The sequence below is a fragment of the Aquimarina discodermiae genome (genome assembly GCF_040786235.1).
In the GTDB taxonomy this organism is placed as follows: Bacteria; Bacteroidota; Bacteroidia; order Flavobacteriales; family Flavobacteriaceae; genus Aquimarina.
Genome location: NZ_JBFMKP010000032.1, coordinates 1 through 57,671, shown reverse-complemented (window position 1 = coordinate 57,671; position 57,671 = coordinate 1). Strand labels below are relative to the sequence as shown.

44 protein-coding genes are annotated in these 57,671 nt (G+C 34.0%); 20 read left to right on the top strand and 24 right to left on the bottom strand.

Annotated features, from left to right (window positions below):
- Positions 1-341: 341 nt before the first annotated feature.
- The 5 genes from ABW636_RS18700 to ABW636_RS18680 all read right to left on the bottom strand — a co-directional run bounded on the left by ABW636_RS18700 (position 342) and on the right by ABW636_RS18680 (position 3,880).
- Entirely contained in the window at positions 342-785 is a 444-nt protein-coding gene (locus tag ABW636_RS18700; RefSeq protein WP_367591599.1) for a YHS domain-containing (seleno)protein, read from the bottom strand.
- Between the two features lie 85 nt (positions 786-870).
- Positions 871-1,389, bottom strand: coding sequence for a DUF350 domain-containing protein (locus ABW636_RS18695; protein WP_367591598.1), 519 nt, complete (start codon positions 1,387-1,389; stop codon positions 871-873).
- A gap of 6 nt (positions 1,390-1,395) precedes the next feature.
- Complete coding sequence (locus ABW636_RS18690; RefSeq protein WP_367591597.1) at positions 1,396-2,415, bottom strand: hypothetical protein; 1,020 nt, start codon at positions 2,413-2,415, stop codon at positions 1,396-1,398.
- A gap of 2 nt (positions 2,416-2,417) precedes the next feature.
- Positions 2,418-3,398, bottom strand: a complete 981-nt coding sequence (locus tag ABW636_RS18685; protein ID WP_367591596.1) for a long-chain-fatty-acid--protein ligase — start codon at positions 3,396-3,398, stop codon at positions 2,418-2,420.
- A gap of 143 nt (positions 3,399-3,541) precedes the next feature.
- Positions 3,542-3,880, bottom strand: a complete 339-nt coding sequence (locus ABW636_RS18680) for a T9SS type A sorting domain-containing protein (RefSeq protein WP_367591595.1) — start codon at positions 3,878-3,880, stop codon at positions 3,542-3,544.
- Positions 3,881-4,229: 349 nt separating this feature from the next.
- Here ABW636_RS18680 and ABW636_RS18675 point away from each other — a divergent pair, with 349 nt between their 5' ends.
- Positions 4,230-5,636 (top strand): MATE family efflux transporter, encoded by a 1,407-nt coding sequence (locus ABW636_RS18675; protein ID WP_367591594.1) that lies wholly within the window; start codon positions 4,230-4,232, stop codon positions 5,634-5,636.
- Between the two features lie 456 nt (positions 5,637-6,092).
- Here the strand turns inward: ABW636_RS18675 and ABW636_RS18670 are convergent, their stop codons facing one another.
- From ABW636_RS18670 to ABW636_RS18650, 5 genes are all read right to left on the bottom strand, one after another.
- Entirely contained in the window at positions 6,093-8,057 is a 1,965-nt protein-coding gene (locus tag ABW636_RS18670; protein ID WP_367591593.1) for a beta-helix domain-containing protein, read from the bottom strand.
- A 16-nt stretch (positions 8,058-8,073) separates the two neighbouring features.
- Complete coding sequence (locus tag ABW636_RS18665; RefSeq protein WP_367591592.1) at positions 8,074-10,848, bottom strand: TonB-dependent receptor; 2,775 nt, start codon at positions 10,846-10,848, stop codon at positions 8,074-8,076.
- Positions 10,849-11,272: 424 nt separating this feature from the next.
- Entirely contained in the window at positions 11,273-14,245 is a 2,973-nt protein-coding gene (locus tag ABW636_RS18660) for a GEVED domain-containing protein (RefSeq protein ID WP_367591591.1), read from the bottom strand.
- Between the two features lie 490 nt (positions 14,246-14,735).
- The gene (locus ABW636_RS18655) at positions 14,736-16,271 is read right to left on the bottom strand and encodes a glycine--tRNA ligase (protein WP_367591590.1); all 1,536 of its coding nucleotides are present in this window, start codon (positions 16,269-16,271) and stop codon (positions 14,736-14,738) included.
- 203 nt (positions 16,272-16,474) lie between these two features.
- On the bottom strand, positions 16,475-17,356 hold the full coding sequence (locus tag ABW636_RS18650) for a DUF8428 domain-containing protein (RefSeq protein WP_367591589.1): 882 nt from the start codon (positions 17,354-17,356) through the stop codon (positions 16,475-16,477).
- A 76-nt stretch (positions 17,357-17,432) separates the two neighbouring features.
- Between ABW636_RS18650 and ABW636_RS18645 the strand changes: the two genes are divergently transcribed.
- Both ABW636_RS18645 and ABW636_RS18640 read left to right on the top strand, forming a co-directional pair.
- Positions 17,433-18,113 carry a ComF family protein gene (locus ABW636_RS18645; protein ID WP_367591588.1) on the top strand — a complete coding sequence of 227 codons (681 nt, stop codon included), beginning with the start codon at positions 17,433-17,435 and terminating at the stop codon, positions 18,111-18,113.
- A gap of 162 nt (positions 18,114-18,275) precedes the next feature.
- Entirely contained in the window at positions 18,276-19,889 is a 1,614-nt protein-coding gene (locus tag ABW636_RS18640; RefSeq protein WP_367591587.1) for an Ig-like domain-containing domain, read from the top strand.
- On the opposite strand, the gene ABW636_RS18635 is transcribed toward ABW636_RS18640, so the two are convergent.
- Together ABW636_RS18635 and ABW636_RS18630 are read right to left on the bottom strand one after the other, a co-directional pair.
- A complete protein-coding gene (locus ABW636_RS18635; RefSeq protein WP_367591586.1) occupies positions 19,881-20,663 on the bottom strand; it encodes an amidohydrolase in 783 nt (260 codons plus the stop codon). The genes ABW636_RS18640 and ABW636_RS18635 overlap by 9 nt on opposite strands.
- A 15-nt stretch (positions 20,664-20,678) precedes the next feature.
- Positions 20,679-21,002, bottom strand: a complete 324-nt coding sequence (locus ABW636_RS18630; protein ID WP_367591585.1) for a hypothetical protein — start codon at positions 21,000-21,002, stop codon at positions 20,679-20,681.
- Positions 21,003-21,477: 475 nt separating this feature from the next.
- Here ABW636_RS18630 and ileS point away from each other — a divergent pair, with 475 nt between their 5' ends.
- Positions 21,478-24,882: an isoleucine--tRNA ligase gene (gene ileS, locus ABW636_RS18625; protein ID WP_367591584.1), complete on the top strand. Its 3,405-nt coding sequence runs from the start codon at positions 21,478-21,480 to the stop codon at positions 24,880-24,882.
- 4 nt (positions 24,883-24,886) lie between these two features.
- Entirely contained in the window at positions 24,887-25,270 is a 384-nt protein-coding gene (locus ABW636_RS18620; protein ID WP_367591583.1) for a TraR/DksA family transcriptional regulator, read from the top strand.
- Between the two features lie 500 nt (positions 25,271-25,770).
- On the opposite strand, the gene ABW636_RS18615 is transcribed toward ABW636_RS18620, so the two are convergent.
- Positions 25,771-26,079, bottom strand: a complete 309-nt coding sequence (locus ABW636_RS18615; RefSeq protein ID WP_367591582.1) for a hypothetical protein — start codon at positions 26,077-26,079, stop codon at positions 25,771-25,773.
- Between the two features lie 212 nt (positions 26,080-26,291).
- On the opposite strand from ABW636_RS18615, the gene ABW636_RS18610 reads away from it, so the two are divergent.
- Positions 26,292-26,894 (top strand): lipoprotein signal peptidase, encoded by a 603-nt coding sequence (locus tag ABW636_RS18610; RefSeq protein WP_367591581.1) that lies wholly within the window; start codon positions 26,292-26,294, stop codon positions 26,892-26,894.
- A 57-nt stretch (positions 26,895-26,951) separates the two neighbouring features.
- Here the strand turns inward: ABW636_RS18610 and ABW636_RS18605 are convergent, their stop codons facing one another.
- The 5 genes from ABW636_RS18605 to ABW636_RS18585 all read right to left on the bottom strand — a co-directional run bounded on the left by ABW636_RS18605 (position 26,952) and on the right by ABW636_RS18585 (position 30,263).
- On the bottom strand, positions 26,952-27,344 hold the full coding sequence (locus ABW636_RS18605) for a response regulator (protein ID WP_367591580.1): 393 nt from the start codon (positions 27,342-27,344) through the stop codon (positions 26,952-26,954).
- 76 nt (positions 27,345-27,420) lie between these two features.
- Positions 27,421-27,984 carry a 5-formyltetrahydrofolate cyclo-ligase gene (locus ABW636_RS18600; protein WP_367591579.1) on the bottom strand — a complete coding sequence of 188 codons (564 nt, stop codon included), beginning with the start codon at positions 27,982-27,984 and terminating at the stop codon, positions 27,421-27,423.
- Positions 27,977-28,957, bottom strand: a complete 981-nt coding sequence (locus tag ABW636_RS18595) for a succinylglutamate desuccinylase/aspartoacylase family protein (RefSeq protein ID WP_367591578.1) — start codon at positions 28,955-28,957, stop codon at positions 27,977-27,979. The genes ABW636_RS18600 and ABW636_RS18595 overlap by 8 nt, the downstream gene beginning before the upstream one ends.
- On the bottom strand, positions 28,954-29,835 hold the full coding sequence (gene rimK, locus ABW636_RS18590) for a 30S ribosomal protein S6--L-glutamate ligase (protein WP_367591577.1): 882 nt from the start codon (positions 29,833-29,835) through the stop codon (positions 28,954-28,956). The genes ABW636_RS18595 and rimK overlap by 4 nt, the downstream gene beginning before the upstream one ends.
- Entirely contained in the window at positions 29,835-30,263 is a 429-nt protein-coding gene (locus ABW636_RS18585; protein WP_367591576.1) for an ATP-dependent zinc protease family protein, read from the bottom strand. The genes rimK and ABW636_RS18585 overlap by 1 nt, the downstream gene beginning before the upstream one ends.
- 190 nt (positions 30,264-30,453) lie before the next feature.
- Between ABW636_RS18585 and uvrC the strand changes: the two genes are divergently transcribed.
- From uvrC to ABW636_RS18530, 11 genes are all read left to right on the top strand, one after another.
- A complete protein-coding gene (gene uvrC, locus ABW636_RS18580; protein ID WP_367591575.1) occupies positions 30,454-32,253 on the top strand; it encodes an excinuclease ABC subunit UvrC in 1,800 nt (599 codons plus the stop codon).
- Positions 32,250-34,538 (top strand): patatin-like phospholipase family protein, encoded by a 2,289-nt coding sequence (locus tag ABW636_RS18575; protein WP_367591574.1) that lies wholly within the window; start codon positions 32,250-32,252, stop codon positions 34,536-34,538. Before uvrC ends, ABW636_RS18575 begins: the two co-directional genes overlap by 4 nt.
- A gap of 232 nt (positions 34,539-34,770) precedes the next feature.
- Positions 34,771-35,928 carry a homogentisate 1,2-dioxygenase gene (locus ABW636_RS18570; RefSeq protein ID WP_367591573.1) on the top strand — a complete coding sequence of 386 codons (1,158 nt, stop codon included), beginning with the start codon at positions 34,771-34,773 and terminating at the stop codon, positions 35,926-35,928.
- Between the two features lie 171 nt (positions 35,929-36,099).
- On the top strand, positions 36,100-37,239 hold the full coding sequence (gene hppD, locus ABW636_RS18565; RefSeq protein ID WP_367591572.1) for a 4-hydroxyphenylpyruvate dioxygenase: 1,140 nt from the start codon (positions 36,100-36,102) through the stop codon (positions 37,237-37,239).
- 389 nt (positions 37,240-37,628) lie between these two features.
- Complete coding sequence (locus ABW636_RS18560) at positions 37,629-38,408, top strand: DUF3108 domain-containing protein (RefSeq protein ID WP_367591571.1); 780 nt, start codon at positions 37,629-37,631, stop codon at positions 38,406-38,408.
- On the top strand, positions 38,408-39,373 hold the full coding sequence (locus ABW636_RS18555; RefSeq protein ID WP_367591570.1) for a tryptophan 2,3-dioxygenase family protein: 966 nt from the start codon (positions 38,408-38,410) through the stop codon (positions 39,371-39,373). The genes ABW636_RS18560 and ABW636_RS18555 overlap by 1 nt, the downstream gene beginning before the upstream one ends.
- An 11-nt stretch (positions 39,374-39,384) precedes the next feature.
- Positions 39,385-40,638 (top strand): peptidoglycan DD-metalloendopeptidase family protein, encoded by a 1,254-nt coding sequence (locus ABW636_RS18550; RefSeq protein ID WP_367591569.1) that lies wholly within the window; start codon positions 39,385-39,387, stop codon positions 40,636-40,638.
- Positions 40,639-40,641: 3 nt separating this feature from the next.
- Positions 40,642-42,279, top strand: coding sequence for a glucose-6-phosphate isomerase (pgi, locus tag ABW636_RS18545; RefSeq protein ID WP_367591568.1), 1,638 nt, complete (start codon positions 40,642-40,644; stop codon positions 42,277-42,279).
- A 562-nt stretch (positions 42,280-42,841) separates the two neighbouring features.
- Positions 42,842-45,478, top strand: a complete 2,637-nt coding sequence (locus tag ABW636_RS18540; protein ID WP_367591567.1) for a TonB-dependent receptor — start codon at positions 42,842-42,844, stop codon at positions 45,476-45,478.
- A 104-nt stretch (positions 45,479-45,582) separates the two neighbouring features.
- Positions 45,583-46,023: a hypothetical protein gene (locus tag ABW636_RS18535; RefSeq protein ID WP_367591566.1), complete on the top strand. Its 441-nt coding sequence runs from the start codon at positions 45,583-45,585 to the stop codon at positions 46,021-46,023.
- Positions 46,024-46,163: 140 nt separating this feature from the next.
- Complete coding sequence (locus tag ABW636_RS18530; RefSeq protein WP_367591565.1) at positions 46,164-46,448, top strand: glycosyltransferase; 285 nt, start codon at positions 46,164-46,166, stop codon at positions 46,446-46,448.
- A gap of 283 nt (positions 46,449-46,731) precedes the next feature.
- Here the strand turns inward: ABW636_RS18530 and ABW636_RS18525 are convergent, their stop codons facing one another.
- Positions 46,732-47,154, bottom strand: a complete 423-nt coding sequence (locus tag ABW636_RS18525) for a secondary thiamine-phosphate synthase enzyme YjbQ (RefSeq protein ID WP_367591564.1) — start codon at positions 47,152-47,154, stop codon at positions 46,732-46,734.
- 125 nt (positions 47,155-47,279) lie between these two features.
- Between ABW636_RS18525 and ABW636_RS18520 the strand changes: the two genes are divergently transcribed.
- Entirely contained in the window at positions 47,280-48,101 is an 822-nt protein-coding gene (locus ABW636_RS18520) for an HAD family hydrolase (protein ID WP_367591563.1), read from the top strand.
- Between the two features lie 162 nt (positions 48,102-48,263).
- On the opposite strand, the gene ABW636_RS18515 is transcribed toward ABW636_RS18520, so the two are convergent.
- Together ABW636_RS18515 and lepA are read right to left on the bottom strand one after the other, a co-directional pair.
- A complete protein-coding gene (locus ABW636_RS18515; protein WP_367591562.1) occupies positions 48,264-48,743 on the bottom strand; it encodes a nucleoside deaminase in 480 nt (159 codons plus the stop codon).
- A 33-nt stretch (positions 48,744-48,776) separates the two neighbouring features.
- Complete coding sequence (lepA, locus tag ABW636_RS18510) at positions 48,777-50,573, bottom strand: translation elongation factor 4 (RefSeq protein WP_367591561.1); 1,797 nt, start codon at positions 50,571-50,573, stop codon at positions 48,777-48,779.
- Positions 50,574-50,841: 268 nt separating this feature from the next.
- On the opposite strand from lepA, the gene dusB reads away from it, so the two are divergent.
- Both dusB and ABW636_RS18500 read left to right on the top strand, forming a co-directional pair.
- The gene (gene dusB, locus ABW636_RS18505; protein WP_367591606.1) at positions 50,842-51,834 is read left to right on the top strand and encodes a tRNA dihydrouridine synthase DusB; all 993 of its coding nucleotides are present in this window, start codon (positions 50,842-50,844) and stop codon (positions 51,832-51,834) included.
- Positions 51,835-51,955: 121 nt separating this feature from the next.
- Positions 51,956-55,210, top strand: a complete 3,255-nt coding sequence (locus ABW636_RS18500; RefSeq protein ID WP_367591560.1) for a CHAT domain-containing protein — start codon at positions 51,956-51,958, stop codon at positions 55,208-55,210.
- A gap of 69 nt (positions 55,211-55,279) precedes the next feature.
- On the opposite strand, the gene ABW636_RS18495 is transcribed toward ABW636_RS18500, so the two are convergent.
- From ABW636_RS18495 to rbfA, 3 genes are all read right to left on the bottom strand, one after another.
- Positions 55,280-55,462: a hypothetical protein gene (locus tag ABW636_RS18495; RefSeq protein ID WP_367591559.1), complete on the bottom strand. Its 183-nt coding sequence runs from the start codon at positions 55,460-55,462 to the stop codon at positions 55,280-55,282.
- 95 nt (positions 55,463-55,557) lie between these two features.
- The gene (locus ABW636_RS18490) at positions 55,558-56,760 is read right to left on the bottom strand and encodes an ABC transporter permease (RefSeq protein WP_367591558.1); all 1,203 of its coding nucleotides are present in this window, start codon (positions 56,758-56,760) and stop codon (positions 55,558-55,560) included.
- An 87-nt stretch (positions 56,761-56,847) separates the two neighbouring features.
- Entirely contained in the window at positions 56,848-57,240 is a 393-nt protein-coding gene (rbfA, locus tag ABW636_RS18485) for a 30S ribosome-binding factor RbfA (RefSeq protein WP_367591557.1), read from the bottom strand.
- Positions 57,241-57,671: the final 431 nt, after the last annotated feature.

Sequence of the window (57,671 nt, the reverse complement as noted above, 5' to 3'; positions counted from 1 at the left end):
TGAATTTTAAGTAAAAACAACTTTTAGTGTTGTTTAGAAAAATGTAAAAAAACTTCTTTCCCTTTTTCTGAAATATAAATAATATCGGTGTAAATATTACTACCCGATGAGGCATTTTTTTAAACTTAACTAAGGCATGAAAAATGTATATTTTTAATATTCTAAAAAAGATACTTAGACATGTTTGATCGACTGTTTTGAAAATGAAGAATGTGTATTTGTTTCTAATAAAAAACAAAGCCTACTAATAGGATTATCCTAAGCAGGCTTTGTCAAACTAACCAATCAATTATTGAAAAAACTTAGCGTTACAATATAGCTTCAATAACACTACATTACTTTTAAATCTTAATTTTTTTCCACTTAGAGTCAGCTTTCTTTTTCAATTTCACAGCATCTTCTTTTTCCCATTTTTTTAAAGTATTTATCCCCCAGGAATTATAGAATAAATACAATTTGTCATCCCGTATCTCGAAGGTATTGGGATTTATATCTACTTTTTCCCCGTTAATAGCGATTGCATAAGCGCAATAACCTCCATATTGGGGAATATACTTATTTGGATTGCTTTTAAACTTTTTCAGATTCTCTTGACTTGCAAACTTGTATTTTACATTGTCATGTGTTGCAATAAACTTATTACTACCTTTTACCGCTTTTTTGTTAAAATATTCTGTTACATCATATCCTTTTGCTACATAACTCTTGCTAGTATTGTAATTTTCGTTTTGAGCAGATAAGGTAAACCCCAATCCAATAAATAATATGATTAAATATTTTTTCATAACGCTAAATCTATTACTAACACTTACTTAGACGAGGAAAAAACGGCTCCTTACAATTTTAACACACTTTTAGTATTTCTGGTAATTATAATAGAAAGTTGGTGGTTTCTGGATAAGGTACTAACGCGCTTATTAATAAGCTAATGCTGTCTTTTGCAATTAAGGTGATCGAAATCAAGGTTGCAGTTATCACAATAGAAGAAGCAATGTTGTTTTGTTGAATGTCTTTAAATTCATTCACTCCTTTGGTAAGTGCCGAGAAAAGTAAAAAAACAGAAGTATTAATAAGAATTGCAAAGAGAAATCCAATAAATAGATAAAGACCCGAATATTGAATGATTTTTATAAAGGTAATTTGGTTTTCTCCAGACATAGAAAGTCGTACCATATTGGTAATCGATGGGATAATTTCTCCCAAAATGATTCCTACAGATAATATAATGCCCGCAGTAAATATCGAAAAAGCCATATTTTCTTTTCTGATCGAGTCATTTTTGAAGAACGCTTTTTGTAAAATCTTAAATGATATAAATAAGATGAGTACAGAAACTACAATTGCTAAAGCTATTTCGATAAAGGCTAAGGTTAATAGTTTTGCTTGCATAATTTTTTATGTGTTAGTTAATACGATATTCCAATGTTTTATATTGTCAAAATTATTAGGAAGTACTCCTAGTGTAAAATGCTTGTTTGTTGTTTCCCAAACATAGTATCGTTTTCCGTTTAATGTTTTATAAAGTCCTTTTGCAGGAATATGAAGCCCAAGTATCGAATGCCTGTAATAGTCACTATTAAGGATTGCTACTTCGTATCCAAAATGACTAAGTATAGCATAAATTATGACAGTGCGTGTATCACAATCTCCTTTCAGGTTACCCATAAAACCAATGGGATTTTGGATTCCGTATGGGATATCACCAATACAACATTCGTTACATTCTTCTAAGACCTTTCGAATAGATGCCTCATATTGCTCTGGCGAAGCACAGGCAGCTTCAAAAACAAATGAATATCGAATGTCTTGTATAAAGGTTACTACCATTTCGGCAAACTCGAACTGATTGAGTTTCTTTTCACTTTTTATAACTGCTAACTCTTTAATAATTAAATCTAATTTAGGAGTGTCGGTAGTAGCTAGATATTGGTAGAGTTTCCCCCAGGAAGAAAACCTGTTTTTTTGAGTATAGTTTGCATATTGTTTTTTAGAACTAATATAATCTTGTTCTCTAACAGAAAAATTTCCTGTAAAAGAATTTCCATAATTATCCTTCCATTTTCTGGTTTGTTGAAGCATTACTATAGAATCTCCTTTTTCAAAAACTTTTTTACGATGAATATTTTCTGAAACATCATATTGCTGATTATTGATATGTGTTGGAATCGTACTGAAGAGATATCGTATGCCAAAAATAACAATCATTAGTAGCGTGCTATATCCTACATATCTCCATCGAAATCTTTTATTGGTGGTTTGATATTTTCCTAATACCCACGAAATCGAAAATAACAGCAGTACAAAACATGTAAACAATGAAAAAGGCAGGAGGCTTTGCAGTAAACCACTTCCTATAAGAGCAATTAATAGTATTGCAGGAAATGTAAAACAACCTAATTTATTTTTTGTTTCCATAATTATAGAGCCATAAGATTACATCCTCTAATATCACTATGATCAAATCTTCCTAGCACCTCAAAACCATTATTAGCATGTGTTTTTCCAAGATCTTGGGTAGCAATAAAAGCACAGGAATTGATATTGGCCAAATCTATAATGTTAATACCTCCTGTTTTTTCATTACCCATTAGGGATAAAGCGTCTTCTGGATTTCTAATCGAAATTTTCATCCACGGAGGAGTGTAAAAAACACCATCTTTTTTAGAATAGGCTTGTGATAGTAATTCGGTCATACCATATTCGCTATGTATTTGAGAAGTTTTTAAGCCATCTTTAAGATGTTGATGTAGCTCCTCTCGAATCATTTCTTTTCTTTTTCCTTTCATACCACCAGTTTCCATAACGACTACATTTTGGGGTAAAGAAAGATCATATTGTTCTGCTAAATCAAGTAATGCAAAGGAAACTCCTAATAAAAGGGTTTTTTTATTTTCTGAAATTAATTGCCGAAGTGTATGTACCAGTTCTTTACTATTATTTAAATAGAAACCACTTTCCTTATGATTACTATCATTAATGAGTCGCTCTGCCATATAGACCAAGGAGGATCCTTCTCTTTCTAAATAAGATGGTAAAAGTGCTAATACTACATAGTCACTAATTTCTCCATAAAAATATTGAAACCCTTTTAAGAAACTTTTTTCATACAAAATAAGGTCACTAACATAATGTTTACTGGTGATGCTTCCTGTAGTGCCACTACTAGTAAAAACTTTATAGTTAGGGGTATAGGAGCTCACAACCTTTTCTTGTTTAAAAAATTGAATGGGTAAATAAGGAATGTCAATGAGTTGCTTTACAGAAGTTTTAGTAATTCCCAAAAGATTGCAAAAGCGTTGATAAACTGGGTTGTTTATATATTGGTAACGAAAGACCCGTAATGTGATTTCTTCAAAATCAGAATCATTTTGAATAGAAAAAATGGTTTCGTCTAGCATAAAGTGTCTTCAACAAATTTTGTTGAACAAAGGTATGAAAAACAAGTAATTCTTTTAGGTGTCTTTTTGTATGAAATATAAAGAGTGTACCTCCAAAAAACATTGGAAATATGGCGAAATAAAGCTAAAAGAATAAAGCAGCGCTAATTCCTGACAAATTTTCGAGTTGCTTTTTGATTGCCTTCTTTAATTTGAATTGCATAAACACCCTGAGGTAAAGAAGAAATATCTAATTCATTTCCTATCAAAACTTTAAATAGAATTTGCTCTCCTAAAACGGTAGAAATACGAACCGTTTTGGTTAAGTTTTTTTCAGATGTAATATATAGCTTATCCCCAGTAGAAGGGTTTGGGTATATTCTCAATCCTTCGATTTTAGAGGATTTTTGTCGTTCCGTCGTATCAACTTGTGCTTGCATTTCCGTAGTAAACGAAAAACAAACAATGCCGATAAATATAAGTAGTAAGTAGATTTTTTTCATACAAAAATTTATTTCGGGGGAATAAATATACAACATAATAATTAAAAAAATAACAAAAAAAACACTTAGTTAATTGTTAAAGATTGATTTGACGGTTATTACGTACATCGTATGCGGTTTTTTCTTATTTTATAGTGTTACATTCTATAAAAAATAATCAGTGTTAATTCATCAAAACTATTGCACTTTTGTTTTGTGAAACAAAAATAATACCAGATATTTGGGTTATTATGAAGTTATAGAAGAATTATCCACATAATTGTCGCCCTGACAACCTTTTAACTTTGAAGATTATACCTTCAGGTCTGTTTTCATATTCTTTTTTTAATTTATAATTCTTTATAGTCATATGACTCAAAATAAACTTACAATAACTCGACTTTTTTCATTTTTTAAAAGTGCAATAAACGGCAAAGAACAAGTATTTACTTCGGGTAGTATTCGTAAAGCAGTGTTTATGCTTTCGGTACCGATGGTGCTTGAAATGATGATGGAATCCATTTTCTTTTTGGTAGATGCTTATTTTGTATCGAGTCTGGGAGCCAATGCAATTGCTACAGTGGGCTTAACAGAATCGGTACTTACACTAGTGTATGCAGTAGCTATTGGACTTAGTATGGGAGTTACCGCCATTGTTGCCCGCAGAGTGGGAGAACAGGACCTTGACGGGGCATCGCAAACTGCGGTGCAATCTATTTTTCTGGGAGTCGCCATTGCTATGATTATTAGTTTTATTGGCATTTTTTTTCCAAAAGAAATCCTGGCGCTTATGGGGGGCGAACCAGACCTTGTAGAAGAAGGGTATCGATATACCCAGATATTATTAGGGGGTAACGTAACCATTATGTTGCTGTTTTTGATCAATGCCGTATTTCGAGGGGCAGGAGATGCCTCTGTAGCGATGCGGGTGCTTATATTTTCTAATGTGCTCAATATCATTTTGGATCCCATATTTATATTTGGTTGGGGACCCGTTCCTGCTTTTGGAGTACAAGGAGCCGCTATTGCTACCACCATTGGTAGAGGTAGTGCGGTGGTGTTTCAGTTACTTATTCTTTTTTATGGGTGGAGCAAGATTAAAATGACCTTAAAAGACATGGTTTTTAGAGCGCAAATCATGCTAAGGCTTATCAAAGTATCACTGGGGGGTATCGGGCAGTTTATTATTGGTACCTCGAGCTGGGTGTTTTTGATGCGTATTATGGCCGAGTTTGGTAGTGAGGTATTAGCAGGATATACTATAGCTATACGCGTATTGATGTTTACCTTGATGCCATCGTGGGGGATGAGTAATGCGGTGGCAACATTAGTAGGGCAGAATCTGGGTGCAAAAAAACCAGAACGAGCAGAACAATCCGTTTGGAAAACCGGTAAATACAACGCCTGGTTTATGCTTTTTGTATCGGCATTTTATTTGCTTTTTGCAGAGGAAATCCTAAAAATATTTAGTGAGGATAGCGAGGTCATCTCTTATGGAGCACTAAGCTTACGAATTATAGCAGCAGGTTATGTCTTTTATGCTTATGGGATGGTGATTACCCAATCGTTTAATGGTGCAGGAGATACCAAAACTCCGACCATTATCAATTTCTTTTGTTTTTGGATATTTCAGTTACCGTTTGCGTATTTGGCAGCGTTGATATTTGATTGGGGGGTGCATGGTGTCTTATGGGCCATTACCTTTGCTGAGGTACTGATTGCGGTTATCGGGATTGTTTGGTTTAGAAAAGGAAAATGGAAAGAGGTGAAGGTTTAGAGGTCGTTGAACTATAATAGTATAAAAACCTCCATCTACTTTATAGATGGTAACTGATTTTATGTATTCTGTTTGTTATTCTACTATCATTACTGAGACTTTGATGAGTTGTAAAACTATTTTTTAGAATATTTTCTTTTATATAAGAATACTCCAATAATAACGATAAGCAGTAGGGTTAAGATTTAATGTAAAGTAGTATTACTGGATATTTATACGTGCCAAAACCAACGGAGAAGCAAAATATGCAACTTATATGGGCAATCTAAATGCGTTGATCAACCAATACAATCAATCGGTAGAACGAAGACTTAACGGAAACGTCAATACTAATCAAGACCTTACCGATGATATTGTTGTAAATGAAGAAGAGTAGTTGCTTTTATAGAGTAAAAACACAACCCGGACTACCTTTTGGTAGCCCGGGTTTTTATATGTTATACTTGAGAGTTTTTTTTATAGACGAGCGTCTTTCCAAGACCATCCAGATACATCTACAGCAGTACCATTAAATACATTGTCTGTAGGTGCAGTTAAAGGAGTTTCGTCAACAATTACGTTGCCAACAGGACCTTCATCTTTCATGTCAACATTAGTGTCATATCCAGATAGTGATATGTTAGTAAATGTTGCACCAGAAGTTTTCTTAAACTGTAAGGCAGTACCTCCTGTAGTAGAAACGGCAGTAAAGTTAACTAATGAAGGGTTTTCATTAGCACCATCAGCTTCTACAGCAGTAGAGAATCCTTCAATAGTATGAGATACGTAAGTGTTAGTTACTGTACCATTCCACCCTTCTGTCCAGTCTACAGCATCATCTTCATTGTTTTCTAAGTAAAGGTTTGTGGCAGATACAGTTCCTCCAAAAAATTCAACACCGTCATCAGCACCGTTGATCACAGCAATATTTTCTACAGTAGTTCCTGATCCTACCGCGTAGAAAGAAATACCATTGTACTGAGACTCAGAGTTGATTTGAGCACCTGTTCCAATAATTACTAGGTTTTTGATAGTACCAGAACTATCACCATCAGTAGTACCTCCGTAGATAAATCCACCTACTTCGGCAGTAGCATCAACACCAGCAGTAGTTGTAGCATCACCACAGATAGTTAAACCACCCCATCCTTTTGGCTTCTCATTAGCAGAAGAGATTACAACTGGATTTTCAGGAGTTCCGTTAATTTCGATATCTCCTCCTTTTAATACAGCTATATATACTTCAACACCACCATCTCTAGCAGTGATTTTAGTTCCAGCAGGAATGATTAATTTTCCACCAGACTTTACAATGTAAGAACCGTCTAAAAGATATCTTTTAGTTGCATCAAGAGTAACAGTTTCTGTGATTTCTCCTTTTAATACTGTAAATTCTTGTGTAGTGTTGTTTGATTTTACCCAAGCAAAATCAGCAACATCTACAGTAGCAGGAGCAACATAAGATAAATCAGGATTAGAATCTTCTCCCTCAATTTTTACGTTAGTAACAGCACCATTATCTTTATAGTCTATAGAAGTATCATATCCAGATAAAGAAAGACCAGTGATTGTAGCACCTGATTCTTTTTTGAACTGTAAAGCAGTACCTCCTGTAGTAGAAACAGCAGTAAAGTCAACAATTTTAGGATTTTTATTTTCTCCATCTGCTTCAATAGCTGTAGAGAATCCATCTATAGTATGTAATACATAAGTGTTGGTAAGAGTACCATTCCATCCTTCTGTCCAGTCGATAGAATCATCTTCCAAGTTTTCCATGTAGGCATTTGTAACAGAAACAGTTCCACCAAAGAATTCAATACCATCATCTTTACCGTTTAATACAGCTACGTTAGTAATCGACGTACCAGAACCAACTGCATATAATGTTAATCCGTTAAACTGAGACTCAGAGTTGATTTGAGCACCCGCATCACTAATGATTAAGTAGTTAATAGTACCAGAGTTGTCAGTATCATCTGTTCCTCCATATCTAAGTCCACCTACTTCAGCAGTAGCATCGATACCTTCAGTAGTAGTTGCATTACCACAGATAACCAGACCTCCCCAGTCACCAGCTTTACCACTTTCAGACTTCATGATAACAGGTAAGCTAGATGTACCTTGAATATCGATAGATGCACCTTTTTCTACTACGATATAAAGGTCAGAATTTGCTGAAGATTTAGCAGCACTGCTAGGAACAGTAATAGAAGTTCCAGCAGGAATCGTTAATTTAGAACCACTTTTTACAGTATAAGTACTGGTAAGTTTGTAATCTACAGAAGCATCTAATGTAAGATCTTCATTTAAATTTCCTGTTAATTCTGTGTTGTCGTCAGTTGGAGTAGTTGTTCCTCCATCATCGTCCTTGCTACAGCTGGCGATGAAGATCAAATTAAAAGCAACAAGAATAGTCGCTAATTTTGTTAAATGTTTGGTCATTGCTTTAGAATTTAAATTAAAAATTATAACTAAGTGTTAAACTTACTTGTCTTCCCCTGGTATACGATCGAACTGTTTCTTCTGTAGTTACTCCCGTGGTACTAGGTTTAATTAGCTGAGTTCTCTCAATTTTTGGATTTACCAAATTTTTCCCTGATAGACCTAGCTTAAAATGTTTATTCAATTGTTTACTTACTATTAAATCAAGTGTTACAAATCCTTTTTCTATAATTGCATCATTATAAAATTCGTCACCTGCACTTTGAATTTCAGGAGCTCCTAATGCAAACACTTTATCTGATGCATAGTTACCCGAAATAGTAGCTTCAAAAGGATTTTCGGTATTGGTTGTAAAGTTTAAAGAAGTATTTACAATCCAATCAGATGCTCCTTGAAGATCTACTTCTGTTAAGTTGTTGTATCTAAATGTTCTAATAAGGTTCCCCTGATCGTCTCGTTGTTCTTTTAAATCTTGCTTATGCCACATTCTAGAGACATTGAAGTTTAGTTTAAGACCAGGTATTGAGTCTCCCTTTAAAATATTTACTCTACCTTCTGCTTCTATACCCCATACCGTTGCTTTGTCTCCAGAGTTAAAATATGAGAATACGCCAGCAGATCCTCTATCTTGTACTTTGTTAATAGGATCATTAATGTTTTTATGAAACCCAGTAATCGAGAACAATTGATCGTTTGATGGGAAGAATTCGAATTTCAGATCGTAATTATAATCCAAAGATGCTTCTAGATCAGGATTACCGCGAGTAACTTGTCCTGTAGGAGATACATATTCAAACGGAGCAATTTCTTTAAATTCTGGTAAGGTTGTAGTGATACTATTCGCTAGTCGGATACTTACTTTTTCATTCAAAGCGTATTTCAGGTTAACAGAAGGGTAAAATCTATTATATTCTTTCTCTACACTTCCTATTCGTCCGGGAAAGTTATTTACGTCAAAGTCAACATCGATGTTGTCCTTTTGGTATCTTACTCCGGCTTCAGCAGAAAATTTACCAAATTGCCCTGTGAAGTTAACATACCCAGCCAATGACTGTAATGTTCCGTCGTATGTGTCTTCTGTAAGCGTGTTTATTTCCAGCAATGAATTTAAGCTGTTGTTTATAATAATCGCTTCGCTGATCTGATCAATAGAGGCAGGATTTACATCGTTAGTACTGCCTTCTTCTACACCAAAAAACTGTGAGCTAAAATCTCTGGTTTTGTTTCTATAATTTACTCCGAAATCAACATTAAATATTTTGTTTTCCTCGTCAATAATTTTATGTAAATCATTAATTCTACCATTAAGCTCGTTGTCCATGATTTCTTGAGTAGATTTACGTTGTTGGAAACCTCCTGTACGACCAAATTGAACTAAATCATTATTAAAGTTTACTTCGTTTCTGATACGATTAGGTTCATCAGCAACAACATTGTTGTATCCAATAGACCAATTCAAAGAATTTTTTTCTGAAAAATCATGGTCTCCATGTAACTGAACAATGTTTAGTTGAGTTTTTTTAATGTTTTGATCCCTAATGAATTGGAATAATCCTTCTGTAGGGTCAGTTTCTTCAAAAATAGTAGCCGTTCCTGCTCTACCACCTTCAAATACCTGATCTTGAACCTTGTTAATATGAAGTAAAGTTAATTTCAGGTCATTATTATCATTTAAACTATACTCTAAATTTGCAAGAGCAGAAGTAGTTACTTTTTTAGACCATGTGATTGCATCTGGAATGGTATCATCGATAAAATTAGATCTAAACTGTCTAAAAACCCCATCTCTGTATTCGAAAGATGTTGACTGTCCAGCAGTTACTAAAGCTTTTAATTTGTCATTGATTCGTTTACCAAGAGTAAAAGAAACATTTCTGTTTAATGGAGTGCTGATTGTTTCAGGTGACCAGCTTTGGTTTGTAAGTGCATTTTCTGAAGCTCCATTTCCACTATAATATCCAACAGATACATCTTCATTATTTGGAGAAACTTTAAAATTGTCAAATACACCGCTTTCTGCTACATTGGTGTTAATACCAGTGCTTATCCCAACAGAAGCTACAGATCGTTTGGAAAGTACTTTTGTTGTAATGTCTATATTACCCGATGCTGCATCAGCAGATGTTTGAGACGAAAAGGTCTTACTGATCGCTACATTTTGAATTAATCGGGTAGAGAATAATCCCATATCGATGTTCTTTTTCTCAATATCATCAGAAGGTACTGGAAGCCCGTTTAAAGTGGTAGATAGATATCTATCTCCTAATCCTCTAACATATACATCTCCTGATCCTTCTGTTTTTGAAACTCCTGATATTTTGGTAGTAGCTCCTGCTGCATCAGATACTCCAAGCTTGGTTAGTTGCTCAGCTCCTATACTTTCTTTAACTGTTACTGCTTTTTTTTGCTCTAATAATAGTGCTTCTTCGCGTTCACGATTAGTTACTACTTTGATCACTACTTCTTCTAGTGCTGCTGCGGTAGCTCCCAAAGTAGCATTTACCACCGCTACTTTATCTGCTTCTACCACTACATTAGGGATTTCTACAGTTTGATATCCTGTAAAACTAAACTCTATAGTATAGGTACCTGTAGGTACGTCTGTAATTTCATATAATCCATCAAAATCAGTCGAAGCTCCTTTGGTAGTTCCCTTTATAACCACATTGGCAAAAGGTAAAGGTTGATTGCCTGATTCTTTGTCTAATAATTTACCAGCAATTGTACCGGTTTCTTGCGCAAAAATAGCACCTACAAAAAGTAGTGCTATTACTGTAAAAAATTTTCTCATTGTATGTTTTCAAAATCTGATACAAATAAATACGGTTTTACAGTAAATTTCTTTACGCTATTATTATCCTTATTTTAAGGGAATGTGATGATGTAATAACGGAAATTACTTTAGTAAAGTAGTGTTTTTAATAGGGGAATTATCACTTTTATGAGATATGAAAATTTTGTAAAACTGCTTACTATCAAATGTATTGCTCAAAAAAATGTGAAAGTGTCGAATGTGAAAATAGTATTCGAGAATGGGTGTTTATATATTATGAGAATTTTTATGAATTATTAGCTAAAGGTTATCAAAACATTAATAAGAGTGAATATTTAGTAACGATCTTAACATTGTAGTAAAGTAATGCTGCGAAATTGATAAAATAACACAGGTGTTTTTAACATCTATATAATCAGTTGATTATAGTTTTTGGTAGATGTCACTTAACAATAAAAGGAGTGGTTTCATCCTTTCTGTCATCGCCTAATCTAACAAAATATACGCCGGTTTGGGCAAAAGACATATTAGCGGTATATACAAACCTGCCGTTGGCATCTTTGGTTACAATATTAGAAATAATAAGCTGCCCTAATGTATTAAAAATGTAAAGCCTTTTTTCTGATGCCGATCCAGCGTCTGCTTTAGAAATGGTGAACATATTATTAGGTTCGCTAATAACAATTAACCCAGAGTTTAAAGCATCATTTTCTCCTATTTCTACCGTATAATCATGAGTAGTGCCAAATCGCATAGAACCACAAGGTTCATTAAGTAACGCTCCGCCAAGACTTGGGTTAATGTCACCCCCTCGTATTCTTAAGATATGTTCGCCCAATGGTGCCTCTTTTGGAATTGTAAAGGAGTATTCCTGATTGGCATTGGCCACACTAATGATTTGATTGTCTAGTAATAGTTCTGATGTTTCAAAAACATTGTCATCATTAAAGTCTATCCATAAAGAAATTCTCTCATTATCATTACCGATTTTTGATTGTACAATTAGAGTATAATTTCCTATAGACCTACTTAAATTGATTATGAAATTATCGGTAAAATCTTCATATCCATTGGTGCAAGGGATATTTTGATTGGTGACATTGGATAGTTTGAAATAAGTAATGCCATCGCCAAAATCATTGCAATTTGAAGTGGGTTTACAAAATATTCGATTGATAGTTCTCGTGATGGTGTCGTTTTCTGTGTCTTCATCAGCATCTAGTTGTGTTCCGATAAGAAATTCGAAGTCTCCTATTCCTTGTGCATCTACCAAAGTTACAAATGTATAAGTAGCTTCTTCTTGAGGGTTTATGGTGCCTGTAAAGGTTTCATTAACCTGACTTCCATTGTTTAAAGTATAAAAAACAGGAATATTTGTTTGTGGAGCGGTTCCATAATTATATAGGGTAATGGTAACAGATTCCAGAGTGTTAGCAATTCCACTGTCCGATTCGGGAGTGATTAATTCTGCTACACCAACATCATTGGTAAATAGTTTGCTTACCGTAACAATACTACAATCATTTTCTGTATTTGTATCACCTGGATGAGTACTTTGTACAGTAATAGTATATGTTTTTTCTGTACTAAGATCTGCCGTAGTAGTAAAAGAATAGGAAAGGGTTTCTAACGGCAGTATTGGGCCAGGAACTATTTCATTAATACTGGCAGCCTCATTAATTTTGTAACTAACCGGGATATTGCTTTGGGATACAGTACTGTAATTTTTGATGGTAATAGTAATGGTTTCACTAGTTGTAAAATTAGCATCCACAGGCGCATTAACTTGTGTAATACCAATATCTGAAGTTGTCGTACCGGCTATTTTAAAAACACCTACAGTATTTCTAGCATTATTTCCTATACTTGAAAAATGCTCTGCGATATGCCAAAATGATTGATCATCTACAGGATCTATGGCAAGGTGGGCATAGTCTCCGTATCGATTTCCTCCATTAATACTATTTGCTGTTCCTTCGACAATGGTTTCTTCAGCAAAGGTCATGGTTCCTAATGGATCACTTACTAATCTACCGGTATACCGTATAGATGCAAAGCTATCTGTAGTAGCTCCTGTACTAATGGTGCCCATTGTGGTATACCCCATGCCTATGTTTCCAAATACATCTATTCCCATACTGGCACACCATGCACTTTTTCCATCGGGAGAAGTGTAGGTACCCTCTTGAAAAACTGTCCAGGGTGCTCCATCGCCATTTTGACGTAATTCATACCATCGTATTCCCGATACATTGTCGGCGTCGGTGTCGATATCAATAGCAAAATTAAGTACCACTGCATTGTAGCTGCAAAATCGTCTGTAATTAGTTGCATACATTACAGCACCTTGTAAAACATCAATATTTGAAGTGTTGATTCCTGGTTGTGGCAGATTGCTTATAAACCCCCCGTCAAAAGTTGAGTCAAAAGGCGTAACATCAATTTCTTCGGCCTCAACGATGGTAGACTGACTGGGAGATATCCAATTTACGTCGATCTTCCATAATTTTAAGATATCTTTATCGACACCTTCCCACTCATCATCTTGATAATAAATGATTCTAGCGTCTCCATCAGGAGGGAGCGTGTTTCCTGTAGCATTAAAAGATGCCGGGCTATAAAAACCTCCTATTCTGGCGCCAGGAAGAGGGAAACTAATCATTTTTGCATTAGGATCTCCTTCAATCATTTTTTCTCGTTCTATAACAAATACCAAATCGCTAGTGGCTATAGTGCTTTGATCCTTATTGGCGGTAACATAATAACCATCAGACCAGATAGCAAATTTAGTATAATCAGGAAAGCTACTGGTACTAAATCGGTAGGTATACCAACCATCATTTACAGGGTCTGGACCCTTGCATACTGCTACCAAAAATCCGTTTGGGGTATCAGAAAACTGAGTAATTACAAATCTATCTACAAAAGAGTCATAAAAAACAATAGGGTCTCCTTTGTTTTCTCCCGGAAATATATTTTCTAATGAAGAGGAAGGCACCAAAATGTTACCACTTCTGTCATGAATTGTAAAAGCAGCATTCTTGGCACTTACATAGTGATTAGGCCCTATGGCTCCTGTGGGATCTGTAGGAGATCCATTACTGCTTGCAACTTCAAAAACCAAAGAAGGTGGTCTACTTGCTCGTGTATTTTGTTTTCTTTTTTGAAGGGTAGCTAATGGATCCTTACCTCTAGGGTATCCTTTTCCTGGAACAATTTTATTGGCATCTCTTTTTTTAGGATTGATATTGCCTTTTTTTGGTTTTGGAAGTAGTAAAGTTCTTCCTGCCAATGGTTGTACTTCTCGCATATAAGACGCTATAGTCGTCTTGTTTGCCAGCATTGGTTTTTGATCTTGTGAAAACCCAAAAGTGCTATGAAACAAAAATGATAGAATGAATAGTTTTTTTAACATTGGGTTTAGGCTTATTATTCGAATTGATCGTAACTTTTGACTAAAATACAACTAAACTTTAAATTACTATATTCATAATTTTCTTATATCAAACCCTTGTTAACGGTATTTTCAATAACAAGTAAGATTTTTCTTATTTATTGTGCGTGTTAATTTAGCACTGTTTTATTGATTCTTTTTTTAGAATTGTATAAAGTGTAGGTTTTATTGTGTAAAACGTAATCTTTACCTTACAAAAGGTTATTGTATGGATCAAAAATAATAAAGACTGTCTTTACGCTAGAACAGTCTTTATTTATTAGGACTAGTTTAAACTTTTTTCCATTCGCTATAAAAAATGTTCTTTTTCGCTTAATCTTCATCTTTTTCTCACTTTGTAGCACTGCTATGAAATGCAAAAAAAAAAAAATCACTTGATCAAAAAATCATCATTTTTCGCATGAATCAAAAAAGTTTAAACTAGTTTATGATTTATGGTATAATTATGCGATTACTTTAGCCAATACTCTGCATCTGTTTTTTCAGAAATAAAGGTTTTAAGATCTGATATGGGTATTCTTTTTTGCTCCATAGTATCTCGATCTCTAACTGTAACGCTTTGATCATTAATAGTATCATGATCTATAGTAATACAGAATGGAGTTCCATTAGCATCTTGTCTTCTGTAACGGCGCCCGATAGCATCTTTTTCATCATAAACAACATTAAATTTCCATTTTAAATCATCTACAATTTGTTGTGCGATTTCTGGTAAACCATCTTTTTTAACCAAAGGAAGTATAGCTGCTTTTGTAGGAGCAATTACAGCAGGTAATTTTAATACGACCCTACTATTTCCATCTTCTAATTGTTCTTCTTGCAAGGCAGTAGAGAATACTGCCAGGAACATTCTGTCTAGTCCTACCGAGGTTTCTACTACATAAGGTACATAGCTTTCTTTAAGCTCTGGGTCAAAAAATTGTAATTTTTTACCCGAGTGTTGTTCATGTGCTTTAAGGTCAAAATCAGTTCTCGAGTGAATCCCTTCTAATTCTTTAAAACCAAATGGGAAATTAAATTCGATATCTGCTGCGGCATTGGCATAATGAGCTAGTTTATCATGGTCGTGAAAACGATAGTTTTCTTTACCCAGCCCTAGTGACATGTGCCAGTTTAACCTGGTTTCTTTCCAGTATTCATACCATTTCATTTCTTCTCCTGGTCGTACAAAAAATTGCATTTCCATTTGTTCAAACTCCCGCATTCTAAAGATAAACTGTCTTGCAACGATTTCATTTCTAAACGCTTTCCCCGTTTGTGCAATACCAAAAGGTATTTTCATACGGCCGGTTTTCTGAACATTTAAAAAATTGACAAAAATCCCTTGTGCCGTTTCTGGACGTAAGTATAGGTCGGTTGCAGATTCTGCAGAGGCTCCTAATTTGGTTCCAAACATTAGGTTAAATTGCCGAACTTCTGTCCAGTTTTTAGATCCTGATTCTGGGCAACCTATTCCAAGATCTTCTATTAATTGTTTAAAGCCTACAAGATCACTTTCTTCCTGAACTCTGGTAAGCTCGGCGGTAATTTTATCGATTTCTTTTTGTCGTCGAAGGACATTGGCATTGGTACTTCTAAATTCCTCTTCATTAAAAGCATCACCAAAACGTTTTTTAGCTTTGGTAATATCTTTTTCAATTTTTTGATTGATTTTTTCTCTGAAATCCTCAACCAAAACATCTGCTCTATATCTTTTTTTAGAGTCTTTATTATCGATTAAAGGGTCGTTAAATGCATCGACATGGCCAGAAGCTTTCCAGGTAGTTGGGTGCATAAATATAGCGGCATCCAACCCTACAATATTCTGATGCATATTTACCATGCTTTTCCACCAATATTCTCTAATATTTTTTTTAAGCTCTACACCGTTTTGGCCATAATCGTATACCGCACTAAGCCCGTCGTATATTTCACTAGAACCAAAAATATACCCATACTCTTTAGCATGAGCAATCACTTTTTTAAATTTATCTTCTTGATTTGCCATTATAATTATTCTCTTTTTATCTTTTTATACGATGCTTAGGGCAGTATAAACTCTTAAAAATTCGTTCTGTAAAAATAATTGAATTTAAATGAATTGAAAGTGAATTTTGGCAATTAATAATGCAAGTGCATATTTTATAATAAAAGCATAAAAAAACCGCTGTATTCTCAAAATACAGCGGTTTTTAAAATAGTTTATAAAATTTATCTTAATTCAAACTGTGTGTTTGAAATCATTTTTGGTCCAGAGAAAAGATTTACAACATAGTTTCCTTTCACAAGTTCTCCTTCTGCGGCATCAACCAGTACACAAACATCTAATGCTTCATTTTCATAAAACACCTTGTTACGACCACTATAAGTTAGTACTGCATCGTCAAAGTTTACAGATATTTTATCACCGATAAGGTTGTTTTCAGGATTGATTACCTGTACAAAAAGATCCTTGTCTCCTTTTTCTGTTAATTTATTAGGAGAAAGTGTAAAACATACTCTTACCTTTTCTGCTCTACTTGCTTTGGTAGATCCTGATATTTTACCACTGTTACGTACTCGTACTCCTTCGGCTTTTATGTTAGAAGCTGTAAGAGCAGATCCTCTTTCTACGATGTCTGCAAGCTTGCTATTTTGTGTTTGTAAAGAGTCTGATAAAATGATCGTTTGGTTAAGAGCGGTAGAGGTACTATCCAGATCTGTTGTCAACTGTGTATTTGCAGTAGTTAAGCTATCTGCAAGTTTAAATAGTCTGTCACGCTCTTTTTTAAGTTTACCTACTTCTCTTCTATAACGAGAGATAAGCGCCAGGTTGGCATCATTATCTTTTACACTATCAAGTAATACTACAATACGCTCTTTTGCTTTAAGTAAGTGATCATCCATTACTTCGTTGAGCGCAATAGCATTATCATATTTTGTTATTAATTCCCCTAATTCACTCTCAATTAGATCTTTTTCCTGTTGCAAAATTGCTTTATTTTGCTTCTCTTCGTTATAAAACTTATAGGTGAATATACCTAAAATAAGTAATAACGCAGCTAGAACACCTATTAGAATCTTAAGGGTCAAGTTGTTGTTTTGAGTTGTCATAGATTAAAATTTATAGTTTTGATGGTTATTTTAATTGCTAAATATAATAATTAATGTTGTTAATCCCTGCACTATTATGCTAAGAGACATCATATACTTATTTTATCCCAAATACTGTGCTGCTTGTGATACTCCCTTATATAAAAATGAAAGAGTAATATGCACTACATGCAGACATGTTCTTCCTTTGGGGAATTTCCATAACGTAAACGCAAAAAAAATTGAAAAAGTATTTTATGGTCGCGCCAAAATTGAAAATGCAACTTCTTTATTGGTTTTTCAGAAGGACAATCTCGTTCAAAAATTAATTCATAATTTAAAGTATAGAGGTAGAGAAGAGATAGGGGAAGAGTTAGGAAAATGGTTGGGACAGGAATTGTCTCAAATCAATGAATATAAGGTGATCGATATAGTTGTTCCTGTTCCTCTTCATAAAAAACGACTACGAGAAAGAGGATATAATCAGGTAGAAACGTTTGGTATTGAAATAGCTAAAAAACTGGAAGCCGTTTATATTGATTCTGTTTTGAAAAAAAAATCCTACAATAAGAAACAATCCAAACGCGATAGATCCAATCGCTGGATAAATACGGTTGAAACATTCGAAGTACAAAATGAGTCATTATTATGTAACAAACATATTTTACTAGTGGATGATATTGTTACTACAGGAGCAACGATAGAATCTTGTGCAGATGTTTTAAAATCAATACCCGGTATAAAAATAAGTGTTGCTACAATGGCATTAACAGAATAATCAAGGCTTTTGATAGTAAAAGGAGGATGTAACGTTACAGAAATGAGTTTTGGAAATGGTATATCGAATAAAATAACTTAAACTAATAATAGAGCTCGGTTGATTAAGTTTTTTGTTTTTAAATATAGTTGTTTCTTTGTGTCCTAAAATTATTGCATCGCTATGAGCAAAAGAATATATACAGTATTACTTACTTTAATATCACTGTTTGTGGTGATTGGTTGTGCCAAAAAAGGATCTATAACAGGTGGGCCAAAAGATGAGACCCCCCCCGTTTTTATAAAAGCGCTACCACCTAATTATTCGACCAATTTTAATAAAAAAGAAATTCGCATATATTTTGATGAATATATTAAACTAAAAGACCCACAAAAGCAGATAATTATATCCCCCCCTATGGATCCTAAGCCTACTATTACACCCTTAGGAGGACCTGATAAATATATAAAAATTAATTTTCAGGATACTTTGTTAGAAAACACAACCTATAGTATCAATTTTGGAGAAAGTATCGTAGATAATAATGAAGAAAACCCATATCCATATTTTAGTTATGTGTTTTCTACAGGAGATTTTCTAGATTCTTTAAGTATAAAAGGAGTCGTGGCAGACGCCATTCTAAAAAAACCTGACTCCTATATTACCGTTGCATTGTACGAAGTTGATGAAAATTATACTGATTCTTTGTTATATAAAGAGGTGCCCAGGTATATAACCAATACGCTGGATAGTACTGCTTTTAACCTTTATAACCTTAGAAAAGGTAAGTATAAGCTGGTGGCTTTAAAAGACGCATCCAGTAATTATTTGTTTGAACCGAAACAGGATAAAATAGGTTTTTATAGTGAGTTTGTGAATCTGCCAGAAGATACTGCAAAAGTTTTTGATCTTAAATTGTTTAAAGAAGTATTAGATTTTAAGGCTTTTACTCCTAAACAAGCTTCAAAGAATGAAATAATTTTTCCTTATCAAGGAAAGAAAGACAGTATGAAAATTAGACTGTTAAGTGACGCTCCAGATACTTTGGAGACCAGAATTTTTCCTTTTAAAGATAAGGATACCCTGCGTTACTGGTTTAGGCCATTTTTTAAAGCTGATTCATTAGTGTTTGAAATTACAAATTCTAAAAATTACAGTGATACTCTGGTAACCAGATTTAAAGATATGTACAAAGACTCTTTGCTATTAAACTCTGAGACAAAATCAATTCTTGATCTTAATAAAAGTTTTATACTTTCTGCTAACACCCCTTTGGATAGTATAAAAAAGGATTTTATAAAGTTAACAGATAAAGATACATTAGATGTTCCCTTTACTATTGCCTTAGATCGATTTAAAAATGAAGCAGAACTGGTTTTTGAAAAAACTGAAGAAAATAAATATAAATTAGAGTTTTTACCAGAAGCTATAAAGGATTATGTCGGTAACGTAAATGATACGGTTCAATTTAAATTTGCAACTAAGAAATTAGCCGATTATGGTACTATTTTCTTAACACTTCAGAACGTAAAAGCCTATCCCGTTTTGGTTCAGCTAACCGATAAAAATGAAAAAGTAGTTGTCGAAAAAGTGGCGATCAGTGATGAAACAATTGTTTTTGATCATTTAGACCCTGCTAAGTATTTTATTAGAATAGTTTTTGATACTAATGAAAATGGTGTTTGGGATGCAGGAAACTTTTTAAAAGGAATGCAGCCAGAAGAAGTTAAGTATTTTCCAGAAGAAATAGATGTAAGAGCTAATTGGGAAATTAAACAAACATTTATATTAGAGTAGTTCAAAATGATCCTTATCCACAAGAAAAGGTAAGGCATTTCTTGTTTTCTTAACATGAAGCGCATCTAACGAAGCATGCAATATAGTTTCTTTTTCAATTGGGTTTTCTTCTAAAACTGAGTTTCCTAGTACGTCATAAATTGCAGAGTGCCCATTGTACTCATATCCTTTGCCATCTAGTCCTACACGATTTACGCCAATACAATAACACATGTTTTCTATAGCCCTTGCCTTCAATAAAGCATCCCATGCATTAATACGAAGTTTAGGCCAACTAGCAACATATAATAAAATATCATAATCAGAAGTGTTTCGCGCCCAAACAGGAAACCTAAGGTCATAGCAAATCAATGGTTTTATTTTCCAACCCTTATATTCGATGATCACTTCTTTCTGACCAGCTGTAAAAACTTCATGTTCTTTGGCCAATGTAAACAATTGGTGTTTATCATAGGTAGTATATTTGCCATCTGGAAACATAAAAATAAATCGATTGTAATACTTATCATTGTCTTGTATGATAATGCTTCCCGAGATAGCACAATCTCTTTCTTTTGCCATCTTCTTTAGCCATTCAACAGTGTCTCCATCCATTGTTTCTGATACGTTACTTGCTTGCATTGTAAACCCAGTAGTAAACATTTCGGGGAGTACAATCAGATCTGTTTTTTGAGATATAGAACGTATTTTTTCTTCAAAAGCAGCGCGGTTTTGCACTGGATTTTCCCAAGCTAAATGAGATTGGATAAGGGTGATATCTAGGAGTTCCTTCATATCTTTTTAAGACGGTTATTTAGGGTCAAGTGACATTACATAATCATAACTTTCGTTTAGATATTTTGCTAAAGTATCTAAATTCTTTAACATTGAACCTGGGATTAAAACATATCCTTTCATTACGGCGCCATATGACTTATAAATAGAAGCGTCAAACTTTTGAATATAAGCTTCTTGTACTTCTTTAGAAAATCGAATTCCTATTTCTGCATTTTTATTAAATAAAGAAAACATATAACCATTTGCAGAGGTATAGGGCATTGTTTTGCCCTTTCTTTCAAATCTGGGACACTTATCGATTAATTGATCGTAAATTTTTAATTTCTTCTCCCACATAACATTTTTTTTGTGCTTATGAACCTAATAAAGTAAATTTTCTTTAATAGAGAGTTTTCTTTTGTACAGGCACAAGCGTATTTTAGGTTACAAATAGATGTTTAAAAATACTAAAAATTAAACACCAATAGCGGATAGGAGGGCTTTTTAAAACGAACTCATCTTGACTTTTTCTATTTCCGAAAATAAGTTGAAATTTGACCAGATGAGGCACTTTTTGAAAATCATAGCAGTGCTACGAGTAAGAAAAGTAACGAAATATGGGTGAATTTCGACCATTTTTTAGGAAATAGAAAAAGTCGAGATGAGTTCAACAAGTGATAGTAAACCTTTTTTGTGTTTTAGTGCAAAAAAGCAAACTTAGATAGTTAAATTTTATAGTTTCCTAACAATTATTTCATATCACAGTTCGAATTACAGCTTCTTTTTTCTAGAAAATCCTTATTTTCGCAGACTTAACAGAAAGAACGATCAAATGAGCACGAAGTTTCCTGAATATAAAGGACTTGACTTACCTAAAGTAGCAGACGAAATACTAAATTTCTGGCAACAGAACGATATTTTTGAAAAAAGTATTAGTGAGCGTGAAGGAGCGCAACCGTTTGTCTTTTTTGAAGGCCCTCCTTCAGCAAATGGATTACCAGGAATTCATCACGTTATGGCTCGTGCTATTAAGGATATTTTTTGTCGTTATAAAACTCAAAAAGGGTATCAGGTAAAGCGTAAAGCCGGATGGGATACACATGGGCTTCCTATAGAACTTGGTGTAGAGAAAGAACTGGGAATCACCAAAGAGGATATTGGTAAAAAGATTACAGTAGAAGAGTATAATAAAGCCTGTAAAAAGGCTGTGATGAGGTATACCGATATCTGGAATGATTTGACGCAAAAAATAGGCTATTGGGTAAATATGGAAGATCCATATATTACCTATAAGTCTAAGTATATGGAGAGTGTATGGTGGTTGCTTTCAGAAATATATAAGAAAGGATTGCTATACAAGGGGTATACAATTCAACCTTATTCTCCAAAGGCAGGTACAGGGTTAAGCTCTCATGAACTTAATCAGCCAGGTACGTATCAGGATGTGACAGATACTACAGTAGTTGCACAGTTTAAAGCTAAAGAAGATAGTTTGCCTTCGGTTTTACAGAGTATTGAAGGAAGTATCTACTTTTTGGCATGGACGACCACTCCCTGGACATTACCTTCGAATACGGCATTAACGGTAGGACCAAAAATTGATTATGTGGTGGTAAAAACCTATAACCAATATACTTTTGAACCGATTAATGTAGTTCTTGCCAAGAATTTGGTAGGAAAGCAATTTGCTGGTAAATACACGCAAGTAGAAACAGAAGAAGAAATAAAGGCTTATAATCAGGGAGATAAAAAAATACCGTATTTCATTCTAAAAGAATGTAAAGGAACTGATTTAGCAGAGTCAAGATATGAGCAGTTAATTGATTATGTACAGCCTAATGATAACCCAGAAAATGCATTTAGAGTAATTACAGGTGATTTTGTAACTACAGAGGATGGTACAGGTATTGTGCATACCGCGCCTACTTTTGGAGCAGATGATGCTATGGTTGCCAAACAGGCTTCTCCAGAAGTCCCACCAATGCTTGTTAAGGATGAAAATGATACCCTAGTTCCATTGGTAGATTTACAAGGTAAGTTCACAAAACATGTAGGAGAATTTGCTGGTAAATACGTTAAAAATGAGTATTACAATGATGGCGAAGCACCAGAGAAATCGGTAGATGTAGAAATAGCCATTAAATTAAAAATAGAAAATAAAGCGTTTAAGGTAGAAAAGTACGTGCACAGTTATCCAAACTGTTGGCGTACAGATAAACCTGTTTTATATTATCCTCTTGATTCTTGGTTTATTAAGGTTACAGACTTTAAAGATCGTATGCACGAACTTAACTTGGGGATCAATTGGAAACCAAAAGCTACCGGAGAAGGTCGTTTTGGTAATTGGCTGGCAAATGCTAATGACTGGAACCTGTCTCGTTCACGTTTTTGGGGAATTCCATTACCTATCTGGAGAACAGAAGATGGTAAAGAAGAATTAATTATAGGTTCTGTAGAAGAGCTAAAGACAGAAATAAACAAAGCGGTAAAAGCTGGAGTACTCGAGTCTGATATTTTTGAAGACTTTGTGGTGGGAGATATGAGTGAAGAGAATTATGATAAAATAGATCTTCATAAAAATGTGGTGGATAAAATTACCTTGATTTCTGCTTCTGGAAAACCAATGAAGCGCGAAAGCGATTTGATAGACGTTTGGTTTGATTCTGGATCTATGCCCTATGCGCAATGGCATTACCCTTTTGAAAATAAAGAAAAAGTAGAAGCAGGCGAACGCAAAGCAGATTTTATTGCAGAAGGGGTAGATCAAACAAGAGGTTGGTTCTATACGTTGCATGCTATTGGCACTATGATTTTTGATGATGTAGCCTATAAAAATGTAGTGTCAAATGGATTAGTGTTAGATAAGAATGGACAAAAAATGTCTAAACGTTTGGGCAATGCTGTAGATCCTTTTGAAACGTTAAAAGAGTTTGGCCCTGATGCTACCAGATGGTATATGATTAGTAATGCCAACCCATGGGATAACCTAAAATTTGATGCAGAGGGTATTGCAGAGGTTCGTCGTAAGTTTTTTGGGACCTTATATAATACATATTCGTTTTTTACGCTATATGCAAACATCGATAATTTTACGTATGCAGAAGCCGATATCCCATTAGAAGAGCGCCCAGAGATAGATCGATGGATTCTTAGTGAATTACATTCTTTGATAAAGAATGTAGATGAGTATTATAATGAGTATGAGCCTACAAAAGCTGCAAGAGCGATTTCAGATTTTGTACAAGAAAACCTAAGTAACTGGTTTGTGCGTCTTAGTAGAAGAAGATACTGGAAAGGAGATTATCAAAAAGATAAAATATCTGCCTACCAAACCTTATATACTTGTATGTTGACAGTTGCAAAGTTAGGAGCTCCTATAGCGCCTTTCTTTATGGATCGATTGTATAAAGATCTGGTGTTAAACTCTACAAAAGAAACTTTTGAGAGTGTACATTTGGCTCATTTCCCGCTGTATGATGAGTCTTATGTAGATAAAGCGTTGGAGCACAAAATGCAAAAGGCGCAAACAGTATCATCGCTGGCACTTTCTTTACGTCAAAAAGAAAAGATCAAGGTTCGACAGCCATTACAACGAATTATGATACCTGTTTTAAATGAAACAGAGAAAAATGAAATCAATGATATCTCAGAATTGATTAAAAATGAAGTAAATGTCAAAGAAATTGAGTTGATTGATGATGCTTCGGGTATATTAGTGAAGCAAATCAAGCCAAATTTCAAAACTTTAGGTCCTCGATTCGGAAAAGATATGAAATTGATAGCCAACAAGATACAGTCGTTCGATCAAGAAAGTATAAAAATTCTTGAACAAACCGGTAAGTTTGATGTAGAAATTAACAAGAAAATTATTACTTTAGGTATCGATGATGTGGAAATCAGCTCGCAAGATATAGAGGGTTGGTTAGTAGCAAATTCTGGAGCTTTAACGGTAGCGTTAGATGTAACTATTAGTCCCGAACTTAAAAAAGAAGGGATCGCCAGAGAGTTAATTAATCGTATACAGAACATACGTAAAGATAGCGGTCTGGAGGTAACAGATAAGATAGAGATCGTTTTTCAAGAAAATAAAGCTATACAAGATGCAATTGCTACAAATGAGCATTATATTAAAAATGAAACCTTAACAGAATCAATTGAATTTGCATCAGATGTAATAAATGGTACAGAAATTGCGTTTGACGACATTGCAACCCAATTGGTAATTAAAAAACATTAAGAGTATGGCAGATGATATCAAAGTAAGGTACAGTGATGGAGATTTGGAAATGTTCAAGGAGATAATTCTTGAAAAAGTAGAAAAGGCTAAAAAAGATTTGGAATTACTAAGAAGTGCGTACAAGAATGATGGAAATAATGGTACAGATGACACTTCACCGACTTTTAAGGCCTTTGAAGAAGGAAGTGAAACCATGTCCAAAGAAGCCAATACACAACTTGCTATCAGACAGGAAAAATTTGTTCGCGATCTAAAAAATGCTTTATTGCGTATAGAAAATAAGACATATGGTATTTGCCGTGTAACTGGGAAACTAATTAATCCAGAGCGATTAAAGCTAGTGCCACACGCAACATTAAGCATAGAAGCAAAAAATATGCAGAGTTAACTCTTTGATTTTTTTTGAACATACAAAAGGGGACTCTGCATAGAGTCCCCTTTTGTATGTTCAAAATTCAAAATGTATTATTAGATCAAAGAATTGCTTAAGACATTTACTTATACCATTTACACTTTGAATTTACCGTAATAAAATACTCTTTTTCGTTTCTGCTTCAGAATAAAAGAGAACCGTAACTACTGCTATGCTTATTTTTTCTTCTTCTCATAAACAAAAAATAGCTCATTTTCTTTAACAGTAAATTCAAAGTATAACTGGTATTATATAAAATTGGATGTTTTTACTAATTGGGAAGGGGCAATAATAATTATTTGATTTTCATTTATTGTAATCAATCCTTCTTCTTTAAAATCATGTAGTACCCGAACCAGTGACTCTACAGAGGTTCCTCTATACCATGTTTGTATAGGTTCTAAGTTGTCGTCATCATGCTCAACGGTACTTGTCTCAATATTAATGGGTGATTGAGAAGAACCTCCACAACTTTCTCAATCAGATCCACATAAAGTGGCCCAAAATTCGGGGCCTAATTCTCCTTTATACTCGAATTGACATTCTGATGATAGAGATTTTCCAGTAGCGGCGGCGGCCAATGCGGCTTCGTCATTTATGTTCTGTGGGGTTTCTGTGGTTGTACTTTCAAATTCGTCATGACTACAGGCAAGAGTCATTAAAAAAAGACATGTAAAAAGTAATCTAAAAAAATGGTTTTCATAAATAAGGAGTTTGTGATTTGTAATAAGTGACAAAATTATCTGATAATTATTTGCATTATCACCAAAATAATCATGTTTCAAAATGATTTTTATCGCATTTTTTATTGATTTAAATGGTGTAAAAACATGATAAAAGTCAAAAAAGCAAGATGAATTAATACATCTTGCTTCATTTGTAACTTATTTTTAAAACAAAATTCTAAAGAGCTTCCTTATCAGTACCAGAAATGTTTTTATAACAAAATAAAACACTATTTTTGCGGACATTATAGGACTAAATAAACTTGCCGTATATGTCATTAAAGAAATCTATTTTAGTCATAATTTTGGTGTTACTTATTGATCAGGTTACCAAAGTTTATATTAAAACACATTTTGCACTTCATGAAGAAGTAAAAGTTTTTGATTGGTTTCGTATCATTTTCGTAGAAAACAAAGGAATGGCATGGGGGTTTGAGCTCCCAGGCAGTTATGGTAAGTTGGTTCTTACTTTGTTTAGATTAGTTGCTATTACAGGTATTGGATATTGGTTGTATGACTCTGTTCGCAAAAATAGTCCTGCAATTCTTACATTTTGTATTGCACTAATTTTTGCAGGTGCTTTTGGAAATATTGTAGATTCGATTTTTTATGGACTTCTTTTTGAAGAGAGTACAAAAATTCATGTAGCGAGCTTTTTACCAGAAGGAGGAGGATACGAAAGTATTTTTTATGGTAAAGTGGTTGACATGATTCAATTTACTTTTTACAGTGATATTCTTCCAGAATGGATTCCGTTTTGGGGAGGTAAACATTTTTCATTCTTCGATCCCGTGTTTAATATTGCTGATTCAGCAATAAGTATTGGGGTTTTCTTATTGGTAGTTTTTAATAAAAAAGCGTTTCCTAAAAAATAGTTTTGCCTACTACCAATTGTTTTCTGAAGAAAAGTGGTTTGTAAAATCATAAAAATACTAAGCTAGTATTTTTGTGAAATCATCAATTTTAATAGGTTTAGAGATGTAATCTTCTACCATATCAATAGATTTGGCACGTTCTATATCCCTGGTATCAATTGAGGAACTAACTACGTAAAGAAGTGTCTTTTTAGGAATTTTATCTTTTATTTTGGAAAATTCATCCAAAAATTCCCATCCATCCATTACAGGCATATTTAGATCTAAAAAAATAAATCGGGGTATAGTGGCTGTTTCTATAGATTTTGTGAAAAAATCGATAGCCTCCTTACCGTTTTTAAAAACCACAACAGATTTTGATAATTTTTTTAGTTCAATGATTTTGCGTAACAAGTTGATATACATGTTATCATCATCAATGATGCATACACTCTCAGAAGTAAGTGACATTTTTAGGGGTAAAAAGTTATATAGATCTAAAATAGTACAAGTATTTTTGATTACAAAAAAAAACGAGTGGTAACGCCTAAAAATAATACGTTTTTGTTGGTGTAACGCAAAGGTTAAGGCGTATGTCTGTTGCAATTGTGTCCTTAATTTGCTCTTCTGCAGGGAATAACGACAACCCTATTTTCAAAGTGTTAGGATTACATTTAGATAAAAATTTATCATAAAACCCTTTTCCATACCCCACGCGATTCCCTTTTTGATCAAATGCTAATAGAGGAATAAAAACAACTTCGATGGTTTCTTCGGGAATTGGGATGCCGTCTGTAGGTTCTGGGATACCCCATGTATTGACTTTTAGTACCGTAGTATCCGTAAGTAAAAAGTGCGATAATGTATAAGTATCGAAATTACTTTTAGAAATGATAACATTCTTATCCTTTCCCTGAAGAATGTTAAGTATAAACTCGGTATTAATTTCTTTTTGTTTGTTTATAGGTAAAAAAACATGGTAATATGATTTTTCCCAAATAGATAATTGAAGTAATCTATTTGCAATATCTATGCTAAGATCTTCTATTTCCTGATTACTTATGTTTGATCTAAGGGTTTTGTACTTTGCCCGTAGTTCTTTTTTATTCATGTATTAATTCTTTTGTTATGCGAAAGATAGCATCTCCTTTATAAACGATCGAAGACTCATTGACATTTATCAAATAACCTTCATTTTTTGCTTTTACGACATGTCTCATTTTGCCATATGGATCTGTGATGGTTGCCAGGGTTTCATTTTTATCTACATGCTTGCCAATTGGGACTTTGATATGTAAAAGTCCGCTATATTTTGCACGCATCCAAAAACTATTCTTTACAATTAAGCTATTACCGTTTCTAATAGGCGGTTCGAATTCGGTTGCCAGCATTCCTAAATGATGCAATATACGCATTGTACCTTGCACTCCTTCTCTCGCAATTTCTTTATCACTACTTTGAGATTTACCACCTTCGAATAGTAAAATGTTTTTTCCTTTTTTTGCACAGGTAGCCCTGTAAGAGCCATCAAGGTTTTTTGATAATAATGTAAAAGGGGCGTTGAAAATTTTTGCCAGCTTTACAAGGTCTTTATTACTAGGGTCGACCCTAATATGAGCGGCGTTAAATCTACTGGCTCCTCCTGTATGAAAATCAAGGCAAAAATCTGCAATGGGTAAAATCTCATTAATGAATTGATACGCAAAACGACTGGCGAGAGATCCGTTTTTGGTTCCGGGAAAAACTCTGTTAAGGTCCCTTCCGTCAGGAAAAAAACGATTCATGCTTAGAAAACCAAATACATTAAGTACGGGAATGCATATAATAGTACCAATAAGAGGCTTATTGATTTTTTTTGCGATAATTTGCCGTACTACTTCAACTCCGTTAATTTCATCTCCGTGTATTCCGGCAGTAATGAGTACCGTAGGTCCTGGTTTTTTGGATCGTTCTATAATTACTGGTATTTCTACTTTGGTAGAGGTATAGAGTTTTGCAATGTTAAAATTGATAATGGTGCTCTTGCCTGGTAATACTTCGTTGCCAAGAATATTTAGTATATTTTTTTTGGTTTCTTTCGTCATTTAGTTTCAATATTCTTTTCTATATATCGGATAATTGTTTTTGCAATATCTTTTCCTGTGGCTGTTTGAATACCTTCTAGTCCCGGAGAAGAATTAACTTCGAGAATTAGAGGTCCTCTTTTACTTTGAAGCATATCGACACCCGCTACTCCAAGTTTTAATGCTTTTACAGCTTTTATGGCTGCCTTTTCTTCTTCATCGGTAAGTGTAATAATAGAGGCACTACCTCCTCTATGAATATTTGATCTAAACTCACCTTCCTTTCCTTGTCTCTTCATAGCGCCAACCACCTGGCCATCTACTACCAGTGCTCTAACATCTGCTCCTTTAGCCTCTTTGATATATTCTTGAACAATTACTCTTGCTTGTAACCCGTTAAATGCATCTAATACCGATTCTGCTGCAGTTTTCGTTTCTGCTAAAACAACACCAAGTCCTTGGGTACCTTCTAGCAATTTGATAATTAATGGAGCTCCTCCTACATGAGAGATTACCTCAGAAACATCCTTAGAATAATTGGTAAAAACAGTTTTGGGAAGACCTAAGCCTGCTTTAGATAATATTTGTAAGCTTCGTAATTTATCTCTGGATTGTACCAATGCTTGTGATTGTACTGTTGTAAATACATTCATCATCTCAAACTGTCTAACCACTGCGGTGCCATAAAAAGTGATCGATGAGCCAATCCTTGGTATTACCGCATCTACATGTTCTAATTTTTTTCCACGATAATAAATTTCTGGATTTTCTTTTTCTATAATTATATCACAGCTAAGCGGATCGATAACCTGTACATTATGTCTACGTTTTATAGCTGCCTGAACCAAGGCGTTGGTAGAATACAAATTCGCACTACGCGACAATATTTTTATATTCATTATTTTTTTTGATTAAAAGACTGGTTTTCTAATTGAGGGTCTATTAAAAATTTTCTGCTTAAAAACTTTCTGCCTATCAAAACAGGAAAGCGCATGTCATCTCTGGGAGATAATGTAAGTGTAATAGGGTAAGTACTATTAAATACAATAATTTTTGTTTTAATAGCATATCGCACTTCTACTTTTCCATTGCTACTTTTTACTGCTGTAATATCGTAATTCTTAAACGTAAATCTTTTACCGTTATATTCTGGATGAGTAGCGTCAAGAAAACTGCATTGCAACGTATCACCAACTTCTTTAATGTCTATACAATGGATAGAAGAGGTGTATGCCCCAGTATCGATTTTGGCATCGATTTCTTTTAATGATAAAAGTGGGAAATCTATTTTATCTATACGACCAATTATTTTCTTTTCTTTTTCCAAAAAAAACGTATTGAGATTGGACCACTAATGTACTAAAAATCGATTAGCATTATAAATTGTCTTATTTTTTTAATCACGCAAATTTTAATGAGTATTCTAAGGAGGAAATGATATGGTATATTTTAACAAAAAATTATTGCCTAATAATTGGTATAACAATTAAGGTAAACACTTAACTTTACCATTTAGAATGCAAGAAGCTACTTTAGACATACAGGTTAAAACGTTACCTACGACCCCTGGGGTGTATCAGTATTATGATAAAGAGGGAAAGCTATTGTATATTGGTAAGGCAAAAAACCTCAAAAAAAGAGTAGCATCTTACTTTACTAAAAATCACGATAATTATAAAACAAATGTTTTAGTAAAAAAGATTCATTCGATAAAGCATATCGTTGTAGAGACCGAGACAGATGCGTTGTTACTCGAAAATAATCTGATCAAAAAACATCAGCCTCGTTTTAATGTGATGCTAAAGGATGATAAGACGTATCCTTGGATATGTATTAAGAAAGAGCGTTTTCCCAGAGTGTTTCCTACCAGAAATATTATCAAAGATGGATCAGAATATTATGGTCCCTATACCAATTTTAAAACAGTTAATACGCTATTAGAACTTATCAAAGGGTTGTATCAATTACGTACCTGTAACTATGATTTATCTCGAGAAAAAATCCTGAATGGAAAATATAAACTATGCCTCGAGTATCACCTGGGAAACTGTAAAGGACCTTGTGAGGATATGCAGAACGAGAGTGAGTATATGGAAAACATAGAAGCCATTCGTCAAATAGTAAAAGGTAATTTTAAAGATTCTTTAGTTCGATTTAAGGATCAAATGATGGTTCATGCCGAGAAAATGGAGTTTGAAGAAGCACAACGAATAAAAGAAAAGATAGAGGTGTTAGAAAACTACCAATCGAAATCTACAGTAGTGAATCCCAAAATTAGCAATGTTGATGTGTTTTCGATACTATCAGATGAATCTTATGGGTATATAAATTTTCTTCAATTATCCTATGGTGCAATCATACGATCTCATACTACAGAAATCAAAAAAAAATTAGACGAATCGGACAAGGAACTTTTAGAATTGGCAATTATAGAATTACGTCAACGCTTTAATTCTACATCCAAAGAAATTTTTGTACCTTTTAAGGTAGATGTTGGAGAAAATCTTAAGATTACGATTCCGCAATTAGGTGATAAAAAGAAAATTGTTGATTTGTCTTTAAGGAATGCAAAGTATTATAGACAAGAACGATTCAAACAAATAAAAATTATTGATCCAGAGCGTCATACCAAACGTTTGATGGCGCAAATGAAGAAAGATCTTAGATTGCCAAAAGAGCCAACACATATCGAATGTTTTGATAATTCTAATATTCAGGGAACAAATCCTGTTGCGGCCTGTGTAGTTTTCAAAAATGGAAAACCAAGTAAAAAAGAATATAGAAAATTTAATATAAAAACAGTAGAAGGCCCTAACGACTTTGCTTCGATGGAAGAAGTGGTGTATAGACGGTATAAACGATTGACAGAAGAAGGTAAAGAATTGCCTCAATTGGTGATTGTAGATGGAGGAAAAGGACAGCTCTCATCAGGGCTAAAGGCATTGGATCAATTAGGATTAAGAGGTAAAATAACCATTATCGGTATTGCAAAAAGATTAGAAGAAATTTATTATCCAGGAGATAGTATACCATTATATCTGGATAAAAAATCAGAATCTTTAAAAGTGATACAACACCTAAGAAATGAAGCGCATAGATTTGGAATCACATTTCATAGGCAGAAAAGAAGTAAAGCAGCATTAGATACAGAGTTAGATGTAATCCCGGGGATCGGAGAAAAAACTGTCGTAGAGCTTTTAAAACATTTTAGATCTGTAAAACGAGTAAGTGAAGCCTCGTTAAAAGAACTAAGCGAAGTAATTGGAAATTCTAGAGCAACCAAAATATACAATTATTATCTTTCTAAAAAAGAATGAACGTGATCAAGCATTGTCAATTGGCTTTATCAATAGCTGTAGTACTGTTTATGCTACTTTTTTTACCCGATGCTGCTTGGTGTCAGGAAAAAGAAGCAATTGATAGTGTGGATGTTTCATCAGTAGAAGATGTAAAAGTAGGATTAGTATTAAGTGGTGGTGGAGCAAAGGGTCTTGCACATATAGGAGCTTTAAAAGTTATTGAAGAGGCAGGAATTAGAGTAGACTATATAGGAGGTACCAGTATGGGAGCCATTATTGGGGCTTTGTACGCATCTGGTTATAAAGCAGCAGCATTAGACTCGATTTTTAGAACGGTTGATTTTGATGTGTTAATTCAAGATGAATTACCCAGAGAAGCGAAAACCTTTTATGAACGCGAAGATTCAGAAAAATATGCGGTTACACTTCCCTTTGATAAGTTTAGAGTAGGTTTACCCAAGGGGCTCTCTAAAGGGCAGAATTTTTATAATCAGTTTTCAAGATATACCGCGCATGTAAATACGATTCGTGATTTTGATAGTCTTCCGATTCCGTTTTTTTGTATGTCTACCAATATAGAGAATGGAAAACAAGTTCTTTTGGACAAAGGGTATCTTCCAGAAGCAGTGGCAGCTAGTGGAGCATTGCCATCTATTTTTAGTCCTGTAGAACTCAATGGGATCTTAATGACCGATGGTGGGGTAACGAATAATTATCCCGTAAAAGAAATTCGAAATAAAGGAGCAGAAATAGTCATTGGTATTGATGTACAAGATAGTTTAATGTCTCGAGGAAAACTAAATTCGATTACAGACATTATGTTGCAAATAGGTAATTTTAGAACTATTAATGCGATGAAATATAAAATCTCTGAAACAGATATTTATATTAAACCATCTATTGTGGATTTTTCTGTGATGTCTTTTGATAAGGCCGAAAAAATTATCTCTAATGGAGAAATCGCTGCACAAGAGAATTTAGAACGACTCAAAGAAGTTGCTGCACGTCAAAGAAATGCTTCAAGAGAAATTACGGAGCCACAAAACTCTGAAGCGATATACCTTAATAATGTTGTTATAAATGGTCATAAAAGATATACCCGGGCTTATATCAAAGGAAAACTAAAGTTAAAAACGCCAAGAGTAGTAAGTTATGATAAATTGAATGAGGGAATTAATAACTTGGTGGCTACGGGTAATTTTGATCGGGTTAGTCATAGGTTAGAAGATACGGGGCAAGGAAAAGATCTTGTACTTAATCTTAAAGAAAGCAAAAACAAAATGTTATTGCGTTTTGCGTTGCATTATGATAATCTATTTCAGACAGCAGGATTGGTGAATGTAACTAGAAAAAGTTTGTTTTTTAATAATGATGTACTTTCTATAGATGCCGCCCTAGGTGATAATATACGATACAATGTAGATTATTATATAGATAAAGGGTTTTATTGGAGTACAGGACTAAAATATCGTTATACTAATTTTAAGAAAGCTGTAGATTTTGATTTTATTGAAAGATTTGGAGAACTTCCAGATCTAGACATTAATAATATTACGGTAGATTATACAGATATTAATGTGCAGGCGTATGCAGAAACGTTATTAAAGCAAGATTTTTCTTTGGGTCTGGGAGGAGAGTATAAAAGACTTCAAATAATTTCTGAAACATTTGGAGTAGATAGGAATCAAGTTCCCAGAACAGTGTTTGATAACAGTGATTATTGGAGTGTTTTTGGATATGTAAAATTAGACACATACGATAATAAGTACTTCCCTAGACAAGGATTCTTGTTTGAAGGTGATATACATAGTTATCTTCTGTCTTCAGATTTCACGAATAAATTTAATGGGTTTTCTATTGCCAATGCCAAACTTGGATATGCTACTCCTATGGGAGATGATCTGGCATTGAACATAGGTATGGAAGCTGGTACCAAAATAGGAAATACCTCTTTAAATTCTCTGGACTTTCTTATTGGCGGGTTTGGGGCAAAGACCATCAACAATTTTATTCCTTTTTACGGGTATAATTTTTTCGAAATTTCTGGGCAAAGCTTTGCAAAAGCATCTATAACGTTGGATTATGAAATTTTTAAAAAAAATCATTTGAATGTAGCTGCCAACTATGCCAATGTTGGAAATAAGTTATTTAGTACAGGTCGATGGTTTGAAGACCCAGAATTTTCGGGATATGCTCTGGGGTATGGAATGGATACCTTTGCAGGGCCAATACAAGTTAAATATTCGTATTCGCCAGAAATAAAAGAAAGCAGGTGGTTTTTTAGTATTGGTTTTTGGTTTTAAAGCTGTAGAAGCACCAGAATACTGTTAAGAAATATAGAATTTGTGGTTAAAAGAAGCGATATGACGTTTCTTATAAAAGAAATATTTACGATATTTGTAATGTTATGAAATTGTTTTGGAAGGATTTATTACTATTGCTGCACTACCTTATCAAGCGCAATCCTGAATAGGGAAGATATACTTTTACAATCTATTTTAGAAAAAGTAATTATCACCTTAAATTTAAAACATCATGCCTTTTTATCATTCTTTAGGAACCATACCTCCCAAGAGACATACTATTTTTAGAAAACCTGACGGGACACTATATTATGAGCAATTATTTGGAACCATTGGGTTTGACGGAATGTCTACCAATTTGTACCATTGCCATAGGCCTACACAGGTTAAAGAAATTAAAGGAAGCTATAGTGTAGCTCCTCAAATCGCTATCAAAAACAATATTAAGTCGTATCGACTGCACGGTTTCAAAATTAAACCAGAAAATGATTATTTACAAAGTAGAAAAAATGTACTTACCAATAGTGATGTAAGTATTATTTTATCAGCTCCAAAAGAATCAACCAAAGAGTATTTCTATAAGAATACAGATGCAGACGAGTTAATTTTTATTCATAGAGGTAGCGGTAAGTTTCGTAGTCATTTAGGAAATCTCGATTTCAAATACGGGGATTACATTCTTATTCCCAGAGGTACCATTTATAAGCTTGATTTTGATACTACCGACAATCGTTTGTTTATTGTAGAATCCAGGCGTCCAATTTATACCCCCAAAAGATATCGCAATTGGTTTGGACAATTATTAGAACATTCTCCCTTTTGTGAACGAGATCTTAGAGCACCATATGAAATAGAAACTAATGATGAGAAAGGAGATTTTTTGATCAAGGTGAAAAAGCAGGATGAGATTTTTGATATGGTTTATGCAACACATCCTTTTGATGTGGTTGGGTATGATGGATTTAATTTTCCGTATGCATTTTCGATACACGACTTCGAGCCTATAACAGGTAGAATACATCAACCCCCACCAGTTCATCAAACATTCGAAACAGATGCTTTTGTGGTGTGTTCTTTTGTACCCAGGTTATATGATTATCATCCCGAAAGTATTCCGGCTCCTTACAATCATAGCAATATTGATAGCGATGAAGTACTTTACTATGTTGATGGTGATTTTATGAGTAGAAATGATATAGATGCAGGTCATATATCTTTGCATCCTGCGGGAATACCCCATGGCCCTCATCCTGGTGCTGTAGAGCGTAGTATAGGTGAAACCAAAACAGACGAATTGGCTGTTATGGTCGATACTTTTAAACCACTAATGGTTACAGAAGAGGCAATGAGTATAGCAGATGAAGATTATCATAAATCCTGGTTAGAATAAACCAAAATGCTATGTTGAATTATAGAAAAGATATTACAGCACACCTAAGGGCGATGTGGTAAATAAAGTTGATGGTATCAATAGAATAATACCCAGTCATTGTAATATTAAAACGTTTTGTATAAACGTAACATTTTTTTCATTATCTAATTTACTTTAATTAAGAATATTATGTCATCACATATAACACCGCAAAATTTAGAAAAAGTTGTTCCAGAAGCAGAAGATTTTCTACCTCTTTTAGGAACAGATTATGTAGAACTTTATGTAGGTAATGCCAAGCAAGCAGCGTATTATTATCAAACTGCCTGGGGATTTCAGCCAATTGCCTATGCAGGATTAGAGACAGGGCGAAAAGATCGTGTTTCTTATGTAATGCAACAAGATAAAATTAGATTGGTGCTTACTTCACCCCTACAACCCGACGGTAGTATTAACACACATATAAATGCTCATGGCGATGGTGTAAAGGCAGTAGCATTATGGGTAGATGATGCGACCAAAAGTTATGAAGAAACCGTAAAAAGAGGCGCAAAACCTTATATGAAGCCTACTGTAGAGAAAGACGAACATGGTACTGTTGTTTTTTCGGGGATACATACCTATGGAGAAACAGTTCATATTTTTGTAGAACGTAAAAACTACAACGGTTCATTTTTACCTGGATATAAAGCGTATGATAAACCATACACAACAAAAGAAGCCGGCTTAAAATACATTGATCATATGGTGGGTAATGTAGGTTGGAATGAAATGAATAAATGGTGCGAATTTTATGCAAAAGTGATGGGGTTTGCACAACTAGTCTCATTTGATGATAAAGATATTTCTACAGAATATACTGCTTTGATGAGTAAAGTAATGAGTAACGGTAATGGACGTATAAAATTTCCGATAAATGAACCGGCAGAAGGAAGAAAAAAATCTCAGATAGAAGAATATATAGATTTTTATAATGGTGCAGGTGTTCAGCATATGGCATTGGCAACAGATAATATTATCGAAACTGTGTCAACACTTCAGAATAGAGGTGTCGAGTTTTTGACAGTACCGGCAAGTTATTATGAAACCGTATTAGATCGTGTAGGAGAAATTGATGAAGATCTTGCCCCTTTGAAAGAGCTAGGAATTCTAATCGATAGAGATGACGAAGGGTATTTATTGCAAATTTTTACAAAACCAGTACTGGATCGACCCACATTATTCTTTGAGATTATTCAGCGTAAAGGAGCTCAATCTTTTGGGAAAGGTAATTTTAAGGCATTATTCGAAGCAATCGAAAGAGAACAAGAAGAAAGAGGTACTTTGTAGATAATGATATCATTTGTGGAATTTTTCTAGTAAAACCAGAATATCAAATTTTCAGAAAAATGCATTTTTTTATAGTAACACTATAAACATTTGTTAAATTCCATAATAAAAAAACGTTTTCGATTGATAATTATTCAAAAAAAGTTCATTTTTGCAAATACAAGTGGAGTGGTTACCACTTATACTTAAAAACAATAATTATTCTCATAATTTAAGTTTTTAGTTGGTTAATAAAAGTAAAAAGAGAGCTGTGGTGGCTCTCTTTTTTGTTTGGTTTTTTGGAATTTGGTAACATAATTCATTTTTGTCACTACACATTATGTAGTATTTTTGGAATGGATATTGTAATTATACCTAACATCAATCAAATATTAGCAATACCACATACTATGAAAAAACATCTTTTAATATTATTTTTAGTAGTTAGTGCAGTTACCGTTTCTGCTCAGCAAAACCATAAAGCATTCGATTCTGGAGAGTGGTTTAGGTTTAGGATTCATTATGGTCTTTTTACAGCAAGTTATGCTACCTTAGAGATTAAAGACGAAAAATTAAATGGTATGCCTGTGCATCATGTGGTGGGAACAGGAAAATCTTCAGGGTTTTTAAGCTTGTTTTTTAAAGTAGAAGATTATTATGAAACATATATGGATAAAAATAAGGTAAAACCTTATCGATTTATTCGCAAAATTAATGAAGGGGGGCATACCAAGGATATAGAGATTAATTTTGATTACCAAAAAGAAGAGGCTTTAGTTTTTGATAAAAAACACAATACCAAAAGTACATTCCCTATCAAGTCTGATATACAAGATTTGATGTCATCATTTTATTATTTGCGTAACAACATAAAAACTAGTTCTTTAAAAAGTGGAGATGAGCAATTTGTGAATATGTTTTTTGATAACGAAAACTATCGTTTTAAGTTAAAATTCTTAGGAAGAGAGGTTCTTAAAACAAAAATGGGTAAAATTGCATGTTTAAAGTTTAGGCCTTATGTTCAGGCAGATAGAATTTTTAAAGAAGAAGAAAGTATGACGGTTTGGGTAAGCGATGATGATAACCGAATGCCGGTAAGAATACAGGCAGATATACTAGTAGGTTCTATAAAGGCAGACTTGGATGCTTTTAAAGGATTGAAACACCCATTTAAAATTATAATAGATTAATGAATGAACCTATACAACCAGAGATTGCAGAAAAAATAAAGCAACTAGAAAAAAAATTTAGGAATTCTGGTCAGGATCTGGGATCTTACCTAGATGGCCTACTTCATGATAAGTATCTTACCTATTGGGATTATATTCATTTGGATACCCTATTGAGTTTGCAAATACCTCGAACACATTTTCCTGACGAGGAAATTTTTATTACTTACCATCAAATTACAGAGCTTTATTTTAAGTTAATAATACACGAATTAAAGCAAATAATCGACGATAAATTGCAAATAGCAGAGTTCTTTACTGCTAAAATAGAACGTGTTAATCGATACTTTAGAGTGTTGATTAATTCTTTTGATGTAATGATAAAAGGAATGGATAAGGAGCAATTCTTAAAATATAGAATGTCTTTACTTCCTGCTAGCGGTTTTCAATCTGTTCAGTTTAGGTTGATCGAGATTTATTCGACACCCTTGGCACATCTTGTAAATACAAAAGAAAGAGATCGGTTTACAGAAAAAGCACCACTAGAAGAAGTGTTTGAGTATTTGTACTGGAAATCTGGAGCCACTGATCAACATACAGGAGAAAAAACCTTAACGTTAAAACAGTTTGAGTATCGATATACCCCAAGAATGATGCGTATAGCGCATCAGGTAAAAGAAAGTACCATATTTCATAAATATCAGGAATTGCCAGAAAAAGAGCGAAATAATGCGCACCTTATCAAAGCATTACGTACTTTTGATGTAAATGTCAATATTAATTGGTTGTTAATGCATATGGGTGCCGCTTATAGGTACCTTAATAGGGAAAAAGGAGCCGTATTAGCTACAGGAGGTACGAATTGGAAAAGTTTTTTACCGCCTAGTTTTCAGAAAATCCACTTTTTTCCTGATCTTTGGAGCGAAGAGGAAAAAGAAAATTGGGGTAAACAATGGGTTGCTCATCAGTTTAATACAGAAAAATAAATAGTCATCAGTTGAAACAATTAGGTTATTTACTACTTATAGGTGTAGTATTATTTTCATGTAAAAAAGAAAAACAAGAGGCAAAAATTGTTGTTCCGGAAACATTAGTAGAAAAAAAGGAACCTCCTGTTATTAAAGAATTTGGGTTTAACCTCAATGATTTTAATGTTGTTAGGGATACCATAAAGGCTGGAGATAGCTTTGGAGCAATCATGGATACACATGGTGTAGATGGGGCTAAGGTATTTGAGATAACCAACGTTATTAAAGATACATTTAATGTAGCAAAAATTAGAGCAGGAAAGCCTTATATGTTACTAAAATCTAAAGACACAACAGAGAAAGCACAGGTATTTGTATATCAGAATAATAAAATAGACTATACCGTTGTTGATTTTAGAGACAGTATTATAGCTCAAAAAAGAAAAAAACCAGTAACCATTGTAGAAAAAATAGCATCAGGTACAATAGAGAGTAGTCTTTTGCAAACTTTTGATGATTTGGATTTAAATTTTTTGGTAGCGTATAATATGGCTGATATTTATGCCTGGACAATCGATTTCACCAGACTGCAAGCAGGAGATCGATTTAAAGTGGTATATACAGAAAAGTTTATAGAAGATTCTATTCCTGTAGGTATAGATCAAATAAAAGCCGCTTATTTTGAGCATCGTGATAAATCGTTATATGCTTTTAGGTTTAAAGATGATACCATTAATAATACTTCTGGATATTTTGATGAGAAAGCAGAGAATTTGCGTAGAGCATTTTTAAAAGCACCTGTAAAATTTAGTAGGATTTCTTCTCGGTATAACTTAAAGAGAAGGATAAAGTTTTATGGTAATCGTATAAGACCTCATAGAGGAACCGATTTTGCAGCACCAACCGGTACACCTATTTTAGCTACTTCTGATGGGATTGTAACAAAATCAGAACGTAAAGGTGGTAACGGAAAATATGTAAAAATAAGACATAATGCTACCTATGAGACACAATACCTACATATGAGTAGACAAGCCGTAAAAGTAGGTCAGTTTGTAAAACAAGGTGATGTTATCGGGTATATAGGAATGACAGGTAATACCAGTGGACCTCATGTGTGTTATAGATTCTGGAAAAATGGTAAACAAGTAGATCCTCTTCGCGAAGAACTCCCTACTGCTCAACCCTTAACAGAAGAATTGCGCCCTGCCTATTTTAAAGCTATAGAGCCACTAAGATCCCAACTCGATAGCATACAATTTAAACCACAAGAAATTTTGTAGCCGATGTCATTACCAACTGTTGATCCGACAACTACAAAAGCCTGGAAAAAGCTACAAACTCATTATGATGTTATAAAAAATACACACTTAAAAGATCTTTTTAAGGAACAGTCTGATAGAGCAAATGCTTTTTCAATAGCCTATAAATATTTTTATGTAGATTACTCTAAAAATAGAATAAATGCTACGACAAGAGCTCTTTTATTAGCGTTAGCAAGAGAAGTTAAGTTAGATGTAGCCATAGAATCATATTTTTCTGGGAGTAAGATCAATAAAACAGAACAAAGAGCAGTATTACACACAGCATTAAGGGCTAAATCTAACCAGAGCTTAAAACTGGATGGAAACGATATTGTTCCAGTAATTGAGCTAGTTAAAAAAAGCATAAAAAGGTTTAGTGATCAAATTATTTCAGGCGAATTAAAAGGGTATTCTGGTAAGAATTTTACCGATGTGGTCAATATTGGGATAGGAGGGTCTGATCTGGGGCCCTTTATGATTACAGAAGCACTGGAATATTATAGAAACCATCTTAAACTGCATTATATTTCTAATGTAGAGGGAGATCATGTGCATCAAAAATTAAAAACATTAAATCCAGAAACAACCCTTTTTATCGTTGTTTCTAAAACGTTTACCACCCAAGAGACATTATCTAATGCCACTACTGTAAAAAAATGGTTGGTCGAGAAAGCTTCTGTAGAAGCCACTGCAAAACATTTTGTTGCAGTATCTGGTAATACAACCAAAGCAGTTAATTTCGGAATTGAAGAAGACAAGGTGTTTCCATTATGGGGTTGGGTAGGAGGACGTTTTTCATTATGGAGTGCAGTAGGATTATCCATAAGTTTGGCAGTAGGATATGATAATTTTGAAGCCTTACTTGAAGGAGCAGGAGAAATGGATGATCATTTTAAGAATGCACCTTTTGAAGAAAATATACCTGTTTTACTTGGTATGATAAGTATTTGGTATGCAAATTTTTTTAAATCTGAAACCGAAGCTATTGTGCCGTATTCACAATACTTACATAGATTGCCTGCTTATTTACAACAGGCAATTATGGAAAGTAACGGAAAGAATGTAGATAGAAATGGTAATAAGGTTGCATACCAAACAGGAACTATTATTTGGGGAGCACCAGGTACTAATGCGCAGCATGCTTTTTTTCAACTACTTCATCAGGGAACAAAATTGATTCCGGTAGAGTTTATTGGGTATAAAAAATCATTGTTCAAAGATCAGGAACACCAAGATATACTGATGGCAAATTTCTTTGCACAAACGGAAGCCTTAATGAATGGAAAAACCAGAGCAGAAGTTAAGGAAGAATTACAACGTCGATCTATTTCAGAAGAAAAACAAGAACAATTAATACCCTATAAGGTTTTTGAGGGAAATAGGCCAAGCACAACCCTTTTGATCGATAAATTAACTCCAAAAAGCCTTGGGGCATTAATTGCGATGTACGAGCATCGTATTTTTGTACAAGGAGTAGTTTGGAACATTTATAGCTATGACCAATGGGGAGTAGAATTAGGGAAACAATTGGCGTCAAATATTCTTTCAGAAATTAAGGAAAACAAGATAAACAGTCACGATGCATCAACTCATGCGTTGTTAACTCAATATCTCAAATAATTACCATCCTTTACTGCTTCTAATCCTTTTTATTAACCTGAGTTCGATTAATATCAAGTATTCCATAAAAAGCGTCGATTCGAGTGGTTTTTCGTAATAAAATGGAGAAAAATTGTATCGAGAATAGCTTTTTAGTACTGAAATGCTTGTTTTCGATACAAAATTCTTAACAGAATTTTACTCAAACTGACGCATTTCAGATTAATCGAACTCAGTTTATTAGTCAATATTTTTTTAAATATAGCGTGCGACTTTTTTTCAAAACCCATGTTGCAACAAAAAATATCTTTTCAGAAAATATTTGGTAACCTTAGATTTACATAAATATTTAACATTTTGATAATCAGTATATTGCTAAATATTTATACCTTACGGATATCCCATAACTTCAAGAAAACTTAACATTAGGATAAACTATGCACGCATAAAGATTTGTTCTTTTGCCAAGATTATCGTTTTGCTGAATGTAATTATTCTAATTATTTGAAAGTCAATAATATATTTTTTTAGGGTAATTACATGAAGCGTTAAAAAGCAATTAAAAAACACTTAAAACACATTCATGAAAAAAATTACACTTTTACTTGTTGTAATCCTTTTAGCATTTGTTGGGGAGACATATGCACAAGGGGTAGTAACGGGAACCATATTTGATGCAGAGTCAAATGCACCGTTACCAGGAGCAAACGTTATTGAAGTTAGAACTTCTAACGGAACTACTTCGGATTTTGATGGTAAATTTTCTCTAAAAGTTAACAGCCCTACAGGGACGATTAACATTTCTTATGTTGGTTTTGAATCTCAAAACATTGCTTATGATGTTACTAATGGTGATCAAGATTTAGGGACTATTAGTTTAGGTCTTGACAATTCTCTAGAAGAGATTATTATTGTTGGTACAGGAATTATCGATTTAGCCGATGATAGAAAAACTCCTATTGCAGTATCGACAATTACGGCAAACGAAATTAGAGAAAAAGCAGTGGGTAATGTAGAATTACCAGAAATCATCAAGAATACACCATCTGTATTCGTGTCTAATCAAACTGGTTTTGGTGACGGAGCACTTTATGTAAGAGGTTTTGATGATACCAATACTGCGATTCTACTTAATGGTCAGCCAATTAACTCACAAGAAGATGGTAGAGTATTTTGGTCAAACTGGGCTGGACTTGCAGATATTGCCAACGCAGTACAAGTACAAAGAGGTTTAGGTTCTTCTAAACTAGCGATCTCATCTGTTGGGGGTACTGTAAACGTTGTAATGAAAGCTGCTGACAGAAATAAAGGAGGTTTTGCAAGATTTTTAGGAGGTAATGATAGTTATTTTAAAGGAACCGTTGCTTATGATACAGGTATGAATGAAAACGGTTGGGCGTTTTCTGTATTATTAGATTACTGGAAAGGTCATAGAAAGTGGGCAGAAGGTACTTATGGTCAAGGTCAAACATACTTTTTCTCTGCAGGATACAAGCCAAATGAAGAGCATTCATTCAACTTCCTAATCACAGGAGCACCACAATTTCATGCACAAAGATGGTCTCAGCCATTAAACAGACTAGAAGCAAATCCTAGATACAATCAACATTGGGGGTTTTCTGAAAGCCTTGATGCAAACGGTAACTTTTATACCGAAAAGCAGGATACCGAAAGAGGTAACTATTATCACAAACCTGTTACTAACTTAAACTGGGACTGGAAAATCTCTGAAGCATCAACACTTTCTTCTGTATTGTATGCTTCATGGGGTCGTGGAGGTTCTGTAGGGCCAAGAGGAGCTAGCTCATTAAGAGTAACAGATCCAGATGGAGATGGACCGCTTAGAGGACAGATAGATTTTTATGGGATTGATCAACGAAATCTTGCTGATGCAAATGGTATCGGAAATGAAAATGGAGATGAAACATATGTTAGAAGAAATTCTGTAAATAACCACCAATGGTATGGTTTAATCTCTAACTTTAATACCGAATTATCTGAAAAACTATCTTGGAATGTCGGAGTAGATTTTAGATTATATCGCGGAGATCACTTTAGACAAATAACAGACTTTCATGGGTTAACAGGTTGGGCCAATGACCGCCCAGATGGTAAAGTAGTTACAGAATCTTTTAAGTCAAATCCATGGTCTGCTTTATTTAATTTTGCAGATGAAGGTGAGCGTATCGATTATGACTATTCAGAAAATATTAATTACCAAGGCCTTTTCTCTCAATTAGAATTTGCAGATGATAAGTTTACCGCATTCTTTCAAGGAGCAGTTTCTAATCAATCTTATGTAAGAGATGGTAGATTTTTTGATGTAGGAAAATCTGATGCTATTAATAAAATTGGTTATAACGTAAAAGGAGGAATTGGATATACCATAGAAAATATGCATACGTTGTATGCAAATGCTGGTTACTACTCTAGACAACCTTTTTTAGATAACGTTTTTCAGAGTATCAGACGTTCAAACGAATTGGTAGAACCAGAAGTAGATAATGAAGATATCCTTGGAGTTGAATTAGGATACCGTATCAAAGCAGGTAGATTTAGAACAAACTTTAATGCATATTATACAAACTGGGATAATCGAGTAATCCTTTCAGATGGTTCTATAGATCTTAATGCTGTACCAACTCCTGATAATACCGATGATGATACCAACGTAAATATTTTTGATAGAGGAGTTCAGCAAATACACACTGGTGCCGAATTAGAGTTTGAATATCGAGCAAACGATTGGGTGAATCTTAAGGGGTACATTTCTGGTGCATCATGGAGATTTAACGGAGAAGTAGATAGAGATACTTATAATGATGATACTAATGAGTTAATATCTTCGCAGTCAGGGGTTGATTTATCTGGCGTAAAAGTAACTACGGCTCCACAATTCACAGCTGGTTTGGGTACAAAAGTTAATGTTTTTGAAGGAATGTCTATTGATGCAAACATCAATTATTATGCAGAGCATTACCTTAATGAGATTGATTTTGATGACTCGAATTTACAGACAACCAATGTTGGAAAAATCAAACCTTTCTCGCTTACCGATGTTGGGTTAACATATGATTTTAAATTAGATAATAGTAAACTTACCTTTAGAGGTAATGTATACAATGTGTTTGATGAGGTAAGATTACAGCAAACGGACGTTTTTGGTTATATATTTACTAACGGAGTTACCTTTAATGGTTCTGTAACGTATAAATTCTAATTTAGAATATATATAATTTACAAACCCTCTTTGTTGGATCATCTAACAAAGAGGGTTTTTTCATACATAATTTTTTTACCTTTGGATAAATTAAACACATCATTATGTACCAAGCTATACAAATTGTTCATTCTTATTGGGCTTATCTCGTTCTTCTGGTAGTTACTCTGGCAACTATCAATGCCCTTGCAGGTTTTTTTACAAAAAGAGAATACGCTCCCAAAGATTTTAGGATCTCTTTATTTGGATTGATCGTTACGCATATTCAGTTATTGATAGGGATTGTTATTTTCTTTGTGTCTCCTTTGGTAGTTTGGTTTTCGGGTACCCATAAAGTAGGAGAGATTATGAAAGATGCTACCTTACGTTTGTACAATGTAGAGCATCCTATGATGATGATTTTAATGGTTGTTTTTATTACCATGGGGTATTCTAAGCATAAAAAGAAACTGACTTCTACTCCCAAGTTTAAAGTATTGGCCATTTTCTATACGTTAGCATGGTTATTTATGCTATCTAGAATTCCGTGGGCAAACTGGTTCTAGAGTTTAGTAGATAGTAAAGAAACTTTTTTATCGTTAGATGACTGCTATTTGTCTATATAAACGTTCTACTTATCTTTATTAAAAGATTAGAGTAGGCAATTCATACTACTTTTGAAACATAAATCTTAAAGAAACCCGTAATGAAAACTGGAATTATAATACCTTGTCACAACGAAGAAAACAGATTGGATATCACAGCTTATCTAGGTTTTTTAAAAAAAGGAAGTGATGTTCATTTGTGTTTTGTAAACGATAGTAGTAGTGACAATACAGCTATTATGTTAAAAGACATACAATCATATGATCCTTATAAAGTAAGTGTTCTTGAAACAGAAAGTAATCTAGGGAAAGCGGGAGCGATACGAACAGGAGCCAAATATTTAAATGAGAGAGCAGATATTAAGCATATAGAGTTGATGATTTAAGAAATAGGTTTTATAAAACCGCTTGAATAACATCACTTTAAAACAAACTTTTTAGAACATACTATATACTATCAAGAGCAATTGTACATAACATACAGTTGCTTTTTGCTTTATTTGATAAGATACGTTTGCGAATAAAAATTTCGCATATAATCACATTCTTTTTCTACTATATTTTCTTCATAAAATTAAACAATAGCTAAGGCTATTCTTTAATTTGATTCATCAATCTAGCGAAAAATAGTTGCAATTATTTATACGAAATTCTCATCCGAAAATCGTATTAGTTACCAAAAGCAGTTAGTACCAGTTTTCTTGAGCCGCCATAATCTCTGTGTTCGCATAAATAAATGCCTTGCCAGGTGCCTAAATTTAGAGTCCCTTTGGTAATAGGTATGGTAACCGATGTTCCCATTAACGAAGCTTTGATATGTGCCGGCATATCATCTGGCCCCTCGTAGGTATGGATGTAGTAAGGAGCATTTTCGGGAACAAGAATGTTCATGTGACTTTCAAAATCTTGACGTACCGTTGGATCTGCATTTTCGTTGATAGTAAGACTGGCAGAAGTATGCTTTATAAACACCTGTAACTGCCCAATATCAATAGTTTTTAGTTCATGAAATTCTGATACGATGATATCAGTAATTAAATGAAAACCTCTAGGGTATGGAGATAATTGAATTTCTTTTTGAAAAAAGACCATAGGATACACTTACTTAAAAGAAACGAATCTATAATAAGCCAACAATTTAATGCAAATTTTACGATTAAAAGAGGTTGATCTGTGATAAGTCTAATATCTTTATAGGTGTTAACTAATACTATAGAATGGATTTATCAAAAATTAAAATGGTAGCTACAGATATGGATGGAACGCTACTTAATAACCAAGGGAAAGTAAGTCGTCTTTTTTTTGAACTTTTTGAAGAGTTACAAAATCTAGGAATCATTTTTGTTGCTGCTAGCGGCCGACAATATTATAGTATTATCGATAAATTAAAACCTATCAAAGATGATATTTATGTAATTGCAGAAAATGGAGCACTTACCATGAAAAGAGGCGAAGAGCTTTTGGTTACAGAGATTTGTCGTGATACGTATTTGGAGTTAATATCAATTACCAAAAAACTAGAGGGGTCTCAAGTGATACTTAGTGGTAGAAAACAAGGGTATATAGAAAATTATGGACAGGATTTTGAAACCATGTTTAGTGAGTTTTGTGATCGATATGAAATTGTAGAAAATCTGTCAGAGGTTACCAATGATCAGTATCTTAAAATAGCAATTTGTAATCAAAAAGGAGCAGAAAAGTACTTGTACCCTGCTTTAAAACACTTAGAGGATCGTCTAAAAGTAAAAGTATCTGGAGAAATCTGGTTGGATTTATCACATAACAATGCTAACAAAGGGTATGCGTTACAAAAGCTTCAAGAACGCTATAATATATTGCCAGAAGAAACAATGGTATTTGGTGATTATAATAATGACCTGGAAATGATGGGTAAAGCTACTTATAGTTTTGCGATGCAAAATGCACACCCCAATGTAAAAGCCATTGCAAACTATACCACAAAAACTAATGATGAAAATGGGGTAGAATATATGCTCAAAAAAATGATAGCAGCAAAAAAGACAATTCTTAAGAATTAGTTATACCAGTTCTTAAATAATTTTACCGTTGACTGAATTGAATTGTTTTTGATTCAGGTGAGAAAGAAAATTTATGGATAGCAGGGCTATCGATATATTTTATTTTGAAATATGGAGCAAAAAGAAACAATTTTAGTAGGTAATATCATTTGAGAAATGGTATTAGTATTCGGTTCTGTCCATTTTTTTACTCCATTCGTTAAAAACTTCGACAGCTTCATTTCGCATTAGTCCTTCAAAACTAATATGGCGGTTGTCGATAGTTTTGTCGAGTTCGTCATATATAAACTGATCATCAAACTGAATAGCAGCTGCATCTTCTTTGGTACAGCCATAAAATACTTTTTTAGGTCTTGCCCAATAAATAGCACCCAAACACATAGGGCAAGGCTCGCAAGAGGTATAAATAGTACAATCCTCTAGCTGAAACGTTTCTAGTTTTTTACAGGCTTCTCGAATAGCTACCATTTCTGCATGTGCCGTAGGATCGTTAGAAGAGGTAACACGGTTACATCCTTCTGCAATTATTTGATCATCCTTTACCACCACAGCTCCAAAAGGGCCTCCAATATTGGCGTTCATTCCTTCTTGAGCAACTGCTATGGCTCGTCCCATAAAATATTTATCTCTTTCGGTGATCATAGCGCTGTAAAATGAGGTGTTTTGATCTAATCTCTAATCATTAAGCTTTAATACCGCCATAAATGCTTCTTGCGGAATTTCTACATTTCCTACCTGTCGCATACGCTTTTTACCTTTTTTCTGCTTTTCTAACAGCTTACGCTTACGAGAGATATCACCCCCATAACATTTGGCAGTTACATCTTTTCGAAGTGCTTTTACGGTTTCACGTGCTATAAACTTTGCTCCGATTGCCGCTTGTATAGGAATATCAAACTGTTGTCTAGGGATTAATTCTTTCAGCTTCTCACAGATCTTTTTACCAATATCATAAGCGTTATCCTTATGTAATAATGCAGATAGTGCATCTACAATATTTCCGTTCAATAAAATATCTACTTTTACCAATTTAGAAGCACGCATACCTATTGGGGCATAATCAAAAGATGCATATCCTTTAGAAACTGTTTTTAAGCGATCATAAAAATCAAAAACAATCTCTGCCAATGGCATGTCAAAACTAAGCTCTACTCGTTCTGTGGTCAAATACGTTTGATTGGTAATTTCACCACGTTTTTCTATACATAAAGACATTACAGATCCAACAAAATCAGATTTAGTAATGATTGTAGCTTTAATAAACGGTTCTTCGACCCTGTTCATAGAAGAAGGGTCCGGGAGATCAGATGGATTGTTAACAATAATGATATCATCGGGTTCCTTATTTGTGAACGCGTGATAGGATACGTTAGGAACCGTAGTAATTACAGTCATATTAAACTCACGTTCTAATCGCTCCTGGATGATCTCCATATGTAGCATTCCTAAGAACCCACATCTAAAACCAAAACCTAGTGCTGCCGAGCTTTCTGGGATAAATACTAGCGAGGCATCATTAAGTTGTAATTTTTCCATAGAATTACGTAACTCTTCATAATCTTCTGTGTCTACGGGATAAATCCCTGCAAATACCATTGGTTTTACATCCTCAAAACCTTCAATAGCGTTTTCTGTAGGAGTTTTTGCGTCGGTAATCGTATCACCAACTTTTACCTCTCGAGCATCTTTAATACCTGTGATTAAATATCCTACATCCCCTGTCTTGATTTCTTTTTTTGGAACCTGATTTAATTTTAAAGTACCAACTTCATCTGCAAAGTAATTCTTTCCGGTAGCGACAAACTTAATTTGTTGCCCTTTTTTGATCTCACCATCAACCACTCTAAAATAGGTTTCTACTCCTCTAAAAGGGTTGTATACCGAGTCAAAAATAAGGGCTTGTAGAGGTGCTTCTGGGTTTCCTTCTGGAGCTGGAATACGATCTATGATTGCAGTAAGAATTTCTTCGATACCAATGCCCGTTTTTGCACTTGCCGGGATTACTTCTTCAGCATCACACCCTAGCAAATCAACAATATCATCTGTTACCTCTTCTGGATTTGCACTTGGTAAATCTACTTTGTTAAGTACCGGGATAATTTCCAGGTCGTTCTCTAACGCTAGGTATAGGTTAGAGATGGTTTGTGCCTGTATACTTTGTGCAGCATCAACAATTAGTAGTGCACCTTCACATGCAGCAATAGATCGAGAAACTTCATAAGAAAAATCTACGTGACCAGGAGTATCAATAAGATTTAGGATATATTCTTCCCCTTCATGGGTATATTCCATCTGTATTGCATGACTTTTAATAGTAATACCACGTTCCCGCTCTAGGTCCATACTATCCAGTAGTTGTGCTTGTGCTTCTCTGGCGGTTACCGATCCTGTAAAATCCAATAAGCGATCAGCAAGTGTACTTTTACCGTGATCAATATGTGCAATAATGCAAAAATTTCTAATGTTCTTCATTCGTTCTTTTCGATTAAGCTTTTTGGCGTGACCCACAAGGGGTCGGGCTTTCCGTTTCAATTCCTCGCACTTCCTATGTCAGGCTGCGGGATTTTCTCTGCACTCCCTCACGCAAATTTCAGGCTGCTAATGACTTGCAAATATAAGCGATTTTGGAAGCTTTATACTATCTGTACGCGTATTTTTATGGTATGATGACTTTGTAAATTATGGGCAGAAGTCTCAAGGTCCTTTATAATTTGTATTTTTGCCAAAAAAAGTAAGTACCGTGGCCAAAATAGGAGACATAGATGTAGGAGAATTTCCGTTGCTATTAGCACCGATGGAAGATGTAAGTGATCCACCATTTCGTGCCTTGTGTAAAGAGCAAGGAGCAGATGTGGTATATACAGAGTTTATATCCAGCGAGGGATTGATTCGTGATGCAGCAAAGAGTGTCATGAAGTTGGATATTTATGAAAAAGAACGCCCGGTGGGGATTCAGATTTTTGGAGCCAACCTCGATTCGATGTTGAGGTCGGTAGAGATTGTAGAAGCCTCTGGACCCGATATCATCGATATTAATTTTGGATGCCCGGTAAAAAAAGTGGTCAGTAAAGGAGCTGGAGCAGGAATCCTAAAAGATATTGATCTCATGGTAAAGCTTACCAAAGCTATGGTAGAGCATACCAAACTACCTGTTACTGTAAAAACACGTTTAGGTTGGGATCATGATTCTATAAAAATTGTAGAGGTAGCAGAACGAATACAAGATGCAGGAGCCAAAGCCATTTCTATTCATGGTCGTACACGAGCACAGATGTATAAGGGCAATGCCGATTGGAGACCCATTGCCGAGGTAAAAAATAATCCCAGAATGCATATCCCTGTGTTTGGTAATGGCGATGTAGACACGCCAGAACGTGCTATGCAAATGAGAGACGAATATGGTCTAGACGGTGCTATGATTGGTCGTGCCAGTATTGGATATCCCTGGTTTTTTAAAGAAGTAAAACATTTTTTCGAAACCGGAGAACACTTACCACCACCAACGATAGAGGAACGTGTAATCGCCGCACGTAGACACCTACAAATGTCTATCGATTGGAAAGGCGAAAAATTGGGTGTTTTCGAGACTCGTAGGCATTATACCAATTATTTTAAAGGGATTCCGCATTTTAAAGAATACCGTACCAAAATGGTGACCAGTGATCATCCCGAGGATGTATTTGCTGCTTTTGATGAGGTACAGGAGAAATTTGCAGGATTTCAGTTTGTGTAGACAATCTTGATTTCTTTTTTCTGATTTGATGCTAATTCTATATTTAGGATTATAGTACTGTATTTGTTTAGGAGTACAATATTTTTATTTTCTTTGTTATTCACTCTGAATCATACCTCTTATGAAAAAAAGACCATCCATTTTTTTTCTTCCTTTTATTTATGCCTTATTTTTTTTGATGCCATTTTGTATTTCTGCTCAAGTAGCAAAAGATACACTACTGGCATCGCAATATTTTAAGAAAGCGGATTCGTTATTAACAGATAAGAAATTTGAGAGTTCTATAGCACTTTTTAAAAAAGTCATACCTATTTATAAAAATGCTGGAACATGGGAAAGGGTTGCAGCCTGTTATAACGGTATCTCAGAAAACCAGTGGCGTAATAGAGAATATGAGAAATCCTTAAAAAATGCTCAAAAAGCGTTAAAGATTAATGCTGATTATGTCAAAAAAGACACACCAGAAACAGCTAAGGCATATGCAAATATAGGAGAGTATTATGAAAAAAAGAATAATCTAGTGAAAGCCCAAATTAATTATGAAAAAGCATTAGACATTAGATTAAAAATATGTTCTATAAATGATTTTATTTTAGCGACATCATATAACAAAACAGGTATAATTTATGCTAGGAAAAGAGATTATAAAAAAGCTCTGGAACATTTTAAACATGCATTATCTATTTCTATGAATACTTTAGGTCTTAACCATGAAAAAACAGCTAGTTTTCATAATAATATTGGGATAGTATATGAATCAATGGATAAGTATGACCTGGCAATTGCATATTATAGAAAAAGTGTAGAAATTAAAATCAAAATATTTGGTGAAAACCATAAAAGCCTTTCTACAAATTATGTGAACATTGGCTCTTTGTTTTCGAAAATACTTCAAGCGGAAAAAGCTTTGGATTATTATGAAAAAGCTTTAGTTATTAGTAAATTAAATAAAAATGCTTTTCATACATCTGTTGCATATGAAGGTATGGGTGGTATATATAAGCAATTTGGAGCATTTGACAATGCCTTAAAATATTATATGGAGAGTTTAGCTATAAAAGAGAAAGTATTAGATCAAAATCACCCTTTAATTGCAAATGTATATAATAATATCGGGAATACTTACAAAGACAAAGAAGTTTATGAAAAAGCTTTAGAATATCATAAAATTGGAATTGCAAAATTATGTAAAACACTGGGAGAAAGTAATCCTGATTTAATCGGGCATTATCATAACATTGGAATTGTTTATCATAAAACAAAAGATTACAATACGGCACTAAGTTATTATAAAAAGGGATTAGATATAATTTTAAAAACGTATGGGGAAAACCATTCAAATACAGCACACTCATACAACAATCTTGGCAAAACATATGAAGAATTGCAAGAGTATTCTATGGCATTAGAGTATTATTTAAAATCTCAATATATATATATAAATGTTTTTGGAGAAAACAACCTTAAAATATCTACAGCATATAATTATACAGCTTTGGCTTATATGAAAAATAAGGAATATAAAAATGCTTTGGAAAATTATCAAAATGCAATTCAAGCTAATACAAATAAATATAACCAAACCTCTAAATTCGACATTTTTTTGGATTTTAGGATTGCTTTAATAAGCTTAGAAGGAAAAGCAAGTACTTTAAAGGCATTATATAAAGAAAATAATAATATAAAGAATATAGAAAACGCTAGTAATATTTATAAAAATGTTGATGTTTTAATAAAACAAATACGAAAGACTTATACTAATTATCAAGATAAAGTCTTATTTGCCAAAAAGGCTAGAGAAATATATCTAGGAGCTATAGAAACACAATTGTTGCTTGGAAACCTTAAAAAAGATAAAAAATATATAGAAGAAGCCTTCTATTATGCAGAAAAAAGTAAATCCAATACCTTAAAAGAACTATTAAATGATGCTAACGCAAAAGACTTTACGGGGTTACCAAGCAATGTAGTAGAGTTAGAAAAAGAATTAAAAATAAAGAAAGCTTTTTATCAATCGCAGATCAATACAGAACTTTCTAGTAAAAGTAAAGATTCAACTAAACTTACAAATTATGAAAGTAAATTGTTCGATATCGTTAGACAACAAGATTCTTTAACTACTATTCTAGAGAAAAACCACCCCAAATATCATCAACTTAAATATAAAGATGAGCTCATCACGGTATCAGAAATTCAACAACAATTGGATGATAAAACAACAGTATTAGAATTTTTTACCACAGATAGTATTAGTTATGCATTTACAATTTCAAAAAATGATATCAATGTTCATGAATTGTCTACCCCAAAACTTACAGGACATATCGAGGCATTTCGTAAAGGTGTAATTTCACAAAATATCAAAACCTATACACAAAAAGCACATGCTTTATATCAAAGCTTAATAGTGCCAGTCAAAAAGAATATCATTGGGGATAAGCTTATTATTATACCCGATAATTCGTTATGGCATCTTAATTTTGAGTTGTTACTAACTCAAAAACCCGATTCAGATAATTTTGCTACCATGCCGTATATGCTTAGGGAGTATGCGATCACCTATGCCAATTCTGCTAATCTTTTGTTTTCAAAGTTTAAACCTAAAGAAGTTACCGATACATTAAAAGAATGTCTGGCATTTTCATTTTCTGATAGTACATATACTAATACCAGTGCAACCCGTTTTGCTACCTTAAGAGGTACTGGAGATGATTTACCTGGTACACGAGAAGAGATCAGAGCCATTTCTAATATTATCGACGGACAATATTATTACGGATCGCAGGCAATAGAAGCTAATTTTAAGAAAAACGCCGGTCAATATAACATCCTACATCTCGCATTACATGGTGAAGTAGATAATGAACGGCCCGAGAACTCTAAACTGTATTTTACAAAAAGTAACGATACTCTAGAAGATAACCTGTTGTATAGTCATGAGTTGTTTGCGTTGGATATCCCTGCCGAGTTAACTGTACTTAGTGCCTGTAATACAGGAACTGGTAAAATAGCCAAAGGAGAGGGGATAATGAGTTTGGGTAATGCTTTTCAGTATGCAGGAACCAAAAGTTTGTTATTAACAAGTTGGGAGGCGTCAGATAAAACCACGCCGGTATTAATGAAGAATTTTTATACCAACCTAAAAGAGGGGATGAACAAAGGAGAAGCGTTACAGCAAGCTAAACTACAATATTTGCAAACCGCCAATTTTAATGAAGCCAATCCTTTTTATTGGGGAGGGTTTTATCTTTTGGGAGATAGCACTCCTATGCATTTTGATACGAACACACCTTGGTATTGGGTCGTTGGGTTTTTGTCGTTGATACTTATTGTGGGCTTAGTTTTTATAAGAAAAAGAAAAAAGAAGAGCGTATAAATTGCCTTGTTTACACATAATAATTATGAGCTACCTTTTGAAAGTAACTCATAGCTATTACTTATACTTTTAGTTCGGCACACAGATACCCAGAGATCCGATATAACGTCTGCATGACCAGTCTCCTGGTCCATCCCATGGTCCCATACAATCTCTACGAGTGCTGCAATATCTAATACCGCGTCCTCCGTTGATATTACTTTGTTCTGTTTTACTTAATGTTTTTCCTAAAGAGCTAATGCTTTTTTTCATGATATAAATAATTTAAATTGGTGTATTAAAAATACCTAAAAGCATCAGAAAAGTAGTTTCTGATCATTTTTTTTAACAAGAGTTTAGAATTGGTATTAGGTTACAAGTTTATGGTTAATCCTACTAGAAGCTAATAAAGAAGCTACAAACCCAATAATTGTAATGGTAAAAAATACCACCACAAAACTCATAGGGGTGATACGTGTGGGATAGGGTAAAGAAGGGGTAATCATCAACAATCCATATTGTTGTTGTAATGCGATAATAACAAACCCAATAAATAATCCTAATAAGGTACCCAGAACGGTCATTAGAGACCCCTGAAGCAAAAATATTTTTCTTATTCCGGACAAAGAAGCCCCTACATTGTATAATGTTTTTAGATTGCCCTTTTTATCAATAATCATCATGATAATCGCCCCAGCCACATTAAACAAGGCAATAATGGCAATGAGTGTTAATACCAGATAAGATACCAGGTTTTCGGTATTAAGCATCTTGTATAAAGTGTCATTAAGCTGAATCCTATTTTTTATTACGACATCGTCTTTAAAAATAAATTGTAATCCTTCGATCACGACTTCTTCAGTAGCTCCTGGGGCTAACTTAAGCTCGATATGGGTTACTTTATCCTCGGGCAATTCTAATAGTTTTCTGGTCAGTCCAACGGTACCAAAAATATATTTCTGATCCAATTCTTCGTTCACACTATAAATACCCGTATTGACTACTTTTTCTGATCTAAATGCTTTTGTAGGATCATTAGGAATGCCTTTGCCTGGTTTAGGTACATAAATACTTAGCAGATTGGTATAGGCTTGTTCTACTCCCATGCTTAACTCTCTACTAATCCCACTACCGGCGATTACCTGAAAATCATTGTCTTTAAGCCATTCACCAAGAGCCATAATACTATCGGTGTGGATAACTTTGTGGTAATTGGGGTCTACTCCTTTAATATAGGCTGTTTTTTGTTTGTCTCTAAACTCTAAAAACACACGTTCTTCGATGATTTCAGAAAAATTAGCGACTCCCTCAAGTTGTGTAAGCTTTTCTTTTTGGGTTTGGGTAAATGTAAATGTTTTTCCGCTGGTCGGGAATAGCTTTAGGTCAGGATCAAAATAATTAGAAAACTGAAGGCTAAAATCTTTAAGTCCTGCAAAACCCGAAAGCACAATAAATAAAGACATGGCACCTATAACCACTCCTGCTGCTGCAATTCCTGTAATGATATTGATGGCATTACTACTTCCCGGAGAAAATAAATATCGCTTGGCGATGTACAATGAAAAATTCAAATCGTTTACAGGATCTTTATATAAGAATCGACACTTTAATTATGCACTAAAGATAAGAGAAATGAAATTGTCTCACCAACCAAGTAATTACTTCTTTTTACGGCGTTCTAATAAATCTGGGTTTTGTATAGGGTTTTCTTCTCCTTTTACAGCTTTTTCTATAGTCGAAATATATTCTAAAGAGTCATCTATATAATAGGATAACTCAGGCATACGGCGTAACTGATTTTTGGTACGTTGTGCTACCTGGTGTTTAATTTGTGATTTTACCGCATTTACCTCTTTCAATACCTTGTCTCCCTCTTGATGCGGAAAAACACTCATATATACCTTTGCAATCGAAAGATCTGTTGTAACACTTACCTTGGTTACAGAAACCAAAATTCCTTGTATCCCTGCTTCACGTAATGCAAGTTGTATCACATCTGCGATATCGCGCTGTAATACTCCTGCAATTTTTTTCTGTCTATTTGTTTCCATGGTGCAAAAATACATGAACTGGATTAAACTTTTTTGATTCATGCAAAAAATGATGATTTTTTAGTGAATTGAGGTGCTTTTTGCACCTCATAGCGGTGTTACGAAGTAAAAAAGAAGATGAAAACTGAGTGAAAAGACATTTTTATAGCGAATAGAAAAAAGTTTACACGATATTCTAGATTAAAATTTTTAAATTCTTACTGCTCATTAAACTCTTTTAATCCAGATTATGAAGTTTAATTCTCAAGATCTTTCTTCAAAATGACGTAACTCTTTTTTCATAGAATGCCGCTTGATCTTGCTTTTAGAGCAGTGCAATTTCATTTAAAACCCTAAGATTTTTTCTCTGTATTTAGTATTCAACAATGCTTTGAGTCGTTTTTTGTTTTTACTTTTCTTGAAGGTTTGTTCTTGATTTAGAATAGTTAATA

What these genes read in the sequence shown, in the direction of transcription:
- ABW636_RS18675 (WP_367591594.1), top strand. Translation starts at nt 4,230, where the DNA reads ATGACTCAAAATAAACTTACAATAACTCGACTTTTTTCATTTTTTAAA.
- ABW636_RS18655 (WP_367591590.1), bottom strand. Translation starts at nt 16,271, where the DNA reads ATGGCAAATCAAGAAGATAAATTTAAAAAAGTGATTGCTCATGCTAAA.
- hppD (WP_367591572.1), top strand. Translation starts at nt 36,100, where the DNA reads ATGTCATCACATATAACACCGCAAAATTTAGAAAAAGTTGTTCCAGAA.
- uvrC (WP_367591575.1), top strand. Translation starts at nt 30,454, where the DNA reads ATGCAAGAAGCTACTTTAGACATACAGGTTAAAACGTTACCTACGACC.
- ABW636_RS18630 (WP_367591585.1), bottom strand. Translation starts at nt 21,002, where the DNA reads ATGTGGGAGAAGAAATTAAAAATTTACGATCAATTAATCGATAAGTGT.
- ABW636_RS18690 (WP_367591597.1), bottom strand. Translation starts at nt 2,415, where the DNA reads ATGGAAACAAAAAATAAATTAGGTTGTTTTACATTTCCTGCAATACTA.
- pgi (WP_367591568.1), top strand. Translation starts at nt 40,642, where the DNA reads ATGTCATTACCAACTGTTGATCCGACAACTACAAAAGCCTGGAAAAAG.
- ABW636_RS18635 (WP_367591586.1), bottom strand. Translation starts at nt 20,663, where the DNA reads ATGAAGGAACTCCTAGATATCACCCTTATCCAATCTCATTTAGCTTGG.
- ABW636_RS18560 (WP_367591571.1), top strand. Translation starts at nt 37,629, where the DNA reads ATGAAAAAACATCTTTTAATATTATTTTTAGTAGTTAGTGCAGTTACC.
- ABW636_RS18665 (WP_367591592.1), bottom strand. Translation starts at nt 10,848, where the DNA reads ATGAGAAAATTTTTTACAGTAATAGCACTACTTTTTGTAGGTGCTATT.
- ABW636_RS18610 (WP_367591581.1), top strand. Translation starts at nt 26,292, where the DNA reads ATGTCATTAAAGAAATCTATTTTAGTCATAATTTTGGTGTTACTTATT.
- ABW636_RS18685 (WP_367591596.1), bottom strand. Translation starts at nt 3,398, where the DNA reads ATGCTAGACGAAACCATTTTTTCTATTCAAAATGATTCTGATTTTGAA.
- ABW636_RS18605 (WP_367591580.1), bottom strand. Translation starts at nt 27,344, where the DNA reads ATGTCACTTACTTCTGAGAGTGTATGCATCATTGATGATGATAACATG.
- ABW636_RS18660 (WP_367591591.1), bottom strand. Translation starts at nt 14,245, where the DNA reads ATGTTAAAAAAACTATTCATTCTATCATTTTTGTTTCATAGCACTTTT.
- ABW636_RS18540 (WP_367591567.1), top strand. Translation starts at nt 42,842, where the DNA reads ATGAAAAAAATTACACTTTTACTTGTTGTAATCCTTTTAGCATTTGTT.
- rimK (WP_367591577.1), bottom strand. Translation starts at nt 29,835, where the DNA reads ATGAATATAAAAATATTGTCGCGTAGTGCGAATTTGTATTCTACCAAC.
- ABW636_RS18650 (WP_367591589.1), bottom strand. Translation starts at nt 17,356, where the DNA reads ATGACAACTCAAAACAACAACTTGACCCTTAAGATTCTAATAGGTGTT.
- ABW636_RS18570 (WP_367591573.1), top strand. Translation starts at nt 34,771, where the DNA reads ATGCCTTTTTATCATTCTTTAGGAACCATACCTCCCAAGAGACATACT.
- ABW636_RS18700 (WP_367591599.1), bottom strand. Translation starts at nt 785, where the DNA reads ATGAAAAAATATTTAATCATATTATTTATTGGATTGGGGTTTACCTTA.
- ABW636_RS18495 (WP_367591559.1), bottom strand. Translation starts at nt 55,462, where the DNA reads ATGAAAAAAAGCATTAGCTCTTTAGGAAAAACATTAAGTAAAACAGAA.
- ABW636_RS18645 (WP_367591588.1), top strand. Translation starts at nt 17,433, where the DNA reads ATGCTAAGAGACATCATATACTTATTTTATCCCAAATACTGTGCTGCT.
- ABW636_RS18525 (WP_367591564.1), bottom strand. Translation starts at nt 47,154, where the DNA reads ATGGTCTTTTTTCAAAAAGAAATTCAATTATCTCCATACCCTAGAGGT.
- lepA (WP_367591561.1), bottom strand. Translation starts at nt 50,573, where the DNA reads ATGAAGAACATTAGAAATTTTTGCATTATTGCACATATTGATCACGGT.
- ileS (WP_367591584.1), top strand. Translation starts at nt 21,478, where the DNA reads ATGAGCACGAAGTTTCCTGAATATAAAGGACTTGACTTACCTAAAGTA.
- ABW636_RS18555 (WP_367591570.1), top strand. Translation starts at nt 38,408, where the DNA reads ATGAATGAACCTATACAACCAGAGATTGCAGAAAAAATAAAGCAACTA.
- ABW636_RS18670 (WP_367591593.1), bottom strand. Translation starts at nt 8,057, where the DNA reads ATGACCAAACATTTAACAAAATTAGCGACTATTCTTGTTGCTTTTAAT.
- ABW636_RS18640 (WP_367591587.1), top strand. Translation starts at nt 18,276, where the DNA reads ATGAGCAAAAGAATATATACAGTATTACTTACTTTAATATCACTGTTT.
- ABW636_RS18620 (WP_367591583.1), top strand. Translation starts at nt 24,887, where the DNA reads ATGGCAGATGATATCAAAGTAAGGTACAGTGATGGAGATTTGGAAATG.
- ABW636_RS18575 (WP_367591574.1), top strand. Translation starts at nt 32,250, where the DNA reads ATGAACGTGATCAAGCATTGTCAATTGGCTTTATCAATAGCTGTAGTA.
- ABW636_RS18515 (WP_367591562.1), bottom strand. Translation starts at nt 48,743, where the DNA reads ATGATCACCGAAAGAGATAAATATTTTATGGGACGAGCCATAGCAGTT.
- ABW636_RS18520 (WP_367591563.1), top strand. Translation starts at nt 47,280, where the DNA reads ATGGATTTATCAAAAATTAAAATGGTAGCTACAGATATGGATGGAACG.
- rbfA (WP_367591557.1), bottom strand. Translation starts at nt 57,240, where the DNA reads ATGGAAACAAATAGACAGAAAAAAATTGCAGGAGTATTACAGCGCGAT.
- ABW636_RS18530 (WP_367591565.1), top strand. Translation starts at nt 46,164, where the DNA reads ATGAAAACTGGAATTATAATACCTTGTCACAACGAAGAAAACAGATTG.
- ABW636_RS18695 (WP_367591598.1), bottom strand. Translation starts at nt 1,389, where the DNA reads ATGCAAGCAAAACTATTAACCTTAGCCTTTATCGAAATAGCTTTAGCA.
- ABW636_RS18600 (WP_367591579.1), bottom strand. Translation starts at nt 27,984, where the DNA reads ATGAATAAAAAAGAACTACGGGCAAAGTACAAAACCCTTAGATCAAAC.
- ABW636_RS18535 (WP_367591566.1), top strand. Translation starts at nt 45,583, where the DNA reads ATGTACCAAGCTATACAAATTGTTCATTCTTATTGGGCTTATCTCGTT.
- ABW636_RS18500 (WP_367591560.1), top strand. Translation starts at nt 51,956, where the DNA reads ATGAAAAAAAGACCATCCATTTTTTTTCTTCCTTTTATTTATGCCTTA.
- ABW636_RS18680 (WP_367591595.1), bottom strand. Translation starts at nt 3,880, where the DNA reads ATGAAAAAAATCTACTTACTACTTATATTTATCGGCATTGTTTGTTTT.
- ABW636_RS18595 (WP_367591578.1), bottom strand. Translation starts at nt 28,957, where the DNA reads ATGACGAAAGAAACCAAAAAAAATATACTAAATATTCTTGGCAACGAA.